Consider the following 46,118-nt stretch of genomic DNA (forward strand, 5'->3'; position numbering starts at 1 on the left):
GCCGGTCGCTCTCGTCATTGGCGTTGATCTCGTCCTGCATCTCGCCATAGAAGTTTTGGGCATATTCGGACGCCACTGCCCCGAGCTTGGTCAGGTTGAAGCGGGCGTTCCTGCTGACCAGCGGGTCGAAAGTCCACGTCATCGATTCGATGCCCCGTGCCAGCGACCAGGCCCGCTGGTGCTGTTTCAGGGCAAAGCCGACGCCTTTGTCGCCGGTACCGGGCAGGACCCCGGCGATCAGCGAGTAAGTCGCGCTCCCGCCGGGTGAGACAATCCCGACAGCTGCCCCGCAAAGTTGTCCTCCCGGATCGTAGGCGGCGGAAACGTTGCACCCTGCATGCGAAATACTGCGCAACAGGTCGAACGGTATAGGAGCTCCGTGGGGGGACATGCCCCAGATCGCGATGAGTAGCCCTTCGACGTCCCGGAGCTGGTCGCGGTCATGCTCATCCACCACCAGGACGCCGGCTTTGGCTGCTGCTGCTGTTGCTGCCTCTGCGGCCTGTCGGGCGAGCGGTTCCGCTTCAAGTGAAAGTGACATGCGTCAACTATCTGCTGGGCCCCGGGCCGCTGGCTTCGGTGCAGACCACGACATTTCATGCGAAGTCTTGTGCTCCGCCACAAGAGGGATTAGCTTTTCCCTCGTGGCAACTTCTTCCGGCACCCCAGACAGCATCACTCTCCACGGGCTCCTGCGGCTACTGGCAAGCCCGGCAGTGGCGCTCCGCTCCCACGGCACGCCGGCGGAGCTTTCCCTGACCAGCCCTGCGTATTACGATCCCCACACTCCGTTGGAGGGGTTGCCGGGTGCGATCCTTCTGGGCATTGGACTTCACCCTGCCGAACCAGCAACAGCCGGCGTTGTCCGCAGCGCGGCCACGGCAGGCTTTGGCGCGCTGGTCATCAAGCAGTATTCCCAGGATCTGGGGCATATCATCGCCGTCGCCGATCAGTCGGGTATCRCCCTCCTCGTGGTCGATGACGAGATGGGGTGGCGCCAGTTGGATGCGCTCCTGGACTCGGCGCTCACTGCCTCAGCCGAAGCCGGAAACTCGTTGTCCACGCTGGGCGTTGGCGACCTGTTCGCGTTGGCCAACGCCATCGCCGCCATGGTTGGCGGCGCCACGGCCATTGAGAATCTCCAGGAACAGGTGCTCGCCTACTCGACCCTCGCCCACCAGCCGATCGATGAGGACCGGCGTCAGGGCATCCTGGGACGCCAGGTTCCCTACCTTCCGGAGAACGCGGGCCAGTATGCCTCTGTTTTCCGCTCCCACGGCGCGGTCCGCATCGAGGGGGTCCGTCCGGCCCTCGACCGGCTGGCCATTGCAGTCCGGGCAGGCAAAGAGCCGCTCGGCTCTATCTGGGTTGTTGACCCGAACGGTGACCTGGACGTGGTCGCGGAACAGGCGTTGGAACGGGCTGCCGATATCGCAGCCCTTCATATGCTGCGAGCACGCAGTGCCTACGACCTGGCCCGCCAACAGCGCGCGGAGCTTCTCCGCAGACTCCTAGAAGGTGGCGACGACGCGGCACTCATCGCGGAACAGCTGGGACTTCGGAACTCCGGGCCGTTTGCGGTCATCGCTTTCCAACCGGACATCGGGCAGGCGGCGGAGATGACACTGGTCCGGCTCCTGGACCTTGTCACCACGCAGTGCGAAGCCCACCGTCGAGGGGCGCATTGCGTGCTGGTGGGAACCACCATCTATGCCCTTTTCGCGGACGTCGACCCTGCCTCGTCTGGACCCGTCGAAGCCCTGGCCCGACGGCTCACCGAGCGCTCCCGCGTATCCCTTGCGGTTGACCTGCGAATAGCGGCCGGGTCTGCTGTCCCTGCTGCGTCGGACATCGGCCGGTCGAGGCACGAGGCAGACCTGGTCCTGCTCATGCTCGCTTCCGGTCAGAGCTCAATCACCTATGCGAGTGCGCACGACGTCCGCAGCCGCCTGACGCTGCTCGAACTGGCCGCCCATTTCCGCAAGACACCTCACCTCACATCGGCAGCCGCCGAAAAGATCATGGAATACGACGCCGGCTCAGGAACAGAGTACGCAAAAACGCTGCGGACCTACCTTGACTGTTCCCGGGACTCCGCCCGGACCGCCGCTGGATTGTCTTTGCACCAAAACACGCTCCGGTACCGCCTCAAACGGTTACGCGAACTGTTCAACATCGACCTGGACCAGTCTGAGGACACACTCGTGCTCTGGCTAAGCCTTCATGTTCTGGAATTCAATTAACCACACCGGGGTGAGTGACCCGGATGCAGTGCGAATTGGCTGTGTCGGTTCGCACTCGTGGACGGACCGCACATCGGGAACTACCGCGATGCGGACTCCGCCAGGAGAGGGTACCTGGCGGAGTCCGGGAACCTACCCGGAGCCCGCAAGGCGCCGGGGATCCAGGTTTCCGTGCGGGGCCGACCCGCTGCAGGCGGACGTCGATGACCTGGAAGGATCCATGAGGGGGCATCCCTGACCTAAGATCCAACCGGGGACAAGGCGCCCAAAAGGCCGAAGAGGTCCTTCGGGTCTTCCGGGTCGGCGACGAGGTCAATGTCTACGAAGAAGTCCGACCCGTCGACGGCGTCTCGGACGTATCGCAAGGCCGCGAAATCCTCAATGGCGAAGCCGACGGAGTCAAAAATCGTGATCTGTTCCGAGCTGGTGCGCCCCGGTGCCTTGTCGCTCAAGACTTGCCAGAATTCAGTAACGGCGAAGTCGGCGGGCATTTGCTGGATCTCGCCTTCAATCCGCGTCTGCGGTGTGAACTCCACGAAAACGTCGCCGAGTCCCAGGATGACCGCGTCGAGTTCGGTTTTTCCGGGGCAGTCCCCGCCGATGGCATTGAGGTGGACGCCGGGGGCAATGAGGTCGGCCGTCAGGATGGTGGCGTTGGCCTTGTCAGCGGTACAGGTCGTGATGACGTCCGTTCCCTGCACGGCGTCGGCGGCCGAGGACGCAACCGTGATCTTGAACCCCAGCGGGGTGAGGTTGCGGACAACTTGTGCGTCGCGGCCGGATCAGTGTCCCACACCCTGAGCGTGGTAATTCCGAGGGCAGCCCGGAAGGCTAGGGCCTGGAACTCAGACTGGCTGCCGGTTCCGATCATGGCCATGCTTGCGGAGCCGGGGCGGGCGAGATGCTTCGCGACCATACCCGAGGTCGCCGCAGTACGCAGGGCTGTCAGTAAGGTCATCTCCGCCAGGAAGGTGGGATATCCATTGTGGACGTCCGCCAGGACGCCGAACGCAGTCACTGTCTGGAAACCACGGGCCGGATTGGACGGGTGCCCGTTGACGTACTTGAAGCCATAGGTCTCGTGGTCGCTCGTGGGCATCAGTTCGATGACCCCGAACGGGGTATGGCTGGCCATGCGGGGACTCTTGTCAAAAGACGCCCAGCGGCGGAAATCGTCTTCGAGGTAAACGATCATCTCCGAGATGATCGTCTCCACTCCCCGGCCGGCAGCCCATCGCACCATGTTGTGAACATCGACAAAACGCGTCATTTGCGTCACCCTTTTCCATCTCGACAGCTAATGCCCTCACGTTATGCGGCGTCGATATGCGGCCACAATGACCGAATAGCTCGCTAATCGCCAAAAATGTGCGCAGAATGTCAGGCCGTTCTGCGCACTTCGCCGGTCTTCGATCGTCGACTGCAGCGGCGGCCTTGGAGCACTATCTGAGTACGGAACTGAGCAAAAGGCTGGTCTCGCTGTTGACGATGCCGTCGACTGCGCGGATCCTGCCCAGCACGTTGTCGAACCCGCCGAGGTTTTCGGTGGCCAGCTCCGCCACAAGGTCCCATCCGCCGTTGGTGGTGTGCAGTGCCCGAATTTCGGGGAACCCCCTGAGCTCTCGGATCACCTTGTTGGCCGACCTCCCCTCAACAGCGATCAGGGTGATGGCGTGGATCTCAAGCGGGTCCACTTCGTCACGGACCCTGGCAGTGAAGCCAACGATGGTTCCTGAAGTGAGAAGGCGATCGAGCCTGCTGTTCACGGTTGCCCGGGCAACGCCGAGCTTACGGGCGAGGCTGGCCACAGACGCCCGTCCGTCCTCGCGCAGGGCCGAAAGGAGCTGCCGGTCAATATCTGTAAGGGCTGTCATGTACAGAATGTACAACAAGCGTCAGCATAATGATCTTCCCCGCCACCTAACTAAAGCCTTGCCAAGTACGCTGAGGAAGACGTGCACCGCAGTGGAATCTGCTCGGAAAATCAGCGACAGGGAGCCGAGAAGGTCTTGGGGCAGGCCTCGATAGGGACGTTCTGGCGTTTTTCGCCCGGAGCTACCGAGCAAACCAGCAAGGTTTGCAGTTGCCGCTCCCATGGTGTGAACTCAGTCATGCCGTTGCAGGTGCTCCCGGTCATGAACGAGGAAGCAGCAACATTGCTGCCCAGGCAAGCAAAGGAGCCGCCCAGCCGTAACGCCGGCCAACAAAAAGGCCCCCGAAAGGGCCCATCAGTGAACAGTTTGTGCACACTCAGCGGCCCACTCCCCCATGGCTCGTTCATCTGCCTGTCCGGGATCATCCGCCCAATGTTCCAGTAAAGCCCGATCATGGCGGTATTCACCACGCGCTGCGCCCGCTGTTGAGCTTCGCGGACGAGCCCTTCAGGGTCGTGAGAGCAGCGGCATAGTCTCCCGGGAGTTCCGGTTCAAGCTGGGTCATGGCTCCACCCTAGTTGGAGGTTCCAACGTTCCATTCCCAATTGTCCAGACACCGTCTGGACAATTGACGCTGTACCGGGGCCGCCTGCGGATCGGGACGAACCGGCGACTTCCCCGCCTGCCAAGTCCTTCGACGCCCCCAGCGTTTGCCGAGCGGGCGGACGGCGTGGCCGCGGCTTACCGGCAGGCCGCGGGATTGACCGTGTCTGCCCTCAGGCGTCGGGGTCATGGCCAAGGACGCGGAGCAGGTCACGGGTTGGTCAAGCCGGGTTATCCACGGCTGGAAATTGGGAGCGTTGGGGTAGCTCCCCGGCAGCCGCAGCGGTGGATGACCCATGAGGATTATCCACCGCCGTGGGCAGCTGAAACGCTGCTGCGCACTCGGTCAGACCTGAACTTCAACCCGCGAATTACATCCGTCTTTCACGAGTCGTGGAAGGGCTACGGTCCAGGGTCCGTCGTCGACGCCTTGAGTCGACGGTATTGACGGAAAACAGCAGCTAGCCCCACAAGGGCCATGCCCAACCCAGCCGCTAGCAGGTATCCAAGGTTGAGGTTGAGTGCCATCACTGAGGAAACTAATCGGCCAGGCAACTGTGCGATATGCCTGTTCTTCAGACTGGAGGTATGCACTTTGCCCAATGACCGCAAAGCGTCGCGTGGATACTGTGAAGTGAATCACTCGAAAGGAATGCATGTCATGTCCACATCCGAAACAGGGCACGATGACTACCCCATCACCAGGGTTCCCGCAACGGAGCGGAAGCACTGGTTCGGCATCGCCGTCCAACGCTTTGGCCAGACTTCTGACCTGAGCCAGTTTCTTCTCGGGGCAACTTTTGGCTTCGGGATGACGTTCTGGGACGCCTTTTGGGCGTTTACCGTTGGCGCGTTGATCGTCGAAGCACTCATGATTTTCGTCGGCATCGCCGGCATGCGCCAAGGCCTCACAACGTCCATGCTCGCCCGCTGGACAGGCTTCGGCCGCGGCGGCGCGTCGGTCCTCGGCTTAGCCATCTGCATCAGCCTTATCGGCTGGTTCGGCATCCAGTCAGGGATTTCCGGAGCCGGGTTGAACCAGATCGTCCCTGAAATTCCCACCTGGGCCTGGTCGCTGGCTTTTGGCCTGGTGGTGACCCTGATCGTAGTCCGCGGCTTTGAATCCATGCAGTGGCTGGCCAACATCACCGTGCCGTTGTTCATGATCCTGATCGCTTGGGCGGCATGGGCCGAGCTGAGCAACCATTCCATCAGCCAGCTCATCAACGAGGCTCCTCCTGGCGCCACCCTTGATTTCGTCACCGCTACCACCATCGTCGCTGGAAGCGCCGTTCTCGGGGCGGTCATCACGCCCGACATGACCCGCTACAACAGGACCGCTGGCGACGTCGTCAAGCAGACCGTCGTCGGCATGACGCTAGGCAACTACACCATCGGCATGATCGGCGTGCTGCTGGCCCACGCCGTAAAGTCGGCGGATGTCACCCAGATCATCTTCTCCTCGGTGGGCTGGATCGGCATCCTGATCATCGTCCTGGGCACCTCCAAGATCAACGACTGGAACCTCTACAGTGCAGGCCTCGGCGTGGTGTCCTTCTTCAACAGCGCCATGAACAGGCGCCTGAACCGTGGGCACGTCACGCTTCTTCTGGGGGTTGTGGGAACCGTGCTGGCAGCGATCGGCATCCTGGACAAATTCATCGACATCCTCATGGTGCTGGGCGTCGTCTTCCCGCCGGTAGCCGGCATCATCATGGCCGAGTACTTCGTCATCAAGAAGTGGCGGCCCCTACTGGAAGCCAGCCGGGATTCGGGCCTTCCGCCAGCCGAATCGCCCAACTGGATCCCGGCCACGTTCGTCATCTGGGCGATCTCAGCGGCCCTGGGCTACTTCGTCACCTTCGGACTCCCGGCCCTTAACTCCCTCGCCGCGGCGTTCATCCTCTACATCATCGCCGGCAAGCTGAACCTCCTGCGGTCCTACGGCGACAACCAACCCACAAACGAAACCACCACACAGGAAGAATCGGTAACCGCACCATGAGTAGCCTGAGAATCGGCATTGACGTCGGCGGCACCAACACGGACGCTGTGCTGCTGGACGGCGGGCAGGTGCTCGCGTCCACCAAAGTCCCCACCACTAAGGACGTCACCAGCGGCATCACCCAGGTGCTCACCGCGCTGAAGGACCTGAACGGCTTCCGCCCGGACCACGTCCGCGGCGTGATGATCGGAACCACTCATTTCATCAACGCCCTCATTGAGGCACGTGACCTCTGCCCAACAGCGGCGATCCGGCTGGGGCTTCCCGCCACGGCGTCCCTGCCGCCCTTCACGGACTGGCCCGATGCCCTCACCGCCGCCGTCAAAGGCCGCGCTTACATGGCCCACGGTGGACACGAGTTCGACGGACGCGCCATCAGCCCCTTCGACGCCGACGAAATCCGGCGCCACGCAGCAGACATCGCCGCCCACGGCATCCGCTCTGTGGCAGTGTCCAGCGTTTTCTCGCCCGTCAACGACGAATTTGAGCAGCGCACACTCTCCATCCTTCGAGAGGAGCTTGGCCCGGAGTTCCCTGTCTCCTTGTCCCACGAAATCGGCAGGGTGGGCCTCCTGGAGCGGGAGAATGCGACCATCGTCAACGCCTCCCTCGCTGAAATGGCGAACCGTATTGTTGACGGACTCRCCAAGGCTGTCCTCGAGCAGGGCATCACCGCGCCGTTGTACGTCAGCCAGAACGACGGCACGCTCATGGACATCGAATACACACGCCGTTACCCGGTGGCCACGTTCGCTTCAGGTCCCACCAACTCCATGCGCGGCGCAGCAGCCCTCTCCGGATTCTCCGACTGCCTGATCGTGGACATCGGCGGCACCACCACGGACGTTGGTGTCCTGGTCAACGGCTTCCCCCGAGAGTCCAGCACCCACGTCAGGCTCGCAGGACTCCGGACCAACTTCCGGATGCCGGATGTACTCTCGGCAGGTCTCGGCGGCGGGTCCCGGGTCCGGACCGATCAAGGAACTGTGGGCCCGGACTCGGTGGGCTACCGCTTGACCGACGAGTCGCTCGTCTTCGGCGGGTCCGCCCTGACGGCGACTGACATCGCGGTCCGCAGTGGACGGGCCGACGTCGGAGACGCATCTTTGGTGAGCCACATCAGTGACGCTGTGGTCCGGTCAGCCTTGGAACAGATCGACGGGACCATTGCGGACATTGCCGACCGGATCCGCACGTCGTCGGCACCCTTGCCGGTTGTCGCCGTCGGCGGTGGATCCATCCTGCTGGCAGACAAACTGCAGGGTCTGGGCACAATTCACAGGCCCGGGAACTTCGACGTCGCCAACGCGTACGGCGCCGCCATCGCCCAGATCAGCGGTGAGGTGGACCGGGTGTCCTACATCGCGGACAGTGATCAAAAGCGCGCCATGGAATCCGCGCGGCAGGAAGCCGTGGACCGTGCCGTTGCTGCCGGCGCCAGCCCGGACACGGTGTCGATCGTTGAGCAGGAAGCCATCCCGATCCCCTACCTTCCCGGAAACGCCATGCGCGTTCGGATCAAGGCAGCCGGCAACCTCACGTTAGGAAAGTGAAATGACCCTGGAAGTGACACACGTCCGAAAGCTGACGCGCATCACGGTAGACGACATTGACTCGCTGGCCCGCGGCGCCGCCATCCTCGGCACGGGCGGCGGCGGCGATCCCTACGTTGGCGGGCTCTTGGCCCGCAAAGCGATCGAGGAGTACGGGCCGGTTGAACTCGTCTCCGTCGAAGACTTGGCCGACGACGCGTTCATTGTTCCGATCGCGGCGATCGGTGCGCCCACGGTATCCGTCGAGAAGCTGGATACCGTGGAGAACCTGTCCCTGACCATCAAGAAGCTCGCGGCAACACTGAACAGGGTGGCAACCCACACGGCGTGCCTGGAGATCGGCGGTTCAAACTCCATGCTGCCCATCGTCGCGGCCGCGCAGCTGGGGATTCCGCTGATCGATGGCGACCTGATCGGACGGGCATTCCCGGAAATCCAGATGGGCATGGCGCCGTTGTACGGAATTCAGGCGTCGCCCATGGCCTTGGCCGACGAGAAGGGCAACTCGCTGGTCATCGAAGCCATCGACTCGTTCTGGGGCGAACGCTTTGCCCGGCAGGCTTCCATCGAAATGGGATGCAATGCCTTCAACAGCACGTACGCCATGACCGGCGCGCAGGCCCGCGAGAGCTTCGTGGCCGGTTCGATGTCCTTCGCCATCACCATTGGAGACGCAGTTGCGAACGCGCAGCACAACAACCTCAACCCCTGTGACGTGTTGGCGGAAACGCTCCGTGGCCGCATTGTCCACCTCGGAAAGGTAACCGACCTCCAGCGTCAGACAACGGGCGGTTTCGCCAAGGGACAGGCCACGATCGAAGGCATGGGCGCCGACGCAGGCTCGATACTGTCGCTGCACTTTCAGAACGAACACCTCCTCGCCACCAAGGACGGCACCGTAGTCACCACCACTCCGGACCTCATCATCGTGGTGGACGCGGAGTCCGCCGAGCCAATCACCACGGAGAACCTGCGGTACGGGCAGCGCGTCTGCGTCCTGACTGGGCCCAGCGACCCCCGATGGCACACCACTGAAGGCCTGGAACTGGCCGGTCCCGGGTACTTCGGCTACGGCGTCCCTTCGCACCGATGGGACGGGACGCCGGAAGAGCACACCGAGTCCATCGAGCGCTACCGCGTCTGACCGCCATCGACCATCTGCCCATCCGCCGCGCCTCCGACGAAATGTGGGCGGCGCGGCGGTGGCATCATGGGACAGTAGCCAGACCTTCCTCGCGTAGAGGCGGGCATCGAGGAGAACCGGAGTAGCAGAATGATTCCCCCGATCCCGCTGTTGTCCGTCACGAATCACGTCCCGGCGGGAGTGATCGAGAGCGTCGTGGAGTCCGGTGACAGGACGGTATCTTCGCTGGTGGCCTTGACCGGCTCTCTCGCCGAGGTCAATCGCCAAGTCCGCGAACAGCGGAACCTCGAGGGCGATTCGCTGAACCTTCGGGACTGCGTTCTGCTCCCCTTGGAACCCCTTCCGTCCGGCGTGTCGTGGGACGTTGAGGCGCTGTTGGCGCTGGCGTCTTATGCCGGCGTCGTGGCCCTTGCAGTAAAACTGCCGAACGACGACGGCGCGTTGCCGCCCAACGTTAAACGGCTCGCCGAACGCTTGGGGCTCGTCGTGCTGGCAGTCCACAACACCTGGCAATTCGGCACGGCCGCCCAAGAATTGCTGTCCGGCGCCGCCCACCTTCAGGGTCTGCTGATCTCCCGTGTAGCATCCGAATGCCGAATCCCGTACGGATCCCTCACCCACCTGCTGTCCCGTCTGGGTGTCGCGATCGGACACCAGGTCACGCTGGTGGATCCTTCCGGAGAGCTGATTTCCGCTGAGCCGCCGGGCCATGAGCCCGCACCACAGCCGGAGGTCGAGCTGGCTGCGTTGACGGAAATCCTGGCACCAGTCCATAGTGAACAGGAGAACAGCCCGCGGCTCAGGGTGGTCCTCGCTCCGACATGGGACAAGGAACAGGCAGCAATCCGCGCGGCCCTGGAAGTGGCGGCCATCGCGGTTTCAGAGCTGCTTTCCCGGCAGCGGTTGGAGAGGGAACGCGATGCCCGGCACCGGATTGCCTTGTTGGGACAGCTGATCGATAACGCTGGCGACGTCAGTCCTTCGTTCAGGGCCAGGGCGTTGGAGCTGGGCTGGACCTTGGACGGCTATCACATGGCCTTCCGTGTGATCATCCGCCAACCCGTGGATTTGGTGGCCCGGAAACCGGATCTGGACCGCGCTCTGATGCGCGAAAAGATCGAGGCTACCACGGTTGAGCAGTCTGACGGCTGGGCAGGGTGGATCTCCTTCCCGTCCAAGCCGGACCCGGCCGAGGTCAGCCGCGCAAGCAGTGCGCTGCGCAGGGCCCAGCGGGTGCTCGCCGCAACCATCTCCACCCAATTCGGCGTGGGCCGCATGCAAGCGCAGCCGGAAGGGATCGTCAGCTCTCTCGAGGAAGCCAACGACGCCGCCCGCATCGCTGGGGCAAGGGAAAACTCCGGCTACTTCGTCCACGTGGACCGCTTGGATATGGCCCAGTTGCTGCTGATCTGGACCCGCACGGATACGTTCCGGCCTGCCGCCCGAGAACTCCTGGCCCCACTCCTCAAAGCTGGCCCTGAACTCCTGCAGACCCTCACCACTTTCCTGGACTGCGAATCGTCGCTGACTGAGACGGCGGCGATCCTCAACGTCCACCGCAACACTGTCAGCGACCGCATCAGGCGGATCCAGTCGCTCATCGCCATCAATTTAGAGGATCCGGAGGCACGGCTGGCGCTGCAACTGGCGTGCCGGAGTCTGCTGATGGACAAATACGAATAGGACAATGACACCTTCGCAGAGGCTCATAGGGCAAGGGCGGATTCGTGGCTAAGTAGACGACCTCCATTCGCCCGATGATGGTAAGCCGGCTGGTGGACCCACCCAAGGACGCATGACCGGAGAAACGGCGACCGGACGTCAATGGAGCATTGGCCAGCTCGCTACGGTGTCCGGAGTCACGGCCCTGGAGCGCCACAGGCACAGCACACCAGCGGCGTGCCCCGCCGTCCACGACAGGGCCCGGAATTGGAACGAACTCGGCTCTGTGCTCCACCGCTGGGAACACACCGAACTCAACGCCAACCTCCCCCAAACCACCGCCGGCCGGGGCGCTGGTGGGGCCCGATCAACCCGTACGCGAAGCGCAGGTTGACGTAATATCCGCTACCGGTGCTGCACGGCGGACTCACAGACTGCGGTAGTGACAGACTTCCCGCCTGACGACAGGACCGCCCATTTTCTGCCCCCGCAGCACTTCGCGGCCAGTAGCGTAGCGCTCCGCCGAAACAGCGGTTTGCAACTCTTGTAGGTGCCGGTACGCCGGTCGCCATCTGGGCTRCTGCATTAGGAGATGCGCTCTAGCTCCTTCTCGCGATGCGTGAGGGATAATACTCTCCATGACCAGCAGGGAGCTCGGTAAGGGGGAAGCCGAAAAGCCGGCCACGCGTACAGCGGCACATGCCGACGCAGCCATCACGCTGCCGGAAGCCATGACCGGCAGGGCAAGCCCAGCGAAAGCGGCGGTCGGCGACAAGCCGGTCTTCGCATATATCGCCAGCCTGCCACAGCCGCAGCGGGTCATCGCCGAAACGGTCGACGCGCTGGCGGCAAAAACACTACCCAACCTCCAGCGCTCCGTGAAGTGGGGCATGTCGTACTACGGCGTCGGCGACGGGTGGTGCTTCAGCTGCGGCGGCTTTGCCGGCCACGTCAAGCTCATGTTCATCAATGGTGTGGCGCTCGATCCCGTACCACCAGTGACGCCGGTGGGGATGGGCAAGTCGACGCGGGGTGTGGAGCTCGAATCCATAGAGGACATCGACGAACATCAGATCGCGGCGTGGATGAAACAAGTCGCGTCCGTGCCGGGTGTTGGGGGCAAGAAGCGTTGAACCCGAGGCTTGCTGCAGAGGCAAACGGTCGCCGGGAACGCATGACACGTGAGGCGATGCCAGGCACRGCCCTTTCGCAGCCACTTCCCCCACCCAATATCGAAGGCCGATAACGGATCATACGTCGAGTGGGGACATTGAAGAAAATGCTCCTGGTGCTGCGGGACCAGGAGCTGACCGCTTCCGGTGACGTGATTGTCCGCATGGTCGCGGTGCTTGAAAGGCATGTCCGTTTCCATGTGGTCGGCTCCCCCGAAGTCGTCATTGGAAACTCTGAACTACGGGGCTTGCCGCCTGAGCTTCGTGCGCAAAATATCGGCCACGCGACGACAGTACAAAGGCCTATGCTTTTCTTATGGCACAAAGAGTCGTAACCCTTTTGGAGGATGACTTCGACGGATCCAAGGCAAGTGAGACAATTTCGTTTGCTCTTGACGGCGTCGAATATGCAATCGATCTCAATGATGCTCATGCAAGCGAACTGCGTGAAGTATTCAGCCGTTTTGCCAAAGCAGCCCGGAAGACCGGCGGGCGTGCCCGGCGGGCCCGTCCCGGTTCCTCCAATGCCCGCGACGTCCGGCTGTGGGCGGCCGACCAAGGCCTGCAGGTCAACACCCGCGGCCGTATCCAGGCTGACATCATGGAAAAGTACGAAGCCGCGCATTAGAGGCAGTACCAAACCAGATGGATTCGGAGTTCAACCGGCTGATATCGGCTGGATCAAGCGCATAAATCCATCTGAGCGCCGCTCAAAATACAACAGGGTCAGAACTTGCCCGGGTTCTGGCCCCGATTTGTTTGATCCGGGTCCGGCTACTTCGTCTGCGCAGTCCACTGGTAGATGGTTTCGCGTCTGATGCCGAATTCCCGGGTAACGCCGGTCTTATGTGCCCCCGTGCCGGCCCGGTTCCGAAGCTCGCCCGCTTGGTCGGGCGAGAGCGAATTCGTGCGTCCGCGGTAGGCGCCGCGGGCCTTGGCCAGAATGATCCCTCATGCTGGCATACACCAACCAGGGCCCACTGTCACACATCCCGGCGGCTTCCCGCAACGCGGAGCCGGCGTCAGCCAGTGCGTCCCCGCTGGCGTGAAGCCCGCGGATGGGGATAGGGCCTCGGGCAAGAAGGACGACCGGCCCGCCTGGCCGCCGGACTCAAGGCCCTGCGTGGCGGCGAAGAGTCGCGACGCGAGGTCTCCGGAAACTCATCAGGCTGAGCTCCGGGTCGGTCGAATCCTCGCGGGTTCAGGAATCGTCGTCCTTTTCCGCAGTCGCGTCCCTCCGGTTCCATGCGCCGAAAGGTGCCGGGCGGGAGGGCCCTCCAGGTGGCCGCACCCGACGGACGGCAACCATGGCCCATGCCCCGATCAGCACGCCGATAACCACGACGAAAACACCGACGGTGAACCAGCCGTCCCGACCGAAGATCATCAGCGCAACACCCGCCAGACACAGGCCCTTCGCCACGATGTCCAGATATAAAGGACCTCTCAGGTGCCCCATGGATCTAAGGTAACCCTGGCGACAGTCCGCTGGTGCCCTGACTGATTCCGATCGTTGTGGTTGCCGCCCGGCCAAGACGCGCAAGAAATAGACGTAAGAACCAGGCGGAAAGTCATATCACCCAGACCCCGTGGCTGCATGAACTCGTGTCCGCAGAAATAGGCACGAAGGGACGTCGCCGATGAGCCACGGCATCACCTGGACACCGGTGTGGACACTGTACACACCCCGTTTGGCCGGACAAACAGCCACCAACGGCTCCCCCACGCCCCAGGAAACAGCCAAGAGCGGCCAAAAACCTGGAAGAAGTTTCCCGCAGGTCATGTCATCACCACAACCCCAACGCATGAACAGGTACAAGGCCAACCACGCCCACTCGAATAAGCGAGAAAGGAGACCCGAATGACTCCACATCCGAGCAGGCGGAGGGCCCACCAGCCAGGACCCTGAACCCGCCACCCACACAACCTAACAGGCCACCGCGGCGGCCAGGCACCAGCCGCAACAAGCGTCAGAGGGACCCAACCCGGGTGAATGTACACATGTTAAAGCAAAAACCCCCTCTGACGAAGGGGAATGCTGTGCCCGAGGTGGGACTCGAACTGCATTCCCTCCCCCGCCAATACTGGCCTCCCCCCGGAAACATGCGGAATCCGGCCCGATCCGACCCACATACGACGCAGTCCGAAGCCCAAAGTGTGTACTTTGTACACACTTTCTTTTTGCCACATTCCAGGCAACCCAAAGCGCTGAGTAGGAACCAGCGAAACGGCCAGCCAACAATGCTGAACTAAAGTTCGCGACTTCCATGAACCAACCGGCTGGTGTAGGCGCCGAAGCCGTCCACGAGACGATGGCTGTCCCGCCTCAAATATCGTGAAGCAGGCCGCACCGAAATCTTGGCGTTGCCACAATCTGGACGAGACCGGATGAGGCCTGTTCGCTCTTCCACAAGCCAAAGTCAGGAATCCGGCCACGCCTCTGCGGATCAGGTGCCTGCGACGGATTCTCCCTAGCCCTCGACAGCTGCCACGACCGGTTTCGACGCCTTCGTCGATGAGGACGTTCCCATCCCGCAGGAACGCGACCCGTTCCGCCTCAATTACGAATAGGTCCGGGAAGGATGATTCGTTGCACCGCCCCGCCGCGTTTATAGACTGAACGGGGATTCACCTACTTCGGCTGGCAGGGGATGGGAATGAAAACGGCCACTTTCCGGGAACTCCACCACACTGTGGTGCCACTCCTGCTGCCCAATGCGTGGGACCTCGGATCCGCCTTGGCATTTGCGACAGCAGGATTCCCGGCCGTCGGCACCACCAGCTTTGGAATTGCGGCAAGTGCCGGCCTGCCCGACGGAGGCCGGTCCAGCAAGGCGGTCACCGCCGCACTGGCGGCGCAGCTGTGCCGCCTGCCTGTCCACGTCACGGCTGACATCGAGGACGGCTACTCCGATGACCCCGCCGAGGTTGCGGAACTTGTGGCCCAACTGGCTGCCCTGGGCGTGGCCGGGGTCAACCTGGAGGACAGCACCGCCGGGCACCTGGTCGATCCAGCAGCCTTTGCCGACAAAGTTGCCGCCGTCAACCGACGCAGCCCTACTATGTTCATCAACGCCCGCGTGGACAACATATGGTTCGGCGAACAACCCACTGTCGATGCCGTCCTGCTCCGTGCCTGTGCCTACGCCGACGCCGGAGCGGACGGCATCTTTGTCCCCGGACTTGTGGATCCGGAGGACATCCGGATCGTCACCGCTGGCATGGGGCTGCCGGTCAACGTGCTGGCACATCCCTCCCTGACCGTTGCCGAGCTGGGTGAGCTGGGGGTCCGGCGGGTGAGTTCCGGCTCCCTGCCGTACCGCGCAGCAATTGACGCGGCGGTGAACGTGGCCAACGCCCTACGTGACGGCAAACCAGTGCCGGCCGCCACTCCGTACTGGGAAATGCAATCGCGTCTCGTGTCATTCAGCCAGCCCCACACGGACTGACCGCCGTCAGTGCCACCCCGTCTACTCCCTACGACCGCAGATGCCACGGAGCTCAGTAACCCCACGGTCAGGTCCGGGATCGTGGCAGCAACAGATGAAATCCTGCGCCGCAATTACCCGTTCGTGGCCAGCCACCATACGCTGACCCGGGAGGGCGAATGGTGCCTGCGGGTTCGCGCGCGAGCCCGATGTGAAGGACAAAGACCCGGAAGATGACCTGGTTCACGGTGCGGGCCCGCACATCAGCAGACGTGCTGCGCCCCTGTGCACTTACAGGTCGCCGCGTCCTCCCCGGAGCACCTGCGCTGCCATGTAGCGGGCACGCTGCCGACGCGAATCCGAGCACAGCACAAGCGGTCTCAGCCGGTGCTGGTGCGGGATGGCCACAGAGCCCGCACCGTGGGGATCCGGCGTGACTCAGAAAGGAATAGGCAGCCGCCGCCCCTCCGGCGGGCGCTGCACTCAGGCGGCTAGGCCCCTGAGGCCGTGCCACAGCCCCATCTGCCGTGGACCGGTATTCGGGCCGGATTGTCCCGTCGCCGCCCATCACGCTGCCTTCAGCCAGGTCGCGACCTCTGATGCCCAGTAGGTAAGCACCATGTCCGCCCCAGCACGCTTAGTTCCAAGCAGCGACTCCAGGACCGCTCCGCGGCGGTCGATCCAGCCGTTCGCGGCCGCAGCTTCGATCATCGCGTACTCACCCGAGATCTGATAAGCCGCGACCGGCACGGGGCTGGTCTGGGCTACGTCGGCCAGGATGTCCAGATAACTCATCGCGGGTTTGACGATCACGATGTCGGCGCCTTCTTCGACGTCGAGTTTGACCTCGGTCAGCGCTTCACGGCGGTTCCCCGCGTCCATCTGGTAGGTTCTCCTGTCCCCCGTAAGCCGGGAATCGACAGCCTCCCTGAAGGGACCATAAAACGCTGACGCGTACTTCGCTGCGTACGCCATCACCGCAGTGTTCGTGTGGCCCGCGCTCTCCAGCGCCCGGCGGATGGCTCCGGTGCCGCCGTCCATCATCCCTGACGGCGCCACGATGTGGGCGCCGGCGTCGGCCTGGGCGATGGCCATCTGGCCATAGATTTCCAGGGTCTTGTCATTGTCCACGTATCCGTTGGCGTCGAGGACGCCGCAGTGCCCGTGATCGGTGAACTCGTCCAGACACAGGTCGCTCATCACGACAAGGTCGTCGCCCACTTCTGCCCGGACGTCGCGTATGGCTGCGTTCAGGACACCTTCAGGGTCCAGGGCGGCGGAGCCGGCATGGTCGCGGTGAGCGGGGATTCCGAAGAGCATAATGCCGCCCAGTTCCTGTTCGGCAGCCTGCGCGGCAGCCCGCTTCAGGGAGTCTGCGGTGTGTTGCACGACGCCGGGCATGGATCCGATCGGTGCCGGCTCGGTGAGGGCTTCGCGGATGAAGACCGGAAGGATGAGATCCGAGGTGGCCAGCCGATGCTCCGTTACGAGACGTCTGATGGCCACTGTGGTGCGGAGGCGACGGGGTCGTGTCTGGGGAAAGGTCATGTCTGTCCTTTTTCTCGTGGTGGGGGTCGTCCCCGTGAATCGCGGAAAACACCGGGCATAGACAAGCTGTCCCCACTGCTGTGGGGCGCGGTGAGGACAGCTTGGGGCAAGGCGGTGAAGGCCGACGGTGGCGGCTATGACTGTCCGATTGCTTCGACGAACCCGATAATTTGTGGGATGACAATCTCCGGAGCCTCCAGGATGTTGCTGTGGCCGATCCGGTCGAGCCGCACGAGTTTGGCATTGGGGAGCCCGTCGGCCATTTCGTCGCACCACACCGGGGGGCCGGTGCTGATCTTCCTCGCCCGAGACGATGAGCACAGGGATGCCTAATTCCGGGAGAAGGGGCAGCGAGTTGCGCCTTTCAATCACGCCTTTCATGGCCGGCAACAGGCTCTTGGGGAGCGAGGCAATCCGCTTACGCCACAGGTCAAGCATGTCAGCTTGTGGGGATCTGACTGTGTCGTTTTCCCCGACCATCGAGGAAGAGCGAGCGGAGGCACAGGATCGTCGGCAGGCTGGACTCGCCGGTATCTTCGACGTGCAGAGTCGTACCGTTTACGGCAATGCGTGAAGCTGTCACGTTATGGCCTCTCAAAAGTGATTCCTGTGATCGGCGAGTCCGATGGAGTCACGCGAACGGCGTTGATGCCGTCGGACTTCAGGAAGAGTGCCCGCCCGAAGAACGTGCCCTGGACCAGCCAAAGGGCAGAACCATCCGGCATCACGCCGTCGACGCTTCCGGCGGCTATCATTCATCCGGCGTCCTTTCCAGGCAGATGGACTGCCGAGTCAAGCGGCCGTTTTCACGGGCATGAGTGAGGCCGCTCCCAAGCGCAGCCGGGACGGCTTTTGCGGCTTCCGGCGAATGCAGAAACGTGGGCCTGCGGGCGAGTCTCACCTCGCCCGCACGTAGGGATTCTCGATCATCGGGTAGTGCCCGGTGCCGGCGAGTACCGCGATTTCGCTGCCTTCGATGTGCGATTGTGTCGAGTTGACTTGATCGGGATAGACCAGCCAGTCAGCGTCCCCCGCCAGCAAGAGGACCGGAGCCGTGACCTTGTGCATCTGGTCCCGGACATCGAATCCCGCGTAACCTGTGAGGTCTGCAGCGGCGACTTTGGCGGTGTTGCGCTGGATCTGCCACACGACTTCCTCTGCCCGGTCTTCGGGGGTCCGGTCGCCGGTGAGGGACTGGGACCAGCATTCGAGGATCTGCTGCCCGTCGACCTTGAGCATGTCCAGGAAGAACTCGGACACTGTCGGAGTGTAGTCGGCGCCCTCGGACGAGATGATCGCGGAGTAGGCGTCAGGCCGGCGGGCGCCCAGTTCCAGAACCATATTTCCGGCCATGGAACAGCCGACGATAGCCGGCTTCTCCAGGCCCAAGGCGTCGATCAGCGCCTCGTTGAATTCCGCGTGGCGGGTCAGGCTTTCGAACGGGCCGTCTTCAGGAACGAGGGTTTTGCAGTGGCCGGGTGCGTCCACTGCAATGACGCGGTATTCGTCCGAGAGGCCCTCCAGCACATGGCGGTACATCAGGCTGTCCTGGCTTGCGGCATGGAAGCAGATGAGGGCGGGACCTTCGCCAGCCTCCTCATAGTAGGTGCGGATGCCGTTGACATCGATGTATCGTCCGATAATTTCCTTGCCGGACGGCCGTGGGGCCGGGGACGGTTCCGGGCGGGGGCTTGCTTCCTTGCCCACTCGCTTCATGGCCTCCAGCAGCAGCCACATGACCTTGATGTTCCTCATCGCGAGGACGGCGTCACCACCGAGAGTAATCTCGCCCAGCCCGGGCGATGTCCCGCGGTACCAGTCCGTTTCTCCACTGACTACTCGTTCCCATTCGGCACGTGGAGCGCTGATGATAATGTCGGCACCCCTGGCCGAGGACCCGTCTGTAACGCCGGCAACCTTGCCCCCGCGAATGTCCAACGAGGCAGAGCCCTCCTCGTAATGAAATTGGATCCGAGCCTCGAACCACTTGGCGGCTTCGGACCAGCGCACGTCGGCGTTCAACTCCTCGCCCAGCAGCTCCCACCATTTTCCAGAAAGTGTTTCAGTCATCATTTCTCCTTGATTCGGATAGGACTGGCCCGTTAGGGCCACCATCGGCCCGTCCCGAGTGTCAGTCCTGCTTTGTGTTGAGGCCCCAGGTCTCCGAACCTCGTCGCTGGGGTATCGAAGTGTCCTCAATGGCCCTCAGGCCTAAGCTGAGTGGTTCACATCACAAATTTTAGACTTTGGATACGATTCACGCAAGTCTTGGGGGCTGCTTCGCCATTTGACCGGATATCGCCTGCTGAATGTATCCAATCGCTGCTTAAGCCCTTAGTCGGCGGACCTACATAACCCCCGCCTCGATCCAGTGGCCAACGAAGCCTTGGTGCCGGCGTGGAGTCGCGGCATCCGCAATACCTTCCGGTGGCGAGGCTTGACCCGCGGATCGCGATGGCTGCACCCGAATGGGACTCCAGAAATGGGGGTCTCCTCTCTGGAGTAATCGCAATGGCTGCGCACTCTACTCACGGCCAGATGCGAGGATGCCCCCCACTGCCGGGCCCGCCGTGGAGGACTCACGTCCACGCCCTGGCCCCCGTGGCGCCCCCGGTCCACCAGCCCGCCGCGGTGAACGTGCACCCCCCAGCCGCCTACAGCAAACCCTACTTTTCCGAAAGTTGGATACATGCAACCCCAAAGAACGCATTTTTTACCACTTTAGCGACAACTATTGCCTTGATCGTATCCAAACGCCTAGGGTTGTGGTGCGGAACACTACATCATTGCTTAGGGCTGCGACTATCCCTCTCATCGAGGAGACGGCGATTGGGCACCCCGGCTCGGCAGAGAGTAGGACTCGCATCGTGCGCGGCCAAAGAAGGCCGCGCACCGCTATTAATGTGCGCGGGTTTCCCGCCCCAAAACGGGCCTCAGTTTCACCTGACGGTTTCGTACTCCCCTAACACCAGCTTGATTTCTTGAAAGAGGCCGACCGATGTCTAGTTCTTCGCCACCTCGCGTTGCTCAGCAGCGGACGTATGGAGGAATTCCCAGCTACTCGCTGTACGCACTCGTATTTCTCTGGCTCATCTATGCACTCAACGCCAGCACCCGCCAGCTTCTATTCTTCGTTCTTCCCTCAATAGTCACGGAGTATCAGCTCACGCCTGAAATGACGGGTATCGTGTCGGCGATCGTGACCGTGTCCGCGTCCCTGTTGGCACTCCCGCTCGGCCCCTGGTTCGACAAAGGCGGACATGGGTGGGCCCGCAAGTACCGAAATGCCGTCATGGCGGTCGGATACTTTATCTTTACGATCTTGGGCGGAATCGCCGCGTTGACGTCTTCGATCTGGTCCTTCGTCACCTTGCAGAGCGTCAAGAATGCCTTCGGAGGAGCGGGAGAGGCCATCGAAGTCTCCACCATGGCAGAATCTGCCCCCGTCGAAAAGCGCGGCCTGTTCCTTGGGCTGCAGCACACCGCATACCCGTGGGGAACGCTCATCACCTCACTCCTCGTAGGTGGCATCCTCACTTTGGCAGGCACCGAGAACTGGCGCGATACGTTCTTGATAGTTCCGCTCTCTATGGTCCCGATCTGGATCAGCTACTGGCTGTTTGCCACGAAGAAGCGATACACCCGGTTCGAGGAACAAACTATAGCGGCCGGTTACACCGCTCCCCTGCGCGATGGCGACGAACCGCACGAGCCCGCGGCACCGGGCGCCTTGGGACGTGCGCTGCGCAATCCAAACATCGTTGTCCCTTCGATTGCGGCCCTTCTCGGCATCGCCGTCTACACCGGCATCAGCTTCTGGCTGCCGCAGTACATTGCGTTCGTCGGCAACTACAGCTTCGCTGAGGCGGCTGCTTATGCCGCAGTGTTCACGATCACCGGGGGTGTGGGACAGATTCTGTGGGGACATGTCTCGGACACTCTGGGGCGCAAGTTCACCTCGATCATAACGTTCGTGTGGCTCGGGATCGGCATCTTCATGCTGCAGCTCTCGTCCCAAGGCCTCATCTGGCTTGTCGGGCTCCAACTGTTCCTCGGAATGGCCACCAACGGGATCTTTCCGGTGCTCTACAGCTTCGTCGCGGATGCCGCTGAGAGGGGTGGCCTGGGTACTGCCAACTCTGTTCTGCTGACGACCATGTACCTTGGAGGAGCTTCTCCACTTGCCTTGGGCTTCCTGATCTCAGCGGGCGGCGGATACACGGCCGCCGCCGGCTACAACTGGAGCCTTTACATCATGGGCGGAGCCTGTATCCTCGCCGCCTTGCTTCTGGTCCTTTTCACACGTGAGACCGTCGGCAAATTCAAGTCCAGAGACCGCGCCCTCGTCTCCCCCCAAAGCTGCGGCCAGGCCCCGGTAGACACTTTCGCCTAATCGCCCACCTTCCGTAGTTGGCGGCAGATTCGCCCTCGCTGCGCCAAGCTCATCCTCCCGTCTCACTCGAAACAACATAGGAGTTGTATAGACATGCCCAGGACCCAAGAAGTTGTGAAGGTGCGCGACACGCACCTCTTCGTTGATGACACCGGCGAAGCGGATTTGCCCGTCATCCTCTGCCTGCACTCGCTGTTCCTCGATTCCCGCATGTTCGACGGTCTGGTCGAGGCTGCCGCAGGGAAATTCCGCGTCATTCGTCCCGAGTTCCGAGGTCAAGGAAGAAGCGACCTTCAGGATGTGGACGTCATCACTATGGATGAGAACGCCGAGGACATTCTGGCCCTGATCGACTCAATGGTTCTGAAAGATATCAATCTCCTCGTCCAGTCAATGGGCGGTGATGTTGGCGTGCGAGTGGCCGCGCGCAGACCCGAGCTGTTCCACAAGATGGTGATGGCCGGCTCCTCTGCCCGCGGTGAAACGCATAAGGAATACGTCGACTGGACCGAGCGCGCCAGTGTCCACGGGTTTGTGGGCGATGTGTTGGAAGAGACGATGGAAATCATGTTCGGGGCGACCTGCCTTGCAGACCCGGAGCGCGCAGACATGGTGTCGCTTTGGCGGGACCGAATCAATGCGGTGCCCCGGCGCCTCCGCCCGGCGATGATGGGCGTGATGACCAGGGAGAGTGCATTGGACCTTCTTCCGAAGATCGACTTCCCGGTTCTGATATTTTCAGGGACCGAGGATAGTGCGCGACCGCCGGCCTGGGCTCAAGAAGTGGCTGACGGACTTCCCAACAGCGAACTAGTCATCTTCGACGGCGTCGGGCACAGCCCAACCCTCGAAATTCCTGAAGTTGTCTACCCGCGGCTTTTGGGCTTCTTCCACTCCTAGATAGCTCATTTCCTCTTGGCTCTGGCTGGGTTCGGTCCTTCTTCTGGCGCCGAACCCAGTGGGAGCCAACGAACGTCACGCCACATGGCTGCCGGTGAACCATGGCGACTCTCCGCCGCTAACAATCCAGACATCATCCCAACGGAAAAGGGGAACCTGTGGAAACCACCCGCATGGCCGGGAGGACAGGCCGGAACATAGCCGAACAGCTACGCGCCGACATTCTCCAAGGCCTCCTCACCCCAGGGGAGCGAATCGGGCAGGAGGTGCTGGCCGAACGCTTCGACGCCAGCAGGATCCCGGTCAGGGAGGGTCTTAAGATCCTCGAAGCCGAAGGGCTGGTTACCATTGTCCCCAACAGCGGCGCGTGGGTTTCCAGTCTGGACGCCTTCGAGTTCGACCAGATTTACAAGCTGCGTGAACAGGTTGAAAGTCTGGTGCTCCGCGAAAGTATTGACAGGCTGACACCATCGCAAACTGACCGGCTCCAAAGGCTCGCCGACAAAATCACCGAAGCGTCCGATGCCGAGACATTCATGCGCCTCGATCAGGAATTCCACCTGTCGACATATGCGGGAGCCTCTTTTCCCCTCCTGCACGACATCGTCCATCGGTGCTGGAATTCCACAGTGCATTATCGCCGCGTTTTCGCGCAGGAACTCCAGCTCGAGCAGCAGTGGGCGACAGATGCAGAACACCACCTCATCGTGGACAGCATTGTCAGAAAAGACCACGAAACGGCGGGAAATCTCATCCGCGCCCACATCCGGAGAACACGTCTGACGCTGGCAGCGCGGCCAGACATCTTTCAAAAAAGCTCAGCGCCCGCAAACTGACCAAACCCCGGGGAAGGCGTTGTTCACTCATCCGGACAACATCCCGTCACGGTTGCCCTCGGCGAACCAGCAGTCCAATACAGAAGGAAGAAACAATGAAGTTACCGGCCACCATTCCTCCAACACGGCCCGGTGCGCCCCAATCCAGCCCACGGCCTGCAGCAGCGGCCGCGATCAAGTCGGCAGGGCATGTCATCGTTGACTCACTTGTGGCCCACGGTGTCCAGCGCGCCCACGTAGTCCCCGGGGAAAGCTTCCTCGACGTCCTGGACGGGCTGCACGACTCCACTATTGAAACCATTGTGTGCCGCCACGAGGGCGGGGCCGCCTACATGGCCGAAGCCGACGGGAAGATGAACCAGCTTCCCGGCGTCGCAATGGTGACGAGAGGCCCAGGGGCAGCCAACGCCCATGTCGGCCTGCATACCGCTTGGCAGGACTCCACGCCGATGGTGCTATTCGTCGGTCTCATCCCCTTCGCTCACCGGGACCGCGAGGCATTCCAGGAATTCGACATCAAAGCCTGGTTCGACACCGGGGCCAAGCGGGTGATGGTTCTGGATCACGCGGAGCGCGCCTCCGAAATTGTGGCCGAAGCTTTTTTTGCGGCAATGAGCGGCCGGCCCGGCCCCGTGGTCGTCGGCCTTCCCGAGGACGTCATTCGCCAGGACATTGACTCAACACTGCACCCGCCCATCCCCGTTGCAACCGGAGGAATGACCACCGCGGATTCCGGTGCCCTCGCCACCGCCTTGGCAGCATCCACTAAACCGCTGTTTGTAACCGGCGGGAACGACTGGACGCAGGAAGGCGCGGACCTGCTGACTCGATGGTTGGAGAAGCACCATATTCCTGCGGCAGCCGAGTGGCGCACTGAGGGCACCGTCCCGTTCCACTCCCCGTCGTATGTCGGACCGATCGGCTATGGGCGCCCGCGGCCCACCTACGACCTGCTGGAGGAGACCGACCTGCTTGTCTTTGTTGGCACGGTCCCCGGTGATGTCATCACCGACGGGTTCCTCTGCAGGCAGGACTGGAACAAGAAGAACTTCCTGGTCACCATCGACCCCTCCCTCCGCGGCCGCTCCGGCCCGGTGTCATATCAGATCGTCGCCAAACCCGACGTGTTCATCCGGGATCTCGTCAAAATCGACCTACCGGTCAAGAGCGAGTGGAAGGCCTGGACCTCGCGGATGCGTACCGAGCAGGAATCTTTCGCCGCCCTCCCTCCGGCCTCGCCGGTCGACGGCCAGGCCCGGATGGACACGCTAATGGCCAACCTCGTTCCGACGCTGCCCGCTGATGCGATGGTCACCCTCGGTGCCGGCGAGCACACGAACTGGGCGCACCGGTATTTCCCCACCCAGCGCTACGCGTCCATGATCAGCGCCCGCAACGGTTCCATGGGCTACTCCGTCCCCTCCGCCATCGCCGCCTCCCTGGCCTACCCCGGCAGGCGTATCGTCACCATCGCCGGCGACGGCGAATTCCTCATGAACGGCCAGGAACTCGCAACCGCCGCTCAGTACGGCGCCACTCCCCTGGTGATCGTGATGGACAACCAGGAATACGGCACCATCCGCACCCATCAGGAACGCCACTACCCTCACAGGGTTTCAGGCACCCAGCTCAAAAACCCGGAATTCGCGCTCATGGCCCAAGCTTTCGGCGGCTTCGGCATCAAAGTCGAACACGACCGGGACATCCCCAGCGCCGTTGAGGCGGCACTGGCGGCCATCCATGAGGACCGCGTGTTCGCGCTCATCCACTTGGTCGTCGAGCAACGGGTCAAAGCCTACTAAGGCCTCTATGCAAACACGGCGCGACGGCAGCCGCTGCCTGACCCCGACGGCCGGTGTCCCCCCGCACTGCCGCTGAATACTTAACGCCTCATTGAATGGAAGAAAAGAATGTCTGTTCCCGCCATTAAAGAACTCGAACTACTGGACTCGGTCCCGACGGGCCTGCTGATCAACGGTGAGTGGCGTCCGGCCGCGTCCGGGAAGACGTTCGACGTCGAGGACCCGGCGACGGGCAAGGTGCTGTTGAGCATCGCCGATGCCGGTCCTGAGGACGGCATGGCGGCCCTGGACGCGGCTGCCGCGGCGCAGGAGTCCTGGGCGAAGGTCCCGGCCCGGGAGCGCGGGGAGATCCTGCGCCGCGCCTTCGAGCTGGTCACGGCCCGTGCCGAGGACTTCGCGTTGCTGATGACCCTGGAGATGGGCAAGCCTTTGGCCGAGGCCCGCGGAGAGGTCACCTACGGCGCCGAGTTCCTGCGCTGGTTCTCCGAGGAGGCCGTCCGTGCGTTCGGCCGCTACTCGGTCTCCCCGGACGGGAAGTCCCGGCTGCTGGTGACCAAGAAGCCGGTGGGTGCCTGTCTTTTGATCACGCCGTGGAACTTCCCGCTGGCGATGGCCACCCGGAAGATCGCCCCGGCCGTCGCGGCCGGCTGCACGATGGTGCTCAAGTCCGCGAACCTGACCCCGCTGACCTCCCAGCTGTTCGCGGCCGTGATGGTGGAGGCCGGGCTGCCCGCCGGTGTCCTGAACGTCATCCCGACCTCCACCGCCGGGGCCACGACCGGCCCGCTGGTCAAGGACCAGCGCCTGCGCAAGCTCTCCTTCACCGGCTCCACCGAGGTTGGCCGCCGGCTGCTGGCCGACGCCTCCGAAACGGTGCTGCGGACCTCGATGGAGCTGGGCGGGAACGCCCCGTTCGTGGTGTTCGGGGACGCCGACGTCGACGCCGCCGTCGCCGGGGCGATGCTGGCGAAGCTGCGGAACATGGGCGAGGCCTGCACCGCGGCGAACCGGTTCATCGTGCACGAGTCCGTCGCGGACGAGTTCGCGGCGAAGTTCGCCGCGAAGATGAAGGAGATGACCACGGCCCGGGGCACCGAGGCCGAATCCAAGGTCGGCCCGCTGATCGATGCGAAGAGCCGGGACAAGGTCCACGAGCTCGTCACCGACGCCGTCGCCGCCGGCGCGGTCGCGGTGACCGGCGGCGCGGCCGTGGAGGGCCCGGGCTACTTCTACCAGCCCACCATCCTCACCGGCGTGACCGAGGGCACCCGGATCCTGTCCGAGGAAATCTTTGGCCCCGTCGCCCCGATCATCACCTTCGACACCGAGGACGAGGCCATCCGGCTCGCGAACAACACCGAATACGGCCTCGTCGCGTACGTCTTCACCCGGGACCTGAACCGGGGCATCCGGATGGGCGAACGCCTCGAGACCGGCATGCTGGGCCTGAACGCCGGCGTCGTGTCCAACGCCGCCGCCCCGTTCGGCGGCGTCAAGCAGTCCGGCCTGGGCCGCGAAGGCGGCCTGGAAGGCATCGAGGAATACCTCTACACCCAGTACATCGGCATCGCCGACCCCTACGCCAGCCAGCGGAAGGTGGCTAGCGCCCTCCACAGCCCGTGAAACGTTCGGCGCGCTACAGCACCGGACTTCGCCCCAAAGCAGCCAGGGCCCCACAACTCCTCGCAACGTGGGGCCGTGGCCACACAAGACCTGACGATCCTCCCCGCACTGCGACATCCCAACGTCCATACTGGGTTGACAAGCTACAGATTCAAATGTGGAAGAGGGCGTATGAAGGACGAGAAGACTGCCGGGGCAACCGGCAGGCGGATAGCACAGGAACTCCGCCAGGACGTCCTCGAAGGGAAACTGCGGCCAGGGGAACGAATCGGGCAGGAGGAACTCGCCGAACGTTTTGACGCAAGCCGCATCCCTGTCAGAGAAGGGTTGAAGCTTCTTGAGGCTGAGGGTCTGGTCACGATTGTTCCGAATGCCGGGGCATGGGTAGCCAAATTGGATGCCTTCGAGTTCGACCAGACCTACAAGCTCCGCGAGCAGGTTGAATCCCTGGCCGTCAGGGAAAGCATCGACAACCTAACCGAAAGCCAAATCCAAAGACTGCGTGAGCTGGCAGAGGAGATCGCGGCAGCCACCGACGTCGAGACGTTTCTGCGCGTCGACCGCGAATTCCATCTGCTGACCTACGCCGGCGCCGAGTTCGGCCTCCTGCACGATCTGGTGCAGCGGTTCTGGAACACGACGCAGCACTACCGGCGGGCCTTTGCACAGGGTCTGGACTTGGAGCAGCAGTGGGCCACGGATGCGGAGCACCGGCTCATTGTCGACAGCATCGCCAGGAGGGACCACGATGCAGCAGCCGGCTTGGTCCGCGGGCACATCCGCCGCACCCGGCTCAATCTCGCCTCGCGGCCAGAGATCTTCAATTAGGCTGATTGTATCCAAAAAAGACTTGTCGAACCTAGGCGCGAGCGTTCCGGCGGCGGGGGCGCCAAGGATCGGCGCTAGGTACTTGTCGGATCGGCCGCCCATAAACCCCCCTATTTCCATGGGATACCAACGCGTTTCCCGCGAGTCCCGCCCCAGCACTCCTTGACGCCGAGCGGTTGTGTCGGTTAACTTTATTTTGGAAATTGTATCCAATCAGGAAAGTGTGACGACGATGTCAAAACGATGGGTTCCCGATCTTGCTCTGCCGACAGAGTTCTTGGCACCAGCCGCCGTTCTCGGAGGACGCGGCTCCACCAAGCAGATCGTAAAGGTGCTCCGCGACCAGTTCGGCCTTGCGGGAGGAACGGTCCTCGTTGCAGCCGACGACGCTGTTGTAAATTTCGGACTGGCGGAAAATCTGCTCCTTGCCCTTGAGGACGGGGGCTTCCGCGTAGTGCTTCGGACAGGCTTCGGAAGCGAGCCCACGGCGGAGATTGTCGACGCGGCCGCCGAAGAGGCGCGTGCGGCCAGGGCTGGTGCCATCATCGGAATCGGCGGAGGTTCCGTTCTGGACTCTTCAAAGATCATCTCTTTGTTGATGCTCAACGACGGCACTTCAGCTGACTGGCTGGGGGTTGTGGATCCGCCGCACGGCGTAGCGCCGCTGGTGCTGATCCCGACAACCTGCGGGACCGGCGCGGAGGCCACACGCATTGCCATGGTCACCGTTGATGGTGCAAAGCGCGTCTCCTCCTGTACGCGATACGYTCCACAGGCGGCCATCATTGACCCCGACCTGGTTGCCTCCCTGCCCCGGGGTGTCGTGGCGTCCACGGGAATGGATGCACTGGCACATGCCATTGAATCGCTCATGGCCACCAGCGCGTCGCCCCTGTCCGCCCACCATGCAATCGGCGCCATAGAGATGCTGATGCCTAGCCTGGACAAGGCCGCCGAGGGGGACCAGGACGCCCTCGCGCGCTGCCTCTGGGGTTCGCACCTGGCCGGCCAGGCCCTGAACGCAGGCGTAGTGATGGGCCATTCGCTGGCGTACTGCCTGTCCTATGAAAACCCCATGCCGCACGGCACTTCCTGCGCCCTCGCGCTGCCCTACTGCATCGCCTACAACCAGAACCTTGATCCCATGCTGGCGTCAGCGCTGGCGCGCGCCATCACCGGAGGAACGAGCGAAGACCTGCACACCGCCGCCCAGGAAATCCTTGATCTGTCCAGGCGGCTGGGACTGCCGACCACTCTGGACGAAGCGAACATCCCGGAGCACGCCGAAGCATCCATAGCCCAGCGCTGCGTCCGGGAATACCCCAGGCCGACCAACCCCGAACCACTGGAAGAAGAATCCCTGGAGCGCCTCGTATCCGCAATGCGCACAGGCGACCTGGCCGCCGCCTTCGAAGCTACGGCCCAAGCAGCCACGGTGAACCGATGACCACGGCCACACACTACAACAGCACAAAGCGCACAGGAGCAGACAAGATGACGATCGGACTAGTTAAGAACCTGGTCAACGGCGAATTCGTCCACGCCAGCCTGGGAACAACCCTGGATGTCACGGACCCGGCCACGAACGGCGACATCATCGGCCAGGTCCCAGCCATGGGCCCGAACGATCTGGACGAGGTCTTCAACGCCGCTGCCGAGGGCGCGAAGACATGGAAGAAGACCGGCCACCTGGAGCGAGGGCGGATTCTCCTGAACACAGCCTCCCTGATCCGGGAGCACTCGGAGGACCTGGTTGCCACCATCGTCACCGAGATGGGCAAGACCCGGGCAGAAGCCACGGGCGAAGTCGGGAAGTCGGCCGAATTCTTTGAATACTACGGCGGCCTCGCCCGGCTTCCGTTCGGAGAGTACCTGCCCGACGCCCGCCCGGGCACATTCGCCAGCCAGATCCGCGAACCAATCGGCGTCGTCCTCCTCATCACACCGTGGAACGACCCCCTGCTGACACCGGCGAGGAAGCTCGCCCCCGCGCTGCTAGCCGGCAACGCCGTAGTACTCAAGCCGGCCAGCGAAACACCGATCATCGCGCTCAAGCTCGCCGAACTTCTTCACAAGGCGGGCCTTCCTGCCGGCGTGCTCGGCACCGTCACAGGCCGCGGAGCGGACATTGGGCAGAAGCTCACATCACATCAAGGGCTGCGTGCAGTCTCGTTTACAGGATCGACTGAGATCGGAGTACAGCTGCAGAAGGAACTCGCCGGGACAGGCATTCGGGTGCAAACCGAAATGGGCGGAAAAAACGCGGCAGTCGTCCTCGAAGACGCCGACCTGGACGCAGCCGTCCCCACAATAATCGCCGGCGCCTTCGCCCAGGCCGGGCAGCGGTGCACCGCCACCAGCCGCCTCATCGTGCAGCGGAGCATCGAAACCCAGATCCGCAGCAAACTGGTGGCCGCCGTAGCGGAACTCAAAGTTGCCAGCGGGAACACCCCGGACGCAAGCCTCGGTCCCGTCGTCAGCAAAAAAGCGCAGCAGCAGATCCAAGCCCACATCTCAACGGCGATCCGCCAGGGCGCCGAAGTCATTGCCACCGCTCCCCTCGGAGAGGAACAACGCCAGACCGGCGCCTTTGTGGAACCAACACTTTTAGGTATCTCAACCGACCTGGATATCTGGAGGGACGAGGTCTTCGGGCCGGTGCTGGCTATGACCGTCGTGGACACTGTAGAAGAAGCCATCGACGCGGTGAACGACTCGGCCTACGGACTCTCCAGCGCCGTCTTCACCAAAGACCTTGGCCACGCATTTGCCTTCATCAACAGCGTCGACACCGGACAGGTCTCGGTAAACCAGCCCACCACCGGCTGGGACATCCACCACCCCTTTGGCGGTTTCAAGGACTCCGGTTCCCCCTTCAAGGAGCAGGGCCTTGAAGCGCTGAGCTTCTACACCCGCATCAAAACTGCCGCGATCCGGACGCAGTAATGAGCGAAGGAAACCAATTCTCCCTTGAAGGGAAGCGCGCACTTGTCACAGGCGCCGGCCGCGGCCTGGGATATGCCATCGCCAACGGACTCGCACAAGCCGGCGCTCAAGTGGCGCTGGTGTCCCGCAGCGAAGACGAACTCCACAGCGCGGCAAGAGCAATCGGACCAGCAGCCACTGCGTTCCCTACAGACGTATCGGTCCGGGGTGCCGCAGCGCCGCTACTCGACCAAGTCGAAAATGGGCTGGGCGGCGGAATCGACGTCGTCGTCCATGCCGCCGGGGTGCAGCACCGCGAACCGGCAGAGTCTTTTGACCCTGATGAGTGGGACCGCGTCATCAGCATCAACCTGACCGCCCCGTTCCTGCTCAGCCAGGAACTCGGAAGACGCCAACTTGAAAAAGGCCGCCGCGGGAGCCACATCTTCATAGGGTCGCTCTCAAGCCAGCTCTCCCTGCCCTCCGTTGTCGCCTACACGGCCAGTAAGTCCGGGATATACGGAGTTCTCCGAAACCTCAGCCTCGAGTGGGCCGGACGGGGCATCCGGGTCAACGGTCTGGGGCCCGGCTACATCCGGACCAAGCTCACAGAAGCCGTGTTCAACGACACTGAGCGGAAAGAGCGAATGCTCCAGCGGATACCGATGAACAGATTCGGCGAACCGGAAGAACTCGCCGGCGCCGCGGTGTTCCTGGCTTCCGACGCATCCAGCTACATTACCGGCCAGCTACTGATGGTCGACGGCGGCTGGACGGCCAGCTGACCTGTGCATTAACACACAAATTTAAACGCATCCCCGCAGGGGAGCCAGACAAGAAACAGAGACAACGATGACCGAACAGATTGGCATCATCGGCGGAGGCATCGTGGGCATCGCAATCGCCCGCGCCCTCACCCAGYGAGGAATGGGCGAGGTAACGGTAGTGGAAAAAGAGCACCGCGTCGCCATGCACCAGACAGGACACAACTCCGGCGTGGTCCATGCCGGGCTATACTACGCCCCGGGGTCGCTCAAAGCGACCCTGTGCGCCCGCGGCAGGCACCTCACCCGCGACTACTGCCTGGAAAAGAACCTCCCCTACCGGGAAGTCGGCAAACTCGTCGTAGCTTTGACAGCAGAAGAGCTGCCCGCACTGGAGAATATCGAAAAACGGTCGGTCGCCAACAACGTGCCCGGCCTGCGCCGCCTCAACGCCGAACAAATCAAGGAAATTGAGCCACACGCTGCCGGCGTCGCCGCCCTGCACTCCCCGCACACCGCCGTCGTCGACTACGCCGCAATTACTGAAGCCATGGCCGAGGACATCCGCCAAGCCGGCGGCCGGATACTCCTCGGACACGAAGTCACCCGGATCGCGCATGCCAACGGCAAGGTCCAGGTAACCACCAGCGCAGCAGAACTAGTTTTCGACCGCCTCATTGTCTGCGCCGGACTGCAATCCGATCTGGTTGCCCAGTTCGTAGGCGCCTCCCCCTCACCCAAAATCCTGCCCTTCCGTGGTGAATACTGGGCTCTGTCAGCGGCGAAGCAGCACCTCGTCAAAGGCATGATCTACCCCGTACCTGATCCCAGCTTCCCCTTCCTCGGCGTTCACTTCACCCGGGGCGTCTATGACGACATCCACGTTGGTCCCAACGCTGTCCCAGCCTTGGCCCGCGAAGGCTACGGTTGGCGGACCATCTCACTCAAGGACACCTGGGCGTCGGCGACCTGGCCAGGGGCGCCCACCTTGGCGAAGCAGCACTGGCGGATGGGAGCCAAGGAAATCGCCGCGTCCCTCATCAAACCGCTTTACTTCAAGGAAGCGAGCCGGTTTATTCCTGAGCTCGAGATGGCCGACCTGACCGCTAAAACCGCCGCTGGTGTCCGGGCCCAGGCATGGGCCAGTGATGGCTCGCTCCTGGATGATTTCGCCATCGACCAGGTCGGACCCGTCACGCTACTGCGCAATGCTCCGTCACCGGCGGCAACCTCGGCCATGTCGATCGCCGACCATCTCATTGACCACCATGTACTCGCCCGCCCCTGAAGCTGAGGCGGGCCGGGCTTCAGCGTCCCGAGGGATGCTGGCCGAAGACCAGAGCATTTGCGCCGGCGTGGGGACGCTGACTGCTTTTACTGCTCCGGACCCGAGACGGACCGATGGGAGTGCGGCCCGCGGCCACGGACTATCTTCGACCGTCGGTTCCTGGGCGAACGGTCGTCCCGCCGCGTTCAGGACCGGACGCGGAGCCGGGCCGCGTGCCGCGCTCAACGAGGAAGCCCCTCACCACAATGCAGGCTTTTGCGTACCGCGTGGCATCAACCGCGTGCAAGGGCTTCCTCTCATTGCAGAACCAGTGAGGACTGCTCTCGGCTTCCGGTGAGAGCCCTAGGGACGAGAACCGCGTCTTGGCTGTAACCCGGCACATGCAGGTATGTATTGGTGACTCTGCCAACCGATCACATGCGCACTCGGTGGTCTTGATGCCAGTGGGCGGTAAGGAAATGCTGACGGCACCGACTCTTTTGGCGTTGTCGCCGTCAGGCCTATGCGGATTCGGTCAGCGGTCCCCGGGCAGGCCTGCTTCGGCAACCCTTGCGGTGTCGACGAATTGTTCGAAGCGTACGATAAGTCCGCCGCGGACGATGAAGTGGTGGGCCACCCGGACGGTCAAGGGTTTCCCGGTTGCCCGGTGCCTGGCGGTGTACCGGGCGAGGACCACTACGTTTTCACCTTCGACGATGTAGGTGTCGTCGTGGGCCGCCCGCCCCTCCCAGTCTCTACCGAGAATTTCCATGACGTTGGAGGTCACTTCGTTGGGCGTGCGGTAGGTCCCTGCAAGGGGAAGCCGGCCATCTCCGTCCATTCGACATCAGGGACCATCGTGGCGCGGAGCGCTTCGAGGTCACCTGCTGCTGAGGCCAGATACTGACGGCGGATGACGTCCCGAGGCGAGCTTGAGCGGGCAGGTTCAGCGGCGTCATTCAGCCCCATGTCATTTCCCCCTTGGCGACCTTGGTTCCGATTTGCGGTGCGATGAGCATTCCGGAGTTTGGGTAGCTTTCGATCAGGGCGGCCGTGCCGGCGGCGGCATCGGCTGAGCGGGCAAGTATCCCTTCGAATTCCCGGAGGTAGGACCGCGTGTAATCGATGGCCGTGGCATCGTTGGCGGTTCCGGGCAGCCGGTGGCCCGCTATGACGAGTTGTGGGTTCAGGGCCTGCATCTGGTCAAGGAGTTCGATCCATGCCGAGCGCTGTTCGGGGGTGGGGGTGTCTGCGGTCCAGACGTGTTCTTCCTGGAAGACCAGGACCCCGCCGACCACTGCTTTCTGATCAGCGTTGAAGAGGTAGTGCCTGTCAGGAAGCAGGTCAGAGCCGCCGCGAAGGTCAAAGCGGTACCCGTCGAGTTCAATTGCGCCTGCATTCAGGGGCGCGATCACGGCCAGGCGGGTCGGGAGGTTGGCGCCCAGTGCTGCCCAGGCCTTGAGTTTGCCCTCGAATGTCGCCTGGATGTGCTCGATGACTATCGGGGTCGCCAGGATTGTGGCATCCGGGAACGCATCGGCGAAGACTTCCAGGCCGAAGTAGAAGTCCGGGTCGGCGTGGCTGATGAAGACGGTTTCCAGCTCTTTGCCGGAGTCCAAGATGGCCGCAACGAGACGGTGGCCGTCGGCCCGGGTGAAGCCTGCGTCCACAAGCATTGCCTTGGACGGGCCGATAACCAACGTTGCCGACTTGTTTGGTGAACCTGCGGGGAAGTCGAGATCGAAGACCTCAAAATTCAGTGACATTACTGGTTAACCTCTCTCGGATGCCCTCGAGAACGCCCCGAAGCGAGTCACGCAATGCACGCTCACTCAGATCCAACAATAGCTGACTAGTCAGCTATTGTTGGGAGTTATGCCCAATCGTTCACGGCATGATCGGCAATTCCTGCGCAGCATTCTTGCTGATCCTTTTGACGGCCTCCGAGAACACCTCGGCCTCTGCGGGTGAGAGTAGGTCGAGCAGGTACCGTTCGATACTCTGCACGTGGCGGCTACCGGCTCTGAGGAGCAAGTCTTCGCCGTGCGCCGAGAGGCGGATCAACTGGACACGGGCGTCGGAAACGGAGCTCTCCCGTTCAATAAGGCCCAGCGCTGAGGCGCGCTGCACCAACCGCGTGGCTCCGCCTGACGTCAACACCCTCGCTTGGGCGATGTCACGCACCGGGATTCCCTGGTCGCCCGCCCGTCCTGCGAGGAGAAGCAGTTCAAAAAGGGAATGGCTGATGCCGAACTCCTGCTCCAGGTCGCGGCCAAGAAGAAACTCCAGCCGGTTCGCCGCACCCAGAAGGCGCCCGAAGACCAGGACGCGATGATCGTTGGCAGCCTCTTGGCCGGAGCCGAATTCCTTCATACTGTTCACCGTCCAACATTATGCTTATCTCCCCGCAACAATCTCCTTCCCTGCCCGGGACCCGGGTTGCCCGCCGGCCCCTTACACCCAGCGGTGATTCCTCCACCAGAGCGACCCGCAACAGCAGACGGCCATACAAAACAATCGCCGCCGCAACTCCACAGGAAATCAGTCGCAAGCCATGGCGGGCGTCCTCCGACGCTGATCCGGACTCCACCCTCCGGAACGCAACAGAAGACCCTACGAAAGGCCGAGTTCTACGAAGCCTGGACCGTCGAGGACCGCACGGGTTTCGACTAAATGGTGCCACCCGGAGAAGGTTCGACGACGGCTAGGCCCTGGTCGGTTCCACGTTCATGTGCGAGTTCGTTCAGGTGGCGGCGCAAGCTCTTTGCAACCTTTCCAACGGCTTCGAGGTCTTCAGGCGTGAGGGCTTCGATGAAGAACCGGCGGACGAGCCGAAGATGCGGCGCTGAGGAAGCGCGGAAAGTCCGTGCTCCGTCGTCGGTAAGTTCCACCTCTGCGCCACGGCTGTCGTTACCCGACTTACGCCGTCGAATGAGCCCCCGGGATTCCATGCGACCCAGGTGGTGCGAAAGTCGGCTGCGCTCCCATCCGACACCCGCGGCGAGCGTGGAGGATCGCAAACGGTGTCCTTCGGACTCGCTCAGGGCCAGGAGCACCGCGTAGTCGCCCGGGGAAACGCCGGAGGTGGCCTGCAGTCCCGTCGCCAAAGCCTGTCTTATCGCCTCTGCCGTCTCGACATACTCGCGCCATACGGCCAGTTCATCCGGAGTAAGACTCCGCCGGGCACTCTTACCGCTTTGTTCCATAACCACCTCGTCTTCGTTTGACATGTCAACCATACGGGGTGATGATTGACGCGTCAATTAAGTAATTGACATATCAACTAGAGGAGACCCATGAGCGAAGTGATCTTTGGCCTGGACACCTTCGGCGACGTCCCTGTTGACGACCAGGGCGCACCAGTCAGCCATGCCCGTGCGATCCGGCAGTTGGTCGACGAGGCCGTGCTGGCCGACCAGTTGGGTGTGGATGCCTTTACTGTCGGTGAGCACCACCGCCCGGAATATTCAGTCTCGGCCCCCGAGACTGTCCTGGCCGGCATGGCCACGCGCACCTCACGCATCCGCCTTGGATCCGGCGTGACGGTGCTCAGCTCCGATGACCCCGTGCGCGTCTTCCAGCGATTTGCGACAGTGGATGCGCTGTCCAACGGCCGCGCCGAGGTCATTCTGGGGCGGGGTTCCTTCACCGAGTCGTTCCCCCTCTTCGGCTACGACCTCAAAGACTACGACGTGCTCTTTGAGGAGAAGATTGAACTGTTCGCACGACTCCTTGACGAGAAACCCGTGACCTGGAAAGGCACCATGCGTGCACCGCTGGTTGATGCCGATGTCTACCCCAAGACTGAGGGCGGTCTGCGGACGTGGGTAGGCGTCGGCGGCACGCCCCAGTCAGTGGTCCGCACGGCGAAATACGGGTTCCCCATGATGCTCGCCATTATCGGCGGACAGCCCGAACGGTTCACGCCCTTCATCGACCTCTACAAACGGGCTGCCGCGGACTTCAACACGACGGCGTGGCCGGTAGGAATGCACTCCCCCGGGTTCATTGCGGATTCCGACGACGAAGCCAAAGAGATCTTCTGGCCCCACTACAAGGTGGTCAGGGACCGCATCGGAGCCCTCCGCGRCTGGCCGCCCGTCCGCCGCGAAGATTTCGAGGCCGAAACCCGGAACGGCTCGATGTACATCGGCTCACCGGAGACCGTCGCCAGGAGAATCGCCCGTGYCGTGGCCTCACTGGACGTTGGCCGCTTCGACCTCATCTTCACTTCCGGAGCCCAGCCAATCAGCGCACGCCTCAAAGCCGTCGAACTCTACGGGAGCAAAGTCGTGCCGATGGTCCGCGAAATACTCGCCGACCACCGGAACGCGATGGAAGTCGCATGACGGCCCCAGCCACGAACAACCCTGTGACTCACGAAAGAAGAACATCATGAACGTCGCCCTCTGGATCATCACCGCCGTACTCGCCCTTCTCTTCCTTGCCGCAGGAACCATGAAAATTGCCCAACCCAAGGCGAAGCTCGCGGCCGCCGGCCAAGGCTGGGTGGAAGACTTCTCCGACGGCGCCGTCAAGCGCATCGGCGCACTCGAAATCCTCGCCGCCCTCGGCCTCATCCTGCCGGCACTACTGGGAATAGCCACGGTGCTGGTGCCCACAGCCGCGGCCGGGCTCTTCTTCCTCATGGCAGGCGCTGCCATCACTCACGGCCGCCGCCACGAAACGCCCAACGTCATCATCAACCTCGTCTTGGGCATCCTTGCCGCTGGTGTCGCAGTTGCCCGTTTTGGCCCGTACGGCCTCTGAGCGGAGGGAGTGATTCCTCAATAAGGTTTGCGGCAGCCGACACCGGAGTGCTGGTGAAAGTCACCGACCAGCCGAGCACGATGACCTTCAGCAACACCGAGGCGGCAGCACCCCAGGTCATCTCCGGACCGCTCGCCGCTATCACCCAACCCGGTGGGCCCCCGGCCGCGGCGGCAACGGCGGCGTCACCGGAACAGAACGGCGCAGTCATCGGCCAGGCACCGGAAGCAACCAACTGGATCTGAATCCGGCAGTGGCCAACCTGAGCGTCAGACCACCCCGAAAAGACCCCGGCGACTTATCAATGCCGGGACAACTTAGAAGATCAAGCGATGATCACACAGACCCCTCAGCTTCCGAAAAAAGGGACGTCCCCGCTGAGCCTGCTAGCCCCTTATTGCTCCCGAGCCGCCAGCGTGTTCGGCGTCCGCGCCAGGAACCAAGTGACGCCTCCATGCCCCGCCGGGTCGGATCCTCTCCCCCGAACTTAACGTTGCTTACCACCGGTCCCCGCTCTACGCTCCTAGCAGACGGACATGCCAGCGAGCGAGGTCATCGTCCGGGTGCCCACATCGACGTGGCTCCAAGACCCCTACCTACGGCACGGCATACCGCCAAGCAAGCGGCTGCTGCTGCCGAAAACGCCCTGACGGCCTTGCCCATTCATTGCGGCAATCAAAAGTCAGGAACCGGGTCATGCCCGGCTATACAAAGGAGTTCGAATGCCCACTGAAATTACCAAAGTTGCTGTCGTCGGCGGCGGATACATGGGTGGAGGGATTGCGCAGACCCTGGCCCTGGCAGGCCTGCCATGCGCCCTGGCGGATGTCACGGCCGAGGCCGCCCAAAACTCAGTGCGCCGCCTGGTTGAAGAGGGCAAGGACTATGAGTCGAGGGGACTGTTCCCTGAGGGCGCCCATGACCTGCTGGTGGCCAATCTGCGAGCCGCCGAGAGCATCGAAAGCGCCGTCGAAGGAGCCGACTACGTCAGCGAGGCAGTTCCGGAGATCCTTGACCTCAAGCAAGCCACCTTGGCACGCATCAGCAACGCAGCCGGCCCGCACACCGTTATTGGCAGCAACACTTCGGCCATTCCCATTGGCACCCTGGCAGAGTCCGTCACCCGGCCCCAAAACTTCCTCGGCGTGCACTGGATGAACCCGTCATTCTTCGTTCCTTCCGTGGAAATCATCCCCACGGAAAACACGTCACCGGAAGCAATCGGCGCCGTGGAGGAGCTGCTGAAGAAGGCTTGCAAAGTCGCCACGCGCGTCGCCGACTCGGCCGGATTCGTCGCCAACCGGCTCCAGTACGCTCTGTTCAAGGAAGCCTCATCCATGGTCGAAGAGGGCCTGGCCACGCCGGAGGTAGTCGACGAGGTCGTCAGCAATGCCTTCGGCTTCCGTCTGGCCTTCTTCGGACCCTTTGCAATTGCTGACATCGCCGGCCTGGACGTCTATGAAAACTCCTTCCGCAGCATTGAAAGTGCTTACGGCAGCCGCCTCGCAGCGCCCGAAGTCCTCAAGGGCAAAGTCGCCGAAGGGCATCTTGGCCTCAAGACCGGGCAGGGGTTCCTCACCATGGATCCGGCCGCAGCGCAAGAGATCGCCAATTACAGGGACCGGGCCTACTCTGAACTCAAGGCCCTCAAGGAACGGCTCGGCCCGCCGCCGTTCCTCTCCAAAAACGCATAGATCTCTTGTCCAGGTCCATACCCTGACCAAGAATTCATCCAGGCCCCGGCATGACAAATGCGCCTTTGTGCGCTTGCCAGACGGCGGTAGCGGTCGCTGCAACAGCGCCGGCGAACCCCGTCCCATCGTTCAGGCTGCCACCGGGCCACGGAGACGCCTTAGACATTCCTTAACGTTTCGGAGGTTCAGGGCCAATGGCTCCCATCTACCCCTTCGCCGGCACCAAGCCGGATATCCACCAATCCGCCTTCGTGGCACCGACTGCCGCCATCATCGGCAGGGCCACACTCGGTAAGGAAGCGAGTGCCTTTTACGGGGTCTCCGTCCGGGCGGACACTGCAGCGATCGCCGTGGGCGTGGGCACAAACCTGCAGGACAACGTGGTGCTCCACGCCGACCCCGGCTATCCCTGCACGCTGGGCGACCGCATCAGCGTCGGGCACTCCGCAGTCCTCCACGGTTGCACCGTAGAGGACGACTGCCTCATCGGAATGAACGCCACAATCCTCAACGGAGCCGTCATCGGCACAGGTTCACTGGTAGCCGCAGGCGCCGTGGTACTGGAAGGCGCCGTAGTTCCGCCGCGTTCACTCGTCGCCGGGATCCCGGCCAAAGTACGACGTGAACTGACCGACGAGGAATACGCGGGGTCCAAGCCAACGCCACCCGCTACGTGGAACTGGCCCAGGCCCACCGGCAGCTCCACGAACCAACTCCGACCTAAGCCACAACGAGGCCACGGCCGCCTCAGGTCCGCTCCCCCGTTACACGCCCATGAAGCGCGCCCTAAGACAACGCCGTCGGGCAACACATCTCCGGCCCGACCGCATGACAGTGCGAAACCCTTCGGCCCGCTGGATAAGCGCCGCCGGAGCCCCGTCTGCCGTCACCGCGAGTCCAGCGCGCCACCTCCTCAGACCGGTTTCATGCCGTAGAACTAACGAAGCTTCATTACATTTTACTTAACGTTGCTTAACACCATCTCGCCCGGCTGTAATGGACATCACAAAGACTTCCAGCTGGGAATCCCCTTACGACGTTGAAAGGAAACACGATGGTCGGTGCTACAGCAGCCGTGACGCCCGTGCAGAATTCACAGCGTCCCGCGAAGATCTCTGCTGCTGCTGTTGCCCGTGCAGCAGGCGTTTCACCGGCCACGGTCAGCTATGTGATGAATGGCCGCCAAGGCGTATCGGCTGATACACGCCGGCAGATTCTGAAGATCGCCAACGAACTCGGCTACCGGCCATCCGGCCACGGCCGCCTGCCCGACCCGTTGCTCACGCGCGTCGTCGGTTTCATCCTTCCCAACATCACCAACCCGATGCACACAGGATGGGCGCAGCACATCATCACCGCTTCGGCGGCCGAGGGGTTCGACGTCTTCGTCGCCACAACATTCGATGACCCTGAATCCCTCGCCCAGATCGCCTCAACGCTGGCGGCACGAAACGTCGACGGGGTCATCATCGCCGGCGCTCTCCGGGAAGACTCCCGTGCACTACGCACGCTGAGGCAACGGCGCATTCCCTATGTCTACCTCTCCCGGCGTGCGGACCACGTCCCTGGCGACTTCGTGGGAATCGACGATGACACGGCGGCGTCCCAGCTCATGCAGCACATCCTGGACCATGGCTACACCGAGATCGCGACCGTGATCGGTCCGCGATTCTCAACAGCCTCCATGGCCCGTGAAATCGCCTTCGTCCGTACAGCGGCGGCGGCCGGCGCCGACATCAGTGGCCCGCGCAAAATCAGCACGCGCCTGAGCGCCGACGGAGGGCTGGTCGCCGCGCAGCAGCTGCTGGACTCATCTGCCCCACCTCGGGCGATTGTCTGCGGATCGGATGAAATCGCCATGGGGGTCATGGAACACGCCTTGGCCCGTGGGCTTCGAATCCCGGAAGACGTAGCTGTCGTTGGCAGCGACGGACTGACGCACAGCCGCTCACGACTGATCGGCATGACCACCATCGTCCAACCCGTCAAGCAGATGGCGGACCGGGCATTCGAGCTGCTGCTGGACCAGATCGCGTCCCCCCGAACCACGTACACCCAGACGATATGCGCGCACCGGCTGCATATCGGCACGTCCTGCGGATGCCCAGCAGGAGCAGCTCCAGCATCCCCTTGAAGCCTCCGGCATCCGCGTAACAGCAGCACACTCCCCGGCCATTTCCGGGCAACCCATTAACAAGAGAAGGCACACCCATGTCCACTGACACCGTCGGGACGGCAATGAGGCCGCCCAAAACCATTAACAAGGTCATATACCGGCGCCTGATGCCCCTGCTGATCGCCGCCTACGTCATGGCTTTCCTCGACCGTACCAACATCGGTATGGCCAAGGACCGCCTGGAAATTGACCTCGGCATTTCCGCAACCGCCTATGGCATCGGCGCCGGCATATTCTTCCTGACCTACGCGCTGTCCGAGATCCCCTCCAACCTCATCATGCACAAGGTCGGAGCCCGCTTCTGGATCACGCGCATCATGATCACCTGGGGCCTGCTCTCAGCGGGCATGATGTTTGTTCAGGGCGAAACGTCCTTCTACATCATGCGCATGCTGCTAGGCATTGCCGAGGCCGGCCTGTTCCCCGGAGTCCTGTACCTGATCACCCAGTGGTTCACGCTCGAGCACCGGGCCAAGGCCAACGGCATGTTCCTGCTCGGCGGATCCATTGCCAACATCATCGGCGCCCCGCTCGGCGGTTTGCTGCTGACCCTGGACGGCCTCGTAGGGTTGCATGGATGGCAGTGGATGTTCCTCCTCGAAGGCCTTCCCGCGTGTGCCCTGGCTGTCATCATCTGGAAGACGCTGCCGAACAAGCCCACCGACGCCAAGTTCCTCACCCGGGATGAGGCCGAAGACCTTGAGGCGCGGATCGCCGCCGAAGAGCAGGCCGGCGCGAAGGCCGCCGGTAACTCAAAACTGCGCCACATCGTGAAGGACAAGCAGATCCTGCTCGTGGTTGCGATCTACTTCACTCACCAGATTGCCTTCTACACCCTTGCCTTCTTCCTGCCCTCCGTCATCGGCACCTACGGAAAGCTCAGTCCCATCCAGATTGGCCTGCTGACCGCCATCCCGTGGGTCTTCTCCGCTGTAGGCGCCTTGACGATACCAAAGCTGGCCACCACCGGTTCGCRCTCCAAGCTGATAACCACCACGACGATGATCGGGATTGCGGCCGGCTTCACGCTCGGTGCCATCGGCGGCCCCGTCCTGGGACTGATCGGTTTCAGCCTCGCGGCCTTTAACTTCTACGCACTGCTGCCGGTCCTCTACACCTACCCCACGACCCGGCTCTCCGGGTCCTCCCTGGCTGCCGGCCTGGCGTTCGTCAACACCGTGGGCCTGTTCGGCGGCTTTACCGGACCATACGTCATGGGATTCGTAGAGGACGCCACCGGGTCGAAGATGGCCGGCCTCTGGTTCGTTGCCGGCATGTGCATCATCGGCGCGCTCCTCACACTTGGACTCAAACGCGGTTCCAAAAAGGCAGATCCGAAGGCTGTAGCCGTTCACTAGCGGACCCACGGACAGCGGACTCCCCGCACCCCCGCACCGCGTCCATCAGAACGTCACGAAGACACCGCCGACATGGCACGCCTCTTCTTCCTCACCAACACGACTGCAGGCACCGAGACGTTCAACTCGGTGCCTGCAGGAAAACATTCTCCCCGAAAGAAGCATCATCATGTCCCGCAAACGCAAGGTCATCATCACCTCCGCCGTCACAGGCGCCATCCACACCCCATCGATGTCCCCTTACCTGCCCGTCAGCGCCGAGGAGATCGCCGACGCCGCCATCGGCGCAGCCGAAGCCGGCGCGGCAATCGTCCACATGCACGCCAGGGACCCCAAAGACGGCCGCCCGTCCCAGGACCCCGCCCACTTCGAACCAATCCTCGCCAAGCTCAAAGCCAACACCAACGCCGTCATCAACATCACCACCGGCGGATCCCCGCACATGACGGTCGAGGAGCGCATGCTTCCGGCCTCCGTCTTCAAGCCGGAACTGGCAAGCCTGAACATGGGCTCAATGAACTTCGGGCTGTACCCAATGCTGGACCGCTTCAAAGACTTCGAGCATGAATGGGAACGCGAAGGACTCGAGCGAAGCCGCGACCTGGTCTTCAAGAACACCTTCGCCGACATCGAAACCATCCTTAACATCGGAAACTCCAACGGAACCCGCTTCGAGTTCGAGTGCTACGACATCTCCCACCTGAACAACCTCGCGCATTTCCACGACCGCGGCCTCGCGCGCGGACCACTGTTCGTACAGTCCGTCTTCGGGCTCCTGGGGGGCATCGGAGCCCACCCGGAAGACCTCATGCACATGCGCCGCACAGCAGACCGCCTCCTGGGCGATAACTACGAATGGTCCATCCTGGGCGCCGGCAAGAACCAGATGCCACTGGCCACCATCGGCGCCGCCATGGGATCCCACGTCCGCGTGGGCCTGGAAGACTCCCTGTGGATCGGACCCGGCGAATTGGCCAAAACCAACGCCGAACAAGTCCGGCGCATCAGAACCATCCTCGAAGCGCTGAACTTCGAAGTGGCCACCCCGGACGAAGCCCGCGAAATGCTCCAACTCAAGGGCCGCGACAACGTCGGCTTCTAGGACAAAGAACATGCACATCCTCATCGCCCCCGACAGCTTCAAAGGCACCTTCACCGCCTCCCGCGTCGCCAACCTGATCGCCGCCGGCGCCCGGGCCTACGGCGCCGACGCCACCGAACTCCCCGTAGCCGACGGCGGTGAGGGCACCTACGAAATTCTGAGCAGCTCCCTCGGAGCCGAGGAGGTCCGCGTGGACACCGTCGGCCCCTGGCGCGATCCGCTACGGGCCTCCTACGGGCTGGCCCCGAACGGCACGGCAGTGATCGGCCTGGCCGCAGCCAGCGGCATCACCGCACCCTGCCCGGGAGAGCGGAACGCCCTCACGGCCGACACCTACGGAACAGGCGTCCTGATGGCCCACGCAGCCGCAAGCGGTGCCCGCCGGATCCTCGTCGCCGCCGGCGGCAGCGCGACAACCGACGGAGGCAGCGGCGCGATCACAGCGATCGAGGAGCGCGGCGGGTTACGCGGCGCCTCCGTGACAGTGCTCAGCGACGTAACCACTGCCTTCGAGGACGCCGCCCGCGTCTTCGGACCGCAGAAGGGCGCAGGACCGACGGAGGTAGATCAGCTCACCGCCCGGCTAAACGCCCAAGCCTCGGACTACCCGCGCGATCCGCGCGGGGTCCCACGAACCGGCGCGGCAGGTGGCTTCAGCGGAGGCATGTGGTCGATGTACGGGGCGGCGTTAGTACCCGGAGCAAAATTCGTGCTGGACCTCCTGGACTTTGACCGATCGGCAGCGGAGGCCGACGCCATCGTGGTCGGCGAAGGCCGCCTCGACTCACAGACGGGACAAGGCAAGATCATTTCGGAGATCCTTGCCCGCCGCACCGGAAAACCCGTCTACGCCATAGTCGGCTCAATCCACCCCGACCTCGGAGACTATGCTGACAATTTCGCCGACGTCATCATTGCATCCCATGCCACTGAACTGAAGGACGCCGGATACCGCGTCGCCAGCCAGGTCGCAGCCGCGGAGTGAGCTACCAGGTTTTATCGGCGACGCCCACCTGCCCCAGCCAGGCACCGACATGATGCCCAGCCTCGGTTTCGTACCTGGGCCCGTATCCCAAGGAAACAACAGCATGCCCCGCAAACTCATCACAAGAACGGATAAGACCTTGTAAAGGATCATCGCTGACCTGTTCGTCCAACACTCTGCCGACAAGGAGACTCAGCTGATCTTGGCGCTCGAAACTGCCGTTCAGGCAGCCAGCTCAAGAGCTTGTGGCGTGCTCCTCACCCCGTCGCCTTATCTCCCATGGTGCCGTACGGATAGACATATGAATTAGATCTGTCCCCCTTATAGCGTCTGCGAGACGACTTCCCGATGCGGTCCAGCCCTACCTGGGATCACTTTAGGCACCGCGGTCTGGTCGGTTCAAACAAGGGCCAACGTCGTGGTCCGATGTTGGGAACAAACGCACGTGCATTGCTGACCGCAGCTGCGAAGTACGGTCCTGGTAGTCAGCATGGGGTACACCCTAATCTGACGTCGTCAGGCTTCCCTTTACTCCCCAGCGATCCTTCAAGACCCCAATCGCCCGCGGCCGGAAACATCCCCCTGCGGCGACGTTCCGCGTGAAAGGCTCTTAGCTGCCGTTACGGAAGGAGCACGGAAGGCATTCTTCCTGCCGCAGTTGATCCCGTCCCCGCGATGTCAGCTTCGAGTTGTCGGCCTCGGGCAACATGCAAAGACCCTAACCGCCAAGGGGGCCCTGCGTCCTAGGTGTACTGAGAGCGGAATTGATCGCGAACGTGGCGACTGGCCAGCTATCCACTAACACGACCACTAACGTGCGGGCATGAACTCCTGTTTCGGTGCGACCGCTCCGGCCCCCCACAGCCTGCGCCTGCAGCTCCCCCCGAGAACCTTGCGTCTCACGGGAATCAGGTCGTTGAAGACTCGCGGCCGCATGAACTTATGTAGGCCGAGAAGTAAAGACGGAGACAGCCTGAGGGTCAACGAAAAAAGCAGACCTAAGTGTGGACAGTATCCACACCCGCATTCGCCGGACAAACCCGCCGTAGCCGGATTGCTTTGGACCGCAAGAAACTGAACGGTGGGAAACCAGGACAAATCATTCTTGGTCATGTCGTCAACACACCCCTTGGACATGAAGGTGTATGGCCGATAAGGGCCACCAGAACACGCCAGAGAAGAGGACAAATTACCCTACATCCCAGCAGGCGGAGGGCCCGCCAGCCAGGGCCCTGAACCGCCACCCCACACACCTGAATAGGCCCACCGCGGCGGCCGGGCCACAGCCCGCGAACCTAGCGTCAGAGGAACGCCACCACAAGCTATGTCAACACGTTAAAGCAAAAACCCCTCTGACGAGGGGTTATGCTGTGCCCGAGGTGGGACTCGAACCCACACACCTTTCGATACCGCTTTTTGAGTGCGGCGCGTCTGCCAATWCCGCCACTCGGGCGCGGAGTACA

The 46,118-nt window shown here is 62.7% G+C and carries 35 protein-coding genes, 1 tRNA gene and 3 pseudogenes; 27 read left to right on the plus strand and 12 right to left on the minus strand.

All coding sequences use genetic code 11. From position 1 onward, the window contains the following. Positions 1-541, minus strand: a pseudogene (locus AC1DR1_RS19995) (hypothetical protein); the annotation flags it as partial. A 103-nt stretch (positions 542-644) separates the two neighbouring features. Between AC1DR1_RS19995 and AC1DR1_RS20000 the strand changes: the two are divergent. Continuing rightward, the gene (locus AC1DR1_RS20000) at positions 645-2,243 is read left to right on the plus strand and encodes a PucR family transcriptional regulator (RefSeq protein ID WP_476993168.1); all 1,599 of its coding nucleotides are present in this window, start codon (positions 645-647) and stop codon (positions 2,241-2,243) included. 239 nt (positions 2,244-2,482) lie between these two features. Here AC1DR1_RS20000 and AC1DR1_RS20005 read toward each other — a convergent pair. Beyond that, positions 2,483-3,513 (minus strand): annotated as a pseudogene (locus AC1DR1_RS20005) (ornithine cyclodeaminase). A 172-nt stretch (positions 3,514-3,685) separates the two neighbouring features. Beyond that, positions 3,686-4,117, minus strand: coding sequence for an Lrp/AsnC family transcriptional regulator (locus AC1DR1_RS20010; RefSeq protein WP_229995365.1), 432 nt, complete (start codon positions 4,115-4,117; stop codon positions 3,686-3,688). Between the two features lie 1,264 nt (positions 4,118-5,381). Here AC1DR1_RS20010 and AC1DR1_RS20015 point away from each other — a divergent pair. The 6 genes from AC1DR1_RS20015 (at position 5,382) to AC1DR1_RS20040 (ending at position 12,884) form a co-directional block, all read left to right on the plus strand. After that, positions 5,382-6,725: a purine-cytosine permease family protein gene (locus AC1DR1_RS20015; RefSeq protein ID WP_229995367.1), complete on the plus strand. Its 1,344-nt coding sequence runs from the start codon at positions 5,382-5,384 to the stop codon at positions 6,723-6,725. Beyond that, complete coding sequence (locus AC1DR1_RS20020; protein ID WP_476993169.1) at positions 6,722-8,278, plus strand: hydantoinase/oxoprolinase N-terminal domain-containing protein; 1,557 nt, start codon at positions 6,722-6,724, stop codon at positions 8,276-8,278. Before AC1DR1_RS20015 ends, AC1DR1_RS20020 begins: the two co-directional genes overlap by 4 nt. Position 8,279: 1 nt before the next feature. Next, positions 8,280-9,422, plus strand: a complete 1,143-nt coding sequence (locus tag AC1DR1_RS20025; RefSeq protein ID WP_229995369.1) for a DUF917 domain-containing protein — start codon at positions 8,280-8,282, stop codon at positions 9,420-9,422. A 129-nt stretch (positions 9,423-9,551) separates the two neighbouring features. Next, positions 9,552-11,105: a PucR family transcriptional regulator gene (locus AC1DR1_RS20030; RefSeq protein ID WP_229995370.1), complete on the plus strand. Its 1,554-nt coding sequence runs from the start codon at positions 9,552-9,554 to the stop codon at positions 11,103-11,105. 617 nt (positions 11,106-11,722) lie between these two features. After that, the gene (locus AC1DR1_RS20035; RefSeq protein WP_229995371.1) at positions 11,723-12,217 is read left to right on the plus strand and encodes a DUF1801 domain-containing protein; all 495 of its coding nucleotides are present in this window, start codon (positions 11,723-11,725) and stop codon (positions 12,215-12,217) included. Positions 12,218-12,572: 355 nt separating this feature from the next. Next, a complete protein-coding gene (locus tag AC1DR1_RS20040; protein ID WP_229995373.1) occupies positions 12,573-12,884 on the plus strand; it encodes a histone-like nucleoid-structuring protein Lsr2 in 312 nt (103 codons plus the stop codon). A 573-nt stretch (positions 12,885-13,457) separates the two neighbouring features. Here AC1DR1_RS20040 and AC1DR1_RS20045 read toward each other — a convergent pair. Continuing rightward, on the minus strand, positions 13,458-13,715 hold the full coding sequence (locus AC1DR1_RS20045) for a hypothetical protein (RefSeq protein WP_229995374.1): 258 nt from the start codon (positions 13,713-13,715) through the stop codon (positions 13,458-13,460). Positions 13,716-14,913: 1,198 nt separating this feature from the next. On the opposite strand from AC1DR1_RS20045, the gene AC1DR1_RS20050 reads away from it, so the two are divergent. Then, positions 14,914-15,705: an isocitrate lyase/PEP mutase family protein gene (locus AC1DR1_RS20050; protein WP_229996104.1), complete on the plus strand. Its 792-nt coding sequence runs from the start codon at positions 14,914-14,916 to the stop codon at positions 15,703-15,705. 546 nt (positions 15,706-16,251) lie between these two features. On the opposite strand, the gene hemB is transcribed toward AC1DR1_RS20050, so the two are convergent. From hemB to AC1DR1_RS20065, 3 genes are all read right to left on the minus strand, one after another. Next, a complete protein-coding gene (gene hemB / locus AC1DR1_RS20055; protein ID WP_229996105.1) occupies positions 16,252-17,232 on the minus strand; it encodes a porphobilinogen synthase in 981 nt (326 codons plus the stop codon). Positions 17,233-17,366: 134 nt separating this feature from the next. Next, positions 17,367-17,495, minus strand: a complete 129-nt coding sequence (locus AC1DR1_RS20060) for an alpha/beta fold hydrolase (protein WP_290369415.1) — start codon at positions 17,493-17,495, stop codon at positions 17,367-17,369. Between the two features lie 634 nt (positions 17,496-18,129). After that, positions 18,130-19,302 carry an alpha/beta fold hydrolase gene (locus AC1DR1_RS20065; RefSeq protein ID WP_476993170.1) on the minus strand — a complete coding sequence of 391 codons (1,173 nt, stop codon included), beginning with the start codon at positions 19,300-19,302 and terminating at the stop codon, positions 18,130-18,132. Positions 19,303-20,230: 928 nt separating this feature from the next. On the opposite strand from AC1DR1_RS20065, the gene AC1DR1_RS20070 reads away from it, so the two are divergent. The 10 genes from AC1DR1_RS20070 to lhgO all read left to right on the plus strand — a co-directional run bounded on the left by AC1DR1_RS20070 (position 20,231) and on the right by lhgO (position 32,591). Then, entirely contained in the window at positions 20,231-21,625 is a 1,395-nt protein-coding gene (locus AC1DR1_RS20070) for an MFS transporter (protein ID WP_229995252.1), read from the plus strand. A 93-nt stretch (positions 21,626-21,718) separates the two neighbouring features. After that, positions 21,719-22,525, plus strand: coding sequence for an alpha/beta fold hydrolase (locus tag AC1DR1_RS20075; protein ID WP_229995253.1), 807 nt, complete (start codon positions 21,719-21,721; stop codon positions 22,523-22,525). A gap of 158 nt (positions 22,526-22,683) precedes the next feature. Beyond that, the gene (locus AC1DR1_RS20080) at positions 22,684-23,361 is read left to right on the plus strand and encodes a GntR family transcriptional regulator (RefSeq protein WP_229995254.1); all 678 of its coding nucleotides are present in this window, start codon (positions 22,684-22,686) and stop codon (positions 23,359-23,361) included. A 95-nt stretch (positions 23,362-23,456) separates the two neighbouring features. Beyond that, a complete protein-coding gene (locus AC1DR1_RS20085) occupies positions 23,457-25,163 on the plus strand; it encodes a thiamine pyrophosphate-dependent enzyme (RefSeq protein WP_229995255.1) in 1,707 nt (568 codons plus the stop codon). A 108-nt stretch (positions 25,164-25,271) separates the two neighbouring features. After that, entirely contained in the window at positions 25,272-26,786 is a 1,515-nt protein-coding gene (locus tag AC1DR1_RS20090) for an NAD-dependent succinate-semialdehyde dehydrogenase (RefSeq protein ID WP_476993171.1), read from the plus strand. 171 nt (positions 26,787-26,957) lie between these two features. Further along, complete coding sequence (locus tag AC1DR1_RS20095; protein ID WP_229995257.1) at positions 26,958-27,614, plus strand: GntR family transcriptional regulator; 657 nt, start codon at positions 26,958-26,960, stop codon at positions 27,612-27,614. Positions 27,615-27,846: 232 nt separating this feature from the next. Continuing rightward, a complete protein-coding gene (locus tag AC1DR1_RS20100) occupies positions 27,847-29,061 on the plus strand; it encodes an iron-containing alcohol dehydrogenase (RefSeq protein ID WP_476993172.1) in 1,215 nt (404 codons plus the stop codon). Positions 29,062-29,108: 47 nt separating this feature from the next. Beyond that, complete coding sequence (locus AC1DR1_RS20105; RefSeq protein ID WP_229995259.1) at positions 29,109-30,560, plus strand: aldehyde dehydrogenase family protein; 1,452 nt, start codon at positions 29,109-29,111, stop codon at positions 30,558-30,560. Continuing rightward, on the plus strand, positions 30,560-31,324 hold the full coding sequence (locus tag AC1DR1_RS20110) for an SDR family NAD(P)-dependent oxidoreductase (protein WP_229995260.1): 765 nt from the start codon (positions 30,560-30,562) through the stop codon (positions 31,322-31,324). The genes AC1DR1_RS20105 and AC1DR1_RS20110 overlap by 1 nt, the downstream gene beginning before the upstream one ends. A gap of 67 nt (positions 31,325-31,391) precedes the next feature. Then, a complete protein-coding gene (gene lhgO / locus AC1DR1_RS20115; RefSeq protein ID WP_476993173.1) occupies positions 31,392-32,591 on the plus strand; it encodes an L-2-hydroxyglutarate oxidase in 1,200 nt (399 codons plus the stop codon). Between the two features lie 514 nt (positions 32,592-33,105). Here the strand turns inward: lhgO and AC1DR1_RS20120 are convergent. The 4 genes from AC1DR1_RS20120 to AC1DR1_RS20135 all read right to left on the minus strand — a co-directional run bounded on the left by AC1DR1_RS20120 (position 33,106) and on the right by AC1DR1_RS20135 (position 35,800). Beyond that, complete coding sequence (locus tag AC1DR1_RS20120; RefSeq protein WP_229995262.1) at positions 33,106-33,411, minus strand: nuclear transport factor 2 family protein; 306 nt, start codon at positions 33,409-33,411, stop codon at positions 33,106-33,108. Positions 33,412-33,529: 118 nt separating this feature from the next. Continuing rightward, entirely contained in the window at positions 33,530-34,336 is an 807-nt protein-coding gene (locus tag AC1DR1_RS20125) for an MBL fold metallo-hydrolase (RefSeq protein WP_229995263.1), read from the minus strand. A 121-nt stretch (positions 34,337-34,457) separates the two neighbouring features. Next, a complete protein-coding gene (locus AC1DR1_RS20130) occupies positions 34,458-34,943 on the minus strand; it encodes a MarR family winged helix-turn-helix transcriptional regulator (RefSeq protein ID WP_229995264.1) in 486 nt (161 codons plus the stop codon). A 296-nt stretch (positions 34,944-35,239) separates the two neighbouring features. After that, complete coding sequence (locus tag AC1DR1_RS20135) at positions 35,240-35,800, minus strand: MarR family winged helix-turn-helix transcriptional regulator (protein ID WP_229995265.1); 561 nt, start codon at positions 35,798-35,800, stop codon at positions 35,240-35,242. Positions 35,801-35,866: 66 nt separating this feature from the next. Between AC1DR1_RS20135 and AC1DR1_RS20140 the strand changes: the two genes are divergently transcribed. From AC1DR1_RS20140 to AC1DR1_RS20180, 9 genes and pseudogenes are all read left to right on the plus strand, one after another. Beyond that, positions 35,867-36,919: an LLM class flavin-dependent oxidoreductase gene (locus AC1DR1_RS20140; protein ID WP_476993174.1), complete on the plus strand. Its 1,053-nt coding sequence runs from the start codon at positions 35,867-35,869 to the stop codon at positions 36,917-36,919. A 46-nt stretch (positions 36,920-36,965) separates the two neighbouring features. After that, the gene (locus tag AC1DR1_RS20145) at positions 36,966-37,340 is read left to right on the plus strand and encodes a DoxX family protein (protein ID WP_229995267.1); all 375 of its coding nucleotides are present in this window, start codon (positions 36,966-36,968) and stop codon (positions 37,338-37,340) included. A gap of 53 nt (positions 37,341-37,393) precedes the next feature. Beyond that, entirely contained in the window at positions 37,394-37,585 is a 192-nt protein-coding gene (locus tag AC1DR1_RS20150) for a hypothetical protein (protein ID WP_229995268.1), read from the plus strand. 477 nt (positions 37,586-38,062) lie between these two features. Further along, positions 38,063-39,034 (plus strand): 3-hydroxyacyl-CoA dehydrogenase family protein, encoded by a 972-nt coding sequence (locus tag AC1DR1_RS20155; protein ID WP_229995269.1) that lies wholly within the window; start codon positions 38,063-38,065, stop codon positions 39,032-39,034. A 194-nt stretch (positions 39,035-39,228) separates the two neighbouring features. Beyond that, positions 39,229-39,758, plus strand: a pseudogene (locus tag AC1DR1_RS20160) (gamma carbonic anhydrase family protein). A 330-nt stretch (positions 39,759-40,088) separates the two neighbouring features. Next, the gene (locus AC1DR1_RS20165; RefSeq protein ID WP_229995270.1) at positions 40,089-41,168 is read left to right on the plus strand and encodes a LacI family DNA-binding transcriptional regulator; all 1,080 of its coding nucleotides are present in this window, start codon (positions 40,089-40,091) and stop codon (positions 41,166-41,168) included. A 77-nt stretch (positions 41,169-41,245) separates the two neighbouring features. Continuing rightward, on the plus strand, positions 41,246-42,568 hold the full coding sequence (locus AC1DR1_RS20170) for an MFS transporter (protein ID WP_476993175.1): 1,323 nt from the start codon (positions 41,246-41,248) through the stop codon (positions 42,566-42,568). 169 nt (positions 42,569-42,737) lie between these two features. Beyond that, the gene (kce, locus tag AC1DR1_RS20175; protein ID WP_476967818.1) at positions 42,738-43,670 is read left to right on the plus strand and encodes a 3,5-dioxohexanoate:acetyl-CoA acetone transferase; all 933 of its coding nucleotides are present in this window, start codon (positions 42,738-42,740) and stop codon (positions 43,668-43,670) included. Between the two features lie 10 nt (positions 43,671-43,680). After that, entirely contained in the window at positions 43,681-44,655 is a 975-nt protein-coding gene (locus AC1DR1_RS20180; RefSeq protein WP_229995883.1) for a glycerate kinase, read from the plus strand. 1,371 nt (positions 44,656-46,026) lie between these two features. On the opposite strand, the gene AC1DR1_RS20185 is transcribed toward AC1DR1_RS20180, so the two are convergent. Next, positions 46,027-46,108: transfer RNA gene (locus tag AC1DR1_RS20185), tRNA-Leu, on the minus strand. Positions 46,109-46,118: the final 10 nt, after the last annotated feature.

Source organism: Arthrobacter sp. P4_F10 (assembly GCF_056401435.1).

Coding starts and splice junctions, on each gene's coding strand:
- AC1DR1_RS20010 (WP_229995365.1), bottom strand. CDS start 4,117: ATGACAGCCCTTACAGATATTGACCGGCAGCTCCTTTCGGCCCTGCGC.
- AC1DR1_RS20015 (WP_229995367.1), top strand. CDS start 5,382: ATGTCCACATCCGAAACAGGGCACGATGACTACCCCATCACCAGGGTT.
- AC1DR1_RS20025 (WP_229995369.1), top strand. CDS start 8,280: ATGACCCTGGAAGTGACACACGTCCGAAAGCTGACGCGCATCACGGTA.
- AC1DR1_RS20030 (WP_229995370.1), top strand. CDS start 9,552: ATGATTCCCCCGATCCCGCTGTTGTCCGTCACGAATCACGTCCCGGCG.
- AC1DR1_RS20035 (WP_229995371.1), top strand. CDS start 11,723: ATGACCAGCAGGGAGCTCGGTAAGGGGGAAGCCGAAAAGCCGGCCACG.
- AC1DR1_RS20040 (WP_229995373.1), top strand. CDS start 12,573: ATGGCACAAAGAGTCGTAACCCTTTTGGAGGATGACTTCGACGGATCC.
- AC1DR1_RS20045 (WP_229995374.1), bottom strand. CDS start 13,715: ATGGGGCACCTGAGAGGTCCTTTATATCTGGACATCGTGGCGAAGGGC.
- AC1DR1_RS20050 (WP_229996104.1), top strand. CDS start 14,914: ATGAAAACGGCCACTTTCCGGGAACTCCACCACACTGTGGTGCCACTC.
- hemB (WP_229996105.1), bottom strand. CDS start 17,232: ATGACCTTTCCCCAGACACGACCCCGTCGCCTCCGCACCACAGTGGCC.
- AC1DR1_RS20060 (WP_290369415.1), bottom strand. CDS start 17,495: ATGGCCGACGGGCTCCCCAATGCCAAACTCGTGCGGCTCGACCGGATC.
- AC1DR1_RS20065 (WP_476993170.1), bottom strand. CDS start 19,302: ATGACTGAAACACTTTCTGGAAAATGGTGGGAGCTGCTGGGCGAGGAG.
- AC1DR1_RS20070 (WP_229995252.1), top strand. CDS start 20,231: ATGTCTAGTTCTTCGCCACCTCGCGTTGCTCAGCAGCGGACGTATGGA.
- AC1DR1_RS20075 (WP_229995253.1), top strand. CDS start 21,719: ATGCCCAGGACCCAAGAAGTTGTGAAGGTGCGCGACACGCACCTCTTC.
- AC1DR1_RS20085 (WP_229995255.1), top strand. CDS start 23,457: ATGAAGTTACCGGCCACCATTCCTCCAACACGGCCCGGTGCGCCCCAA.
- AC1DR1_RS20090 (WP_476993171.1), top strand. CDS start 25,272: ATGTCTGTTCCCGCCATTAAAGAACTCGAACTACTGGACTCGGTCCCG.
- AC1DR1_RS20095 (WP_229995257.1), top strand. CDS start 26,958: ATGAAGGACGAGAAGACTGCCGGGGCAACCGGCAGGCGGATAGCACAG.
- AC1DR1_RS20105 (WP_229995259.1), top strand. CDS start 29,109: ATGACGATCGGACTAGTTAAGAACCTGGTCAACGGCGAATTCGTCCAC.
- AC1DR1_RS20110 (WP_229995260.1), top strand. CDS start 30,560: ATGAGCGAAGGAAACCAATTCTCCCTTGAAGGGAAGCGCGCACTTGTC.
- AC1DR1_RS20120 (WP_229995262.1), bottom strand. CDS start 33,411: ATGGACGGAGATGGCCGGCTTCCCCTTGCAGGGACCTACCGCACGCCC.
- AC1DR1_RS20125 (WP_229995263.1), bottom strand. CDS start 34,336: ATGTCACTGAATTTTGAGGTCTTCGATCTCGACTTCCCCGCAGGTTCA.
- AC1DR1_RS20130 (WP_229995264.1), bottom strand. CDS start 34,943: ATGAAGGAATTCGGCTCCGGCCAAGAGGCTGCCAACGATCATCGCGTC.
- AC1DR1_RS20135 (WP_229995265.1), bottom strand. CDS start 35,800: ATGTCAAACGAAGACGAGGTGGTTATGGAACAAAGCGGTAAGAGTGCC.
- AC1DR1_RS20145 (WP_229995267.1), top strand. CDS start 36,966: ATGAACGTCGCCCTCTGGATCATCACCGCCGTACTCGCCCTTCTCTTC.
- AC1DR1_RS20155 (WP_229995269.1), top strand. CDS start 38,063: ATGCCCACTGAAATTACCAAAGTTGCTGTCGTCGGCGGCGGATACATG.
- AC1DR1_RS20165 (WP_229995270.1), top strand. CDS start 40,089: ATGGTCGGTGCTACAGCAGCCGTGACGCCCGTGCAGAATTCACAGCGT.
- kce (WP_476967818.1), top strand. CDS start 42,738: ATGTCCCGCAAACGCAAGGTCATCATCACCTCCGCCGTCACAGGCGCC.
- AC1DR1_RS20180 (WP_229995883.1), top strand. CDS start 43,681: ATGCACATCCTCATCGCCCCCGACAGCTTCAAAGGCACCTTCACCGCC.